The organism is Kribbella sp. NPDC058245, assembly GCF_042882005.1.
Classification (GTDB): Bacteria; Actinomycetota; Actinomycetes; order Propionibacteriales; family Kribbellaceae; genus Kribbella.
On record NZ_JBHVWY010000019.1, the window covers coordinates 85,056 to 142,591 of the forward strand.

Annotated in this window: 52 protein-coding genes and 1 tRNA gene (1 of these 53 only partly in view); 39 read left to right on the forward strand and 14 right to left on the reverse strand. The window is 67.4% G+C overall.

The genetic code is table 11. The features are described 5' to 3' along the window. A protein-coding gene (locus ACFVWG_RS35045) for a hypothetical protein (protein ID WP_391547771.1) crosses the window boundary here: on the reverse strand, positions 1-509 show its 5' portion. Its footprint begins 91 nt before the window's first position; the window shows 509 of its 600 coding nt (coding positions 1-509); it begins with the start codon at positions 507-509; its stop codon lies off the left edge, out of view. A gap of 486 nt (positions 510-995) precedes the next feature. After that, positions 996-1,067, reverse strand: a tRNA-Arg gene (locus ACFVWG_RS35050). Positions 1,068-1,145: 78 nt separating this feature from the next. Between ACFVWG_RS35050 and ACFVWG_RS35055 the strand changes: the two genes are divergently transcribed. The 12 genes from ACFVWG_RS35055 to prmC all read left to right on the forward strand — a co-directional run bounded on the left by ACFVWG_RS35055 (position 1,146) and on the right by prmC (position 14,853). Further along, positions 1,146-1,979: a hypothetical protein gene (locus ACFVWG_RS35055; protein WP_391547772.1), complete on the forward strand. Its 834-nt coding sequence runs from the start codon at positions 1,146-1,148 to the stop codon at positions 1,977-1,979. A gap of 509 nt (positions 1,980-2,488) precedes the next feature. Then, the gene (locus ACFVWG_RS35060) at positions 2,489-2,677 is read left to right on the forward strand and encodes a PspC domain-containing protein (protein WP_391547773.1); all 189 of its coding nucleotides are present in this window, start codon (positions 2,489-2,491) and stop codon (positions 2,675-2,677) included. Positions 2,678-2,688: 11 nt separating this feature from the next. Next, a complete protein-coding gene (locus tag ACFVWG_RS35065; RefSeq protein ID WP_391547774.1) occupies positions 2,689-3,207 on the forward strand; it encodes a hypothetical protein in 519 nt (172 codons plus the stop codon). Between the two features lie 62 nt (positions 3,208-3,269). Further along, on the forward strand, positions 3,270-4,928 hold the full coding sequence (argS, locus tag ACFVWG_RS35070; RefSeq protein WP_391547775.1) for an arginine--tRNA ligase: 1,659 nt from the start codon (positions 3,270-3,272) through the stop codon (positions 4,926-4,928). Continuing rightward, the gene (lysA, locus tag ACFVWG_RS35075; RefSeq protein ID WP_391547776.1) at positions 4,925-6,331 is read left to right on the forward strand and encodes a diaminopimelate decarboxylase; all 1,407 of its coding nucleotides are present in this window, start codon (positions 4,925-4,927) and stop codon (positions 6,329-6,331) included. The genes argS and lysA overlap by 4 nt, the downstream gene beginning before the upstream one ends. Further along, on the forward strand, positions 6,328-7,620 hold the full coding sequence (locus ACFVWG_RS35080; RefSeq protein ID WP_391547777.1) for a homoserine dehydrogenase: 1,293 nt from the start codon (positions 6,328-6,330) through the stop codon (positions 7,618-7,620). Before lysA ends, ACFVWG_RS35080 begins: the two co-directional genes overlap by 4 nt. Positions 7,621-7,625: 5 nt before the next feature. Further along, entirely contained in the window at positions 7,626-8,690 is a 1,065-nt protein-coding gene (gene thrC / locus ACFVWG_RS35085; protein WP_391547778.1) for a threonine synthase, read from the forward strand. A 1-nt stretch (position 8,691) separates the two neighbouring features. Next, positions 8,692-9,603, forward strand: a complete 912-nt coding sequence (gene thrB / locus ACFVWG_RS35090) for a homoserine kinase (protein ID WP_391547779.1) — start codon at positions 8,692-8,694, stop codon at positions 9,601-9,603. A gap of 324 nt (positions 9,604-9,927) precedes the next feature. Further along, positions 9,928-12,030 (forward strand): transcription termination factor Rho, encoded by a 2,103-nt coding sequence (gene rho / locus ACFVWG_RS35095; RefSeq protein ID WP_391547780.1) that lies wholly within the window; start codon positions 9,928-9,930, stop codon positions 12,028-12,030. A gap of 634 nt (positions 12,031-12,664) precedes the next feature. Beyond that, positions 12,665-12,871, forward strand: a complete 207-nt coding sequence (rpmE, locus tag ACFVWG_RS35100; protein WP_391547781.1) for a 50S ribosomal protein L31 — start codon at positions 12,665-12,667, stop codon at positions 12,869-12,871. Between the two features lie 87 nt (positions 12,872-12,958). Continuing rightward, complete coding sequence (gene prfA / locus ACFVWG_RS35105; RefSeq protein ID WP_391547782.1) at positions 12,959-14,035, forward strand: peptide chain release factor 1; 1,077 nt, start codon at positions 12,959-12,961, stop codon at positions 14,033-14,035. Continuing rightward, on the forward strand, positions 14,032-14,853 hold the full coding sequence (gene prmC, locus ACFVWG_RS35110) for a peptide chain release factor N(5)-glutamine methyltransferase (RefSeq protein ID WP_391547783.1): 822 nt from the start codon (positions 14,032-14,034) through the stop codon (positions 14,851-14,853). Before prfA ends, prmC begins: the two co-directional genes overlap by 4 nt. A 10-nt stretch (positions 14,854-14,863) precedes the next feature. Here the strand turns inward: prmC and ACFVWG_RS35115 are convergent, their stop codons facing one another. Next, a complete protein-coding gene (locus ACFVWG_RS35115) occupies positions 14,864-15,001 on the reverse strand; it encodes a hypothetical protein (protein ID WP_391547784.1) in 138 nt (45 codons plus the stop codon). Between the two features lie 230 nt (positions 15,002-15,231). Here ACFVWG_RS35115 and ACFVWG_RS35120 point away from each other — a divergent pair, with 230 nt between their 5' ends. Continuing rightward, positions 15,232-17,058 (forward strand): RICIN domain-containing protein, encoded by a 1,827-nt coding sequence (locus tag ACFVWG_RS35120; protein WP_391547785.1) that lies wholly within the window; start codon positions 15,232-15,234, stop codon positions 17,056-17,058. Here ACFVWG_RS35120 and ACFVWG_RS35125 read toward each other — a convergent pair. Continuing rightward, positions 17,055-18,074, reverse strand: coding sequence for an adenosine deaminase (locus ACFVWG_RS35125; protein ID WP_391547786.1), 1,020 nt, complete (start codon positions 18,072-18,074; stop codon positions 17,055-17,057). The genes ACFVWG_RS35120 and ACFVWG_RS35125 overlap by 4 nt on opposite strands. 120 nt (positions 18,075-18,194) lie before the next feature. On the opposite strand from ACFVWG_RS35125, the gene ACFVWG_RS35130 reads away from it, so the two are divergent. The 16 genes from ACFVWG_RS35130 (at position 18,195) to ACFVWG_RS35205 (ending at position 31,644) form a co-directional block, all read left to right on the forward strand. After that, a complete protein-coding gene (locus ACFVWG_RS35130) occupies positions 18,195-19,124 on the forward strand; it encodes an L-threonylcarbamoyladenylate synthase (protein WP_391547787.1) in 930 nt (309 codons plus the stop codon). After that, positions 19,124-20,245 carry a glycosyltransferase family 4 protein gene (locus ACFVWG_RS35135; RefSeq protein WP_391547788.1) on the forward strand — a complete coding sequence of 374 codons (1,122 nt, stop codon included), beginning with the start codon at positions 19,124-19,126 and terminating at the stop codon, positions 20,243-20,245. The genes ACFVWG_RS35130 and ACFVWG_RS35135 overlap by 1 nt, the downstream gene beginning before the upstream one ends. A gap of 448 nt (positions 20,246-20,693) precedes the next feature. Then, complete coding sequence (locus tag ACFVWG_RS35140; protein WP_391547789.1) at positions 20,694-21,068, forward strand: hypothetical protein; 375 nt, start codon at positions 20,694-20,696, stop codon at positions 21,066-21,068. A 162-nt stretch (positions 21,069-21,230) separates the two neighbouring features. Then, positions 21,231-21,620, forward strand: coding sequence for a hypothetical protein (locus tag ACFVWG_RS35145; protein WP_391547790.1), 390 nt, complete (start codon positions 21,231-21,233; stop codon positions 21,618-21,620). Between the two features lie 137 nt (positions 21,621-21,757). Further along, on the forward strand, positions 21,758-22,960 hold the full coding sequence (locus ACFVWG_RS35150) for a hypothetical protein (RefSeq protein ID WP_391547791.1): 1,203 nt from the start codon (positions 21,758-21,760) through the stop codon (positions 22,958-22,960). 277 nt (positions 22,961-23,237) lie between these two features. After that, complete coding sequence (locus ACFVWG_RS35155) at positions 23,238-23,639, forward strand: hypothetical protein (protein ID WP_391547792.1); 402 nt, start codon at positions 23,238-23,240, stop codon at positions 23,637-23,639. A gap of 90 nt (positions 23,640-23,729) precedes the next feature. Beyond that, entirely contained in the window at positions 23,730-23,945 is a 216-nt protein-coding gene (locus ACFVWG_RS35160; protein WP_391547793.1) for a hypothetical protein, read from the forward strand. A gap of 118 nt (positions 23,946-24,063) precedes the next feature. Further along, positions 24,064-24,846 (forward strand): F0F1 ATP synthase subunit A, encoded by a 783-nt coding sequence (gene atpB, locus ACFVWG_RS35165; RefSeq protein ID WP_391547794.1) that lies wholly within the window; start codon positions 24,064-24,066, stop codon positions 24,844-24,846. An 85-nt stretch (positions 24,847-24,931) separates the two neighbouring features. Then, positions 24,932-25,168 carry an ATP synthase F0 subunit C gene (gene atpE / locus ACFVWG_RS35170; RefSeq protein ID WP_355468159.1) on the forward strand — a complete coding sequence of 79 codons (237 nt, stop codon included), beginning with the start codon at positions 24,932-24,934 and terminating at the stop codon, positions 25,166-25,168. Between the two features lie 29 nt (positions 25,169-25,197). After that, on the forward strand, positions 25,198-25,773 hold the full coding sequence (locus ACFVWG_RS35175; protein ID WP_391547795.1) for a F0F1 ATP synthase subunit B: 576 nt from the start codon (positions 25,198-25,200) through the stop codon (positions 25,771-25,773). Next, positions 25,773-26,570 carry a F0F1 ATP synthase subunit delta gene (locus ACFVWG_RS35180; protein WP_391547796.1) on the forward strand — a complete coding sequence of 266 codons (798 nt, stop codon included), beginning with the start codon at positions 25,773-25,775 and terminating at the stop codon, positions 26,568-26,570. Before ACFVWG_RS35175 ends, ACFVWG_RS35180 begins: the two co-directional genes overlap by 1 nt. Positions 26,571-26,663: 93 nt before the next feature. After that, positions 26,664-28,301, forward strand: coding sequence for a F0F1 ATP synthase subunit alpha (gene atpA, locus ACFVWG_RS35185; protein ID WP_391547797.1), 1,638 nt, complete (start codon positions 26,664-26,666; stop codon positions 28,299-28,301). A gap of 6 nt (positions 28,302-28,307) precedes the next feature. Next, positions 28,308-29,219 (forward strand): F0F1 ATP synthase subunit gamma, encoded by a 912-nt coding sequence (locus ACFVWG_RS35190; protein ID WP_391547798.1) that lies wholly within the window; start codon positions 28,308-28,310, stop codon positions 29,217-29,219. A 5-nt stretch (positions 29,220-29,224) separates the two neighbouring features. Further along, positions 29,225-30,679, forward strand: a complete 1,455-nt coding sequence (gene atpD, locus ACFVWG_RS35195) for a F0F1 ATP synthase subunit beta (RefSeq protein WP_391547799.1) — start codon at positions 29,225-29,227, stop codon at positions 30,677-30,679. Further along, a complete protein-coding gene (locus ACFVWG_RS35200) occupies positions 30,680-31,084 on the forward strand; it encodes a F0F1 ATP synthase subunit epsilon (protein ID WP_391547800.1) in 405 nt (134 codons plus the stop codon). A gap of 128 nt (positions 31,085-31,212) precedes the next feature. Beyond that, positions 31,213-31,644, forward strand: a complete 432-nt coding sequence (locus tag ACFVWG_RS35205; protein WP_391547801.1) for a DUF2550 domain-containing protein — start codon at positions 31,213-31,215, stop codon at positions 31,642-31,644. Between the two features lie 3 nt (positions 31,645-31,647). Here the strand turns inward: ACFVWG_RS35205 and ACFVWG_RS35210 are convergent, their stop codons facing one another. Next, on the reverse strand, positions 31,648-31,995 hold the full coding sequence (locus ACFVWG_RS35210) for a TraR/DksA family transcriptional regulator (RefSeq protein ID WP_391547802.1): 348 nt from the start codon (positions 31,993-31,995) through the stop codon (positions 31,648-31,650). Between the two features lie 264 nt (positions 31,996-32,259). On the opposite strand from ACFVWG_RS35210, the gene ACFVWG_RS35215 reads away from it, so the two are divergent. From ACFVWG_RS35215 to ACFVWG_RS35230, 4 genes are all read left to right on the forward strand, one after another. Then, a complete protein-coding gene (locus tag ACFVWG_RS35215; protein WP_391547803.1) occupies positions 32,260-33,210 on the forward strand; it encodes a TRM11 family SAM-dependent methyltransferase in 951 nt (316 codons plus the stop codon). A gap of 56 nt (positions 33,211-33,266) precedes the next feature. Then, a complete protein-coding gene (locus tag ACFVWG_RS35220) occupies positions 33,267-34,172 on the forward strand; it encodes a hypothetical protein (protein WP_391547804.1) in 906 nt (301 codons plus the stop codon). Between the two features lie 45 nt (positions 34,173-34,217). After that, positions 34,218-36,716, forward strand: a complete 2,499-nt coding sequence (locus tag ACFVWG_RS35225) for a DEAD/DEAH box helicase (protein ID WP_391547805.1) — start codon at positions 34,218-34,220, stop codon at positions 36,714-36,716. 693 nt (positions 36,717-37,409) lie between these two features. Beyond that, positions 37,410-37,991, forward strand: coding sequence for an NADAR family protein (locus tag ACFVWG_RS35230; RefSeq protein WP_391547806.1), 582 nt, complete (start codon positions 37,410-37,412; stop codon positions 37,989-37,991). Here ACFVWG_RS35230 and ACFVWG_RS35235 read toward each other — a convergent pair. The 3 genes from ACFVWG_RS35235 to murA all read right to left on the reverse strand — a co-directional run bounded on the left by ACFVWG_RS35235 (position 37,988) and on the right by murA (position 41,370). Then, entirely contained in the window at positions 37,988-38,776 is a 789-nt protein-coding gene (locus tag ACFVWG_RS35235; protein ID WP_391547807.1) for an abortive infection system antitoxin AbiGi family protein, read from the reverse strand. The two genes, ACFVWG_RS35230 and ACFVWG_RS35235, sit on opposite strands and share 4 nt — an antisense overlap. Before the next feature lie 56 nt (positions 38,777-38,832). Beyond that, the gene (gene fabV / locus ACFVWG_RS35240) at positions 38,833-40,002 is read right to left on the reverse strand and encodes an enoyl-[acyl-carrier-protein] reductase FabV (protein ID WP_391547808.1); all 1,170 of its coding nucleotides are present in this window, start codon (positions 40,000-40,002) and stop codon (positions 38,833-38,835) included. An 81-nt stretch (positions 40,003-40,083) separates the two neighbouring features. Next, complete coding sequence (gene murA / locus ACFVWG_RS35245; RefSeq protein ID WP_391547809.1) at positions 40,084-41,370, reverse strand: UDP-N-acetylglucosamine 1-carboxyvinyltransferase; 1,287 nt, start codon at positions 41,368-41,370, stop codon at positions 40,084-40,086. Between the two features lie 50 nt (positions 41,371-41,420). On the opposite strand from murA, the gene ACFVWG_RS35250 reads away from it, so the two are divergent. Continuing rightward, positions 41,421-42,005, forward strand: coding sequence for a cob(I)yrinic acid a,c-diamide adenosyltransferase (locus ACFVWG_RS35250; RefSeq protein WP_391547810.1), 585 nt, complete (start codon positions 41,421-41,423; stop codon positions 42,003-42,005). Here the strand turns inward: ACFVWG_RS35250 and sppA are convergent. Then, complete coding sequence (gene sppA, locus ACFVWG_RS35255) at positions 42,002-43,654, reverse strand: signal peptide peptidase SppA (RefSeq protein ID WP_391547811.1); 1,653 nt, start codon at positions 43,652-43,654, stop codon at positions 42,002-42,004. The two genes, ACFVWG_RS35250 and sppA, sit on opposite strands and share 4 nt — an antisense overlap. 130 nt (positions 43,655-43,784) lie before the next feature. Here sppA and ACFVWG_RS35260 point away from each other — a divergent pair, with 130 nt between their 5' ends. Beyond that, the gene (locus ACFVWG_RS35260; protein ID WP_391547812.1) at positions 43,785-44,621 is read left to right on the forward strand and encodes a hypothetical protein; all 837 of its coding nucleotides are present in this window, start codon (positions 43,785-43,787) and stop codon (positions 44,619-44,621) included. Between the two features lie 65 nt (positions 44,622-44,686). Here the strand turns inward: ACFVWG_RS35260 and ACFVWG_RS35265 are convergent, their stop codons facing one another. From ACFVWG_RS35265 to ACFVWG_RS35280, 4 genes are all read right to left on the reverse strand, one after another. Beyond that, a complete protein-coding gene (locus ACFVWG_RS35265) occupies positions 44,687-48,091 on the reverse strand; it encodes a S8 family serine peptidase (protein ID WP_391547813.1) in 3,405 nt (1,134 codons plus the stop codon). Positions 48,092-48,181: 90 nt separating this feature from the next. After that, complete coding sequence (locus tag ACFVWG_RS35270; RefSeq protein WP_391547814.1) at positions 48,182-49,288, reverse strand: CU044_5270 family protein; 1,107 nt, start codon at positions 49,286-49,288, stop codon at positions 48,182-48,184. Next, positions 49,288-49,914, reverse strand: coding sequence for an RNA polymerase sigma factor (locus ACFVWG_RS35275; protein WP_391547815.1), 627 nt, complete (start codon positions 49,912-49,914; stop codon positions 49,288-49,290). The genes ACFVWG_RS35270 and ACFVWG_RS35275 overlap by 1 nt, the downstream gene beginning before the upstream one ends. Positions 49,915-50,075: 161 nt before the next feature. Next, positions 50,076-50,399, reverse strand: a complete 324-nt coding sequence (locus tag ACFVWG_RS35280) for a hypothetical protein (protein ID WP_391547816.1) — start codon at positions 50,397-50,399, stop codon at positions 50,076-50,078. Positions 50,400-50,535: 136 nt separating this feature from the next. On the opposite strand from ACFVWG_RS35280, the gene ACFVWG_RS35285 reads away from it, so the two are divergent. The 3 genes from ACFVWG_RS35285 to ACFVWG_RS35295 all read left to right on the forward strand — a co-directional run bounded on the left by ACFVWG_RS35285 (position 50,536) and on the right by ACFVWG_RS35295 (position 55,060). Further along, a complete protein-coding gene (locus ACFVWG_RS35285) occupies positions 50,536-50,850 on the forward strand; it encodes an STAS domain-containing protein (protein ID WP_391547817.1) in 315 nt (104 codons plus the stop codon). A 75-nt stretch (positions 50,851-50,925) separates the two neighbouring features. Next, complete coding sequence (locus ACFVWG_RS35290) at positions 50,926-52,908, forward strand: protein meaA (RefSeq protein WP_391547818.1); 1,983 nt, start codon at positions 50,926-50,928, stop codon at positions 52,906-52,908. A 100-nt stretch (positions 52,909-53,008) separates the two neighbouring features. Then, on the forward strand, positions 53,009-55,060 hold the full coding sequence (locus ACFVWG_RS35295; RefSeq protein WP_391547819.1) for a sialate O-acetylesterase: 2,052 nt from the start codon (positions 53,009-53,011) through the stop codon (positions 55,058-55,060). On the opposite strand, the gene ACFVWG_RS35300 is transcribed toward ACFVWG_RS35295, so the two are convergent. After that, positions 55,057-55,548: a pyridoxamine 5'-phosphate oxidase family protein gene (locus tag ACFVWG_RS35300; RefSeq protein ID WP_391547820.1), complete on the reverse strand. Its 492-nt coding sequence runs from the start codon at positions 55,546-55,548 to the stop codon at positions 55,057-55,059. The genes ACFVWG_RS35295 and ACFVWG_RS35300 overlap by 4 nt on opposite strands. Before the next feature lie 79 nt (positions 55,549-55,627). On the opposite strand from ACFVWG_RS35300, the gene ACFVWG_RS35305 reads away from it, so the two are divergent. After that, positions 55,628-57,472 carry a hypothetical protein gene (locus ACFVWG_RS35305; RefSeq protein WP_391547821.1) on the forward strand — a complete coding sequence of 615 codons (1,845 nt, stop codon included), beginning with the start codon at positions 55,628-55,630 and terminating at the stop codon, positions 57,470-57,472. Positions 57,473-57,536: the final 64 nt, after the last annotated feature.

Here is a 57,536-nt window from a genome sequence, read left to right on the forward strand (position 1 = left end):
CCGGCGTACACCGACTTGAACTCCGCACAGCCGGTGCTCACCGCCTCCAGCGTGAAGCTCCCCAGCACCTTCCCGGTGTTTGCCTCGTACACGCGGTAGTCGTACTTCGCGCTCTGCTGCGACACCGTGTACTCCGCACCACCCTGAAGCGGTGTGTACCTGCAAGTCGCCAGTACGCCGTCCGCACCCACGTCGTACTGATATCCACAAGCCACCACCTGCAACTGATCAAATCGACCCTCAGCAGGCACCCACGCCTCAGGCAGCCGCGACGTCAGATCAACATCCCCCACCGCCACCACCTGATGCGGCCCAGCCCCTCGATACGGCGCCGACTCCTCCGCCATCCGCGACTTCCGCACCACCTCTGTGTCCCCCCGCTCCGGGGGACACAACGAGTAAGGCCGCCGGTCCTTCTTGGCATCCTCCGCCACCTGTTTCACCACATAAGGCACCCCGACCGCAGCGGCCGGAATCACGATCATCACCGCGAACGCAACCGGCAACACCCACCGCCCCCCACCTCCCGAAGCCATGCCCACCACCAAACCACACCACCCCGGGACCCCTCCCAACCCAACCAACGTCCGAAAACACGCCGACCACGCCCTCCGTCTCTTCGGACGTTGTGACCGCGGATTCCTAGCGTCCGAAGACACGCCGACGACGTTCTCCATTCCTTCGGACGTTACGAAAACAAGCCCACCACCTCAGCCAGACACAACGGGGGTCCGGGCCGCGACGCGAGCGCGCTCACCAACCCCAGCCAGGCCGAGCGAGCACCCGACCGCCAACCCCACCCGCGCGGGGGGCAAGGGGCGAAGCCCCATCCACAGCCGACCCAAGCCAGGCACCTGTGCCTCAGCCACGCGCAGCGGGGGGTCCGGGGGGCGCAGCCCCTCCGGGGCGGGGTCTGGGGGCTCCGCCCCCAGAAAACACGGCGGGCGATCCAGGTTGGCGCTCTCCGCCAACATGAATCGCCCAGATCGATCGCGCGCCCCCGGCAGGATTCGAACCTGCGCACCCGCCTCCGGAGGGCGGTGCTCTATCCCCTGAGCTACGGGGGCTCAGGAACGAGGTGAACATTAGCAGCATGTTCATGCCATCTCCGAATTGGGGTTCGCGGTGTGGGGTAGAACTCGGCCATGCGCAAACTGGGGATCGCTCTCGTGGTCATGATGGTTGCCGTGATGTGGCCGGCACAGGCTCATGCTGTTGATGGCTGGCGGTTGGTGGGGTCGGACAACGCCCGTCCGTTGGATGAAGGTCAGGGACTCGCCACGGTGACGCGTGGCGGTACGACGCAGTACCGGTACACGGGGAGTACGACGATCCCGCTCGATCTGTTGGTGGGTGGCTGGAACCACGTCGGTGACCCCGGTTCGGCGCAGGGCTGGTACGTCGAGCCGTACCAGCGCGACGACCGGGGCGGGAAGCTGTTCCGGGTGCAGTCGCCGACGGGTGTGTGGTCCAACTACAAGCACGCACTGGGGTCCTGGGAGGCGACCAACAACAGCTGGTCGGCGGTCTCGCCGGACACCCAGTGGATGGTGAACGGCGAGTGGGGCACGATGGACCGCCTCCTCGTCTTCCCGATGCCGGGTGTCGGCGTGACGAACCCGGCCCAGAACCTCCCGCTGGCGTCCCGGATCAACCTCGATCACCAGGTGCGCGACGTACAGGGCTGTGACTTCGTGACGGCCACGCGGCTGCTCTGCTCGTCCGACGACCCGGCCGGAACACTCTTCGGTACGACGAAGCCGCTGCTGCAGGTGGACCTGGACGCACCGGTCGGCTCCGCCGACGTGACCGGCCACGTGACGTCGCTGGGCCAGTTGCCCCTGAAGAGTGGATGCACCGGAAACTTCGAGGTCGAGGGCATCGACTACTTCGAGCAGGACGGCACGCTGCGCGTGATCGTGCTCTCGCCGGGCATCTGCATCACCACCGACAGCAAGACCTACCGCTTCCAGCGGTAGACGGTTGGCGGACCGCCATCACCCAGTAACTGCGCGCGGCCGGTGTGATTCACGCTCAGCACGTGCCGCTCGAGTGCCTGGCAAACGGGTTACTGGGTGATGCAGGTCCGCCCCCGCCGCCGCCCGGAGCAGTCCGCCCGCCCCCGCCGCCGCCCGGAGCAGTCCGCCCGCCCCGGCCGCCGATCCGGAGCAATCCACTCGCGCTCGGTCGCTGTGCTGGCCGCCGGTCGTCAGGCGACCTTGAGCACGGGTCAACCATTGTCGGCCCGGGAAAATGGTTGGTGGGTGCTCAAGGTGGTCGCGGTTGGCGACCTTGGGCACGGTTCAACCGTTTCCGCGGCCGCGAAGTGGTTGGTGGGTGCACAAGGTCGCGGTGCTGTCGAGCGGTAGACGAAGGATGTAGGGGCTCTCCCTGACGGGACCCTGGAAGACCGGTGCGGCGGGATCGGACCGGGTACTGGTGACGTCATAGTGGTTGTAAGCCCCACCACGAAAGGACGTCGGTACTCATGGCTAGCTCTCTGGTACGCCCGTCGAACGGTCGCTGGATCGGCGGTGTTTGCGCCGGACTGGCCCGCAGGTTCGGTACGTCGGCCAACACGATGCGGCTGATCTTCCTGGTCAGCTGTCTGCTGCCCGGCCCGCAGATCCTGATCTACATCGCCCTCTGGATCTTGGTGCCGGCGGAGAAGTACTAACCTGGCTCCCCATGAGAGCAGGGGTCGGTACGGCGGTTGTCACTCTGCTCCTGATGAGCGGTGCCGTGGCCGGTTGCGGGGTCAGCCCCGCCAAGCCGGCCGCGGCCGAACTGCGCACCACGGCCCCGCCCTGGGAGGCCCCGCGTGACGCGGTCTCCTACATCGACAAGGCCGGCTTCGAGCGGCTCCCCCTCGACTTCTCCGGCCCAGCGCCGTACACCCTGCGCCTGAAAATCACTCTCGACGGCATCCCGGTCCAGATCCCCGCCGGCATCGGCGTCGACCGCGTCCGCGCCGAACAGGCCGCCGTCCACACCCACACCACCGACGGCCTCATCTACGTCGAAGCCAAAACCACCGCCGAGCACCCCACCCTCGCCCAGTTCTTCACCCTCTGGGGCCTCAAATACACCGAAAAATGCCTCGCCGACGCCTGCCGCAACCTGAAGATCACCGTCGACGGTCAGCCGGCGCCGTGGGACCTCCCGTTCAGCGGTGGTGCCAAGATCACGGTGAGTGTCGACAGCTGACGTCGTACCGGGCTGTGGATGGTGGTTCCGGGGAATGGACGGTTCGCCATTAGGCTGGGGCGGTGACTCCGGAACAGCTCGCTGAGAAGATCCTGCAGGCCCTGACCGCGCTCGCTGCCGACGGCGCTATCGCCGTCGAGGGCGGGCTGCCGCGCGAGCTGAAGGTCGAGCGACCCAAGAACCCCGAGCACGGGGACTACGCGACGAACGTCGCGATGCAGCTGGGCAAGCGGGCGGGGATGAATCCGCGGGCGTTCGCGGAGCTGCTGGCGGCGAAGCTGACCGACGACGAGGCGATCACCGAGGTGTCGATCGCGGGTCCGGGCTTCCTGAACGTCCGGGTCGCGGCCGATGCGCAGGGCAAGATCGCGCAGTCGATCGTGGACGCGGGTCCGGCGTACGGGTCGAGCAACACGTTGCAGGGGCTGCCGGTGAATCTGGAGTTCATCTCGGCCAACCCGACCGGTCCGCTGCACCTGGGGCACACCCGGTGGGCGGCGGTGGGTGACGCGCTGGCGCGGGTGCTGATCGCGGCCGGGGCGAAGGTGACGCGCGAGTTCTACGTGAACGACCGCGGCAACCAGATGGACAAGTTCGGCGCGAGCCTGATGGCCGCGGCCAACGGGCAGCCGATTCCGGAGGACGGCTACCACGGTGAGTACATCGGGGAGCTGGCCCAGCGGATCGTCGCCGAGGTGCCCGGGATCACCGAGCTGCCCGAGGCCGAGCAGTCGGTCGCGTTCCGCGAAGCGGGCTACGAACGGCAGTTGAAGGAGCAGCAGGACCAGCTGGCGCACTTCCGGACCAAGTTCGACGTGTGGATGTCGGAGCGCAGCCTGCACGAGCAGGACGGTGTCGGTCACGCGATCGAGAAGCTCCGCGAGCAGGGTCACCTGTTCGAGGCTGACGACGCGCTCTGGATGCGGACGACGGACTTCACCGACGACAAGGACCGGGTGCTGATCCGGACCAACGGTGAGCCGACGTACTTCGCCTCGGACGCGGCGTACTACGTGAACAAGCGCGAGCGCGGCTTCGAGGTCTGCATCTACCTGCTCGGCGCGGATCACCACGGCTACGTGAACCGGCTGAAGGCGATCGCGGCCTGCGCCGGTGACGACCCCGAGCACAACATCGAGATCCTGATCGGCCAGCTCGTCAAGATCCTCAAGAACGGCGAGGAGATGAAGCTGTCCAAGCGGGCGGGCACGATCGTCACGCTGGCCGAGCTGGTCGAGGAGAGTGGCGTCGACCCGCTGCGCTACACGCTCTGCCGCTACCCGGTCGACTCGCCGCTGACGCTGGACATCGAGGAGATGACCCGGCAGGTCAGCGAGAACCCGGTCTACTACGTGCAGTACGCGCACGCCCGGCTGGCCTCGATCCTGCGCAACGCCGACGAGCTCGGCATCAAGCTGGACGAGTTCGAGCCCGGTCTGCTCAGCCACGAGCGCGAGGGCGACCTGCTCCGCGCGCTGGCCGAGTTCCCGCGGATCGTGGCGACGTCGGCCGAGCTGCGCGAGCCGCACCGGGTCGCGCGCTACCTCGAGGACACCGCCTCCGCGTTCCACAAGTTCTACGACAGCTGCCGGGTCCTGCCCCGCGGCGACGAGGAGGTGGAGCCGGTGCACAAGGCTCGCCTGACCCTGGTGTCCGCGACCCGGACCGTGCTCGCCAACGGGCTCGACCTGCTCGGTGTCTCCGCCCCGGAGCGGATGTGAGGGCCCACGAGGCGGGCGCCCTGCACGCCCAGGCCGGCCACCGTGCGCCGCCCTGGCTGAGCGCCCCGCGCGACGTCAACGACCTGGTCCCCCAGCTGTGGTCCTCCACTGCGAAGAAGACCGCCGAGGGATCCCTGGTCGTCGGTGGCGTCGACGTCCGTGACCTGGTCGCCGAGCACGGCAGCCCGGCGTACGTGCTGGACGAGGACGACTTCCGCAGCCGCGCCCGCGCCTTCAAGAACGCGTTCAAGGACTTCGACGTCTACTACGCCGGCAAGGCCTTCCTCAGTACGACGATTGTCCGCTGGGTGATGGAGGAGGGGCTCAACCTCGACGTCTGCAGCGGCGGTGAACTCGCCGTGGCCCTCAGAGCGGGTGCGGACCCGAAGCGGCTGGGATTCCACGGCAACAACAAGTCCGAGTCCGAGCTCATCCGCGCGCTGGAGGCCGGGGTCGGCCGGATCATCGCCGACTCTCTCTATGAGATCGACCGGCTGATCGTGCTCGCCCGCGAGCGCAACCTGGTCGCGCCCGTGATGGTCCGGGTCACGGCGGGCGTCGAGGCGCACACCCACGAGTACATCGCGACCGCGCACGAGGACCAGAAGTTCGGCTTCTCGATCACCTCGGGCGCGGCGTACGAGGCCGTTGCCCGGGTCAACGAAGCGCCCGAGCTGGAGCTGCTCGGCCTGCACTCGCACATCGGCTCGCAGATCTTCGACTCGTCCGGGTTCGAGGTCGCCGCGAAGCGCGTGATCGCCTTGCACGCAAGGGTTTCCGAGGAGCTCGGCGTGGACATGCCGGAGCTCGACCTCGGTGGCGGTTTCGGTATCGCCTACACCACCCAGGACGACCCGTCCGACCCCGCGCAGCTGGCCACCGAGATGGGCAAGATCGTCGAGCACGAGTGCCGTGCTTTCGAGGTCGACGTGCCCAAGGTCTCGATCGAGCCCGGCCGCGCGATCGTCGGCCCGGCGATGTGCACGGTCTACTCGGTCGGCACGGTCAAGGAGGTCGAGCTGGACAACAACGCGGCCCGCACCTACGTGTCGGTCGACGGCGGGATGAGCGACAACATCCGCGCCGCCCTGTACGACGCCGACTACTCCTGCACGCTCGCCAACCGGTACTCCGACACCACGCCGACCCTGGCCCGCGTCGTCGGCAAGCACTGCGAGTCCGGCGACATCGTGGTCAAGGACGAGTTCCTGCCGTCCGACGTCGGTCCCGGCGACCTGATCGCCGTACCGGGGACCGGCGCGTACTGCAGGTCGATGGCCAGCAACTACAACCACGTACCGCGCCCACCGGTGATCGCGGTCAAGGACGGTCAGACGCGCATCGTCGTACGGCGGGAGACCGAGGACGACCTGCTGCGTCTGGACATGGGGGTCGAAGGATGACGGATAAAGCCCTGAAGGTGGGCCTGCTCGGTTGTGGTGTGGTCGGTACCGAGGTGGTGCGGATCCTGACCGAGCAGGCGGATCACTTGGCGGCCCGTGTCGGCGCCCGGCTGGAGATCGCCGGGATCGCGGTACGGCGGGCTGGGCGCGAGCGCGATATCGCGGTCGACCCGTCCCTGATCACGACTGACGCGCAGGCGCTGGTCTCGCGCGGTGACCTGGATCTCGTGATCGAGGTGATCGGCGGTCTCGAGCCCGCTCGCACCCTGATCCTGACGGCGCTGGAGAACGGCGCCTCGGTGGTCACGGCGAACAAGGCGCTGCTGGCCGAGGACGGCCCGACGCTGTTCGCCGCCGCGGAGAAGTACGAGCGCGACCTGTACTTCGAGGCCGCCGTGGCCGGGGCGATCCCGATCCTGCGGCCGCTGCGCGAGTCGCTGGCCGGTGACGACGTGACCCGGGTGATGGGCATCGTCAACGGCACCACGAACTTCATCCTGGACAAGATGGACTCTACCGGCGCCGGGTTCGACGAGGCGCTCGAGGAGGCCCAGGCCCTCGGGTATGCCGAGGCCGACCCGACCGCGGACATCGAGGGCTTCGACGCGGCCGCGAAGGCGGCCCTGCTGGCGAGTTTGGCCTTCCACACCAGGGTTTCGATCGCCGACGTGCACCGCGAGGGCATCACCGAGGTGACCGCGACCGACATCGCCTCGGCCCGCGAGATGGGCTGTGTGGTGAAGTCGCTGGCGATCTGCGAGCTGGACGAGGCGACGGATTCGGTCAGCGCCCGGGTGTACCCGGCGATGATTCCGCTCACCCATCCGTTGGCCAGTGTTCGCGATGCGTACAACGCGGTTTTCGTGGAATCCAAAGCGGCCGGCCACCTGATGTTCTATGGTCGTGGTGCCGGCGGTGCCCCGACGGCCAGCGCTGTCCTCGGGGATCTTGTCTCCGCCGCGCGCAACCGGCTCAAGGGCGTGCCGGGGGTCGGCGAGTCGTCGTACACCCAGCGGGCCGTCCGTCCGGTGGGTGACGCGGTGACCCGCTACCACGTGTCCCTGGACGTGGCCGACAAGGCCGGTGTCCTCGCGGCAGTGGCTCAGGCCTTCGCGGAGCACGACGTGTCGATCCAGACCGTCCGCCAAGAAGGCCGGGGCAGTGACGCCGAGCTGGTCGTCGTCACGCACCGCGCGACCGACGCCGCGTTGTCCGCGACCGTGGAGGCCCTGCGTGACATGGACATCGTTCGTGAAGTCAGCAGCGTGATGCGGGTAGAAGGCGAGTAGAACAAATGGCCCACCAGTGGCGAGGTGTGATCGAGGAATACCGCGACCGTTTGCCGGTCTCGACGGACACTCCGGTGGTCACGCTCGGCGAGGGCGGTACGCCGCTGGTGGCCGCGCAGTGGCTGAGCGAGCAGACCGCGTGTGAGGTCTGGCTGAAGGTCGAAGGGAACAACCCGACCGGCTCGTTCAAGGACCGCGGGATGACGGTCGCGATCTCGCTGGCCGCGCAGGCCGGCGACAAGGCGGTCGTCTGCGCGTCGACCGGCAACACCTCGGCCTCGGCCGCGGCGTACGCGGTCCGCGCGGGGATGCTGCCGCTCGTCCTGATCCCGGCCGGCCGGATCGCGAAGGGCAAGCTGGCCCAGGCCGTCGTGCACGGCGCCAAGCTGGTCTCGATCGATGGCAGCTTCGACGACTGCCTGCGGATCGTCCGCGAGCTCGGCAAGCACTACCCGGTCGCCCTGGTGAACTCGGTGAACCCGGTCCGCCTCGAGGGCCAGAAGACCGCGGCGTTCGAGGTCTGCGACGCGCTCGGCGACGCCCCGGACCTGCACCTGCTGCCGGTGGGCAATGCGGGCAACATCGCGGCCTACTGGAAGGGTTACCAGGAGTACGCGAAGGACAAGCTGGCCACGAAGAAGCCGCAGATGTGGGGCTTCCAGGCCGAGGGCGCGGCGCCGATCGTGCGCGGTGCGATCGTCGAGAAGCCGGACACCGTGGCCACCGCGATCCGGGTCGGGAACCCGGCGTCCTGGACGCTGGCCGAGGCGGCTCGCGACGAGTCCGGCGGCCGGATCGAGATGCTCACCGACGACCAGATCCTCAGGGCCCAGGGTGAGCTTGCGGCCAACGAGGGTGTCTTCGTGGAGCCCGCGTCGGCGGCTGGCGTGGCCGGTCTGCTGCACGCGAAGGCGCAGGGCTGGCTGCCCGGCGGCTCGACCGTCGTGATCACGGTGACCGGTCACGGTCTGAAGGACATCGACACCGCGCTCGACCACGCTCGCGTTAACGAGAGTCCGGTCACACCTGCAGACACCGACGCGGTCGCGCGCGTGGCCGGTCTGGTCTGAGATGGGCGAGAACGGTCGGCCGTGTGACCAGGTGCGCGTCCGCGTCCCCGCGACGAGCGCGAACCTCGGCCCCGGCTTCGACGCCTTCGGCCTCGCCCTGAGCCTGTACGACGAGTTGGTCGTCACCCCGGGCGGTTCCGGGGTGACCGTCCAGGTGACCGGGTGCGGCGCGGACGACGTACCGCTCGACGAGTCCCACCTGGTTGTCCGGTCGATCCGGGCCGGGCTCGAAGCCCTCGGCGTACCGGTTCCCGGGTTCACGCTGCGCTGCGAGAACCGGATTCCACACGGCCGCGGGCTGGGGTCGTCGTCCGCGGCGATCGTCGGCGGGCTGGCCGCGGCGTTCGGGCTGGCCGGTGAGCCGGTGGATCGGGAGCGGTTGCTCCGGTTGGCCAACGAGATCGAGGGCCATCCGGACAACGTGGCCGCGGCCGTGTACGGCGGATTCACCGTTGCCTGGCTCGATGGTTCCGTATCTGATCAATGCGGCGGACGGGCAGTTCGGCTGGACCCGGCGGACAGTCTTGGCGCGGTCGTCTACGTCCCGGCGAACCGCGTGCTGACGAAAGAAGCGCGCGGGTTGCTGCCGAGCGTCGTACCGCATGGTGATGCCGCGGCGAATGCCGGAAAGGCTGCCCTGCTGGTCGTTGCGTTGACGCAGCGACCTGAGTTGCTGCTGACCGCGACCGAGGACCGGCTGCATCAGGAGTTCCGGGAGCCGGCGATGCCGGAGAGCTTGGCGCTGGTGCACAAGCTGCGGGGGAGTGGGCTCGCGGCGACCATCAGCGGGGCCGGTCCGACGGTCATCGTCCTCGGCGGTACGGCGTGCCCACCGCCTCCGGACGGCTGGGAACGGCACGACCTGCGGATCGATCCAGTCGGCGTACAGGTCTGGTCGATGGAGGCCGGGTGAGGCTCGGAATAGCCGGGAACTGACACGCGTCGTATCCCCTGAGTCAGGCGTACGACCCCTCGGGGTGCTAGTCTCGACTCACCCGATCCCCTCCAGGTGATCGGTGAACTCTCGTCACGATCCGGGCTGTGCTCCCGGCACCCTGTGTTGTGTGGCGACCCCCCTGTGAACGTGATCTTGCGCCGCCTGCGCCGGGGATGTCCGGGGGGACTCAGATCTGAGCGAGAGTCTCTTGAACCCCACGTGCCACTTCGTTCGGCCGTGGGCGCTGAAACGGTCGATGGTGCTGTCGCACCTCGACGATCCGTGTGGGAAGGACCTCACGTGACAGAAACTGTTGAAGCCACCAGCTCCGACGCCGGTACGACGCGTCGGCGCAAGGCTGGTGGCGGCCTCGAAGGCATGCTGCTCCCCGAGCTCAAGCAGCTCGCCGGGACGCTCGGCATCAAGGGCACCGGCGCACTGCGCAAGGGCCAGCTGATCGAGGCGATCAAGGCCGCCCAGCCGGGCGGCTCCGCGGGTGGTTCCACCGGCGGATCCCGGGCGAAGGCTACCCAGCCGACCCTGGACGAGGCGACTGAGGCGCCTGCGGCGAAGGCCCCGGTGAAGCGTGAGGGCGGCAGCCGCCGGTCCCGCGCCGCCGCTGCGGCCACCGCCGAAGAGACTCCGGCGGTCGAGGCCCCCAAGACGGCAGCCCGCCAGCCGGTGCAGGAGGCGGCTCCGGTCGTCGAGAGCGCTCCGGCCGAGGCCCCCGCCGTACAGGCTGCCGCGCAGAACGGCGCCGAGCAGCCCGCCGACCGCGAGCAGAACCGCGACGGCCGGGATCGCAACCGCGACGGCCGGAACCGGGAGAACCGCGACGGCAACCGCGACGCGAACCAGGCTCGGGAGAGCCAGGCCCGCGACAATCAAGGCCGCGACAGCCAGGCCCGGGAGAACCAGACCCGGGACGGCAACCGCGAGAACGGCCGCGACAACCAGGGCCGCGATCGCAACAACGACCGCACCAGCCAGAACCGCGACGGCAACCGGGACAACCAGACCCGCGAGCAGAACCGTGATGCGGGCCGCGACAACCGGCAGCAGGACGCAGCCGGCGAGGAGGGCGACGGCCGTCGCCGCCGTCGCCGGGGCCGCGACCGGGACCGCAACCGCGAGGGCCAGCCGGTCACGTCCGGGCGCGACTCGAGCCGCGACACCGGTCGCGACTCGACCCGCAACCGTGGTCGTGGCGAGCGGTTCGACCCGGAGCCGACGATCAGCGAGGACGACGTGCTCGTCCCGGCGGCCGGCATCCTCGACGTGCTGGACAACTACGCCTTCGTCCGGACCAGCGGCTACCTGCCCGGCCCGAACGACGTGTACGTCGCCCTGTCGATGGTCAAGCGCTACGGCCTGCGCAAGGGTGACGCGATCACCGGTGCGGTGAAGCAGCCGCAGGAGGGTGAGCGCAAGGAGAAGTTCAACCCGCTGGTCCGGATCGACACCGTGAACGGGTCGGACCCGGAGATCGCCAAGCAGCGGCAGGACTTCAACAAGCTGACCCCGCTGTACGCGACCGAGCGGCTCCGCCTGGAGACCGAGCCGGGTGTGCTCACGACCCGGATCGTCGACATCGTCAGCCCGATCGGCAAGGGCCAGCGCGGCCTGATCGTCTCGCCGCCCAAGGCCGGTAAGACGATGGTGCTGCAGGCGCTGGCGAACGCGATCACCACGAACAACCCTGAGGTTCACCTCATGGTCGTGCTCGTCGACGAGCGGCCCGAAGAGGTCACCGACATGCAGCGCACGGTCAAGGGTGAGGTCATCGCCTCCACCTTCGACCGCCCGGCCGACGACCACACCACGGTCGCCGAGCTCGCCATCGAGCGCGCCAAGCGGCTGGTCGAGCTCGGCCACGACGTCGTCGTACTGCTCGACTCGATCACCCGGCTCGGCCGCGCGTACAACATCGCGGCCCCGGCCAGCGGCCGGATCCTGTCCGGTGGGGTCGACTCCTCGGCGCTCTACCCGCCGAAGCGGTTCTTCGGTGCGGCGCGCAACATCGAGGACGGAGGCTCGCTGACCATCCTCGCCACCGCGCTGATCGAGACCGGCTCGAAGATGGACGAGGTGATCTTCGAGGAGTTCAAGGGCACCGGCAACATGGAGCTCCGGCTGCGCCGCGAGTTCGCCGACCGGCGGATCTTCCCGGCCATCGACGTGGTCGCCTCCGGCACTCGCCGCGAGGAGCTGCTGATGAGCAAGGAAGAGACCCAGGTTGTCTGGAAGCTGCGCCGGGTGCTGTCCGCACTCGACGGCCAGGCCGCCCTGGAGCTGCTGATCGGCAAGCTCAAGGAGAGCAAGTCGAACATCGAGTTCCTGATGCAGGTCAACAAGACCACCCCGTCCACGGGGAGTACCCACAGCACCACCAACGGCGACTAGCAACTGGGCTCAGTGGCTGCTGTCCACCGACAGCAGCCACTGCCCCCTGCCACACCCTCGAGTGAACCCACCGTGCCGCCCGTCGCCGCGCGAGTGAACCCACTGGGCGGGGCGAGCGGCGAGTGTACGGAGTGTGTTGCTGGTAAGCGTTTGTCGGCGACGCGGTCGGCACACTCGGTGCCCGTACGGCGAGTGGCGCCACCGTGCTGGTGGTCGCCGCGCGAGTGAACCCACTGGGCGGGGCGAGCGGCGAGTGTACGGAGTGTGTTGCTGGTAAGCGTTTGTCGGCGACACGGTCGGCACACTCGGTGCCCGTACGGCGAGTGGCGCCACCGTGCGGGTGGTCATCCCGCGAGTGAACCCACCATGCGGGTGGTTCTCGCCGCGAGTGGACCCACTGGGGTGTGGACCTCGGCTTTGTGGTGAGTTGCTGCCGCTGGGTGGCAGTGGGTCTCCACAAAGGCGCACTTCCGCGGTTGCGACCGGGTCGAGAAGATCGCTGGGGGCGGTGATCCGGGCCGGTGGGATCGGGCGATTGGCCAGGGGGGAGGGGTGGATGGCAGAATTGCTTGTTGGTTCCGGTTCACGTTCACGCCGTGGACGACCCGGAGCACCTGATTCCTAGGAGACTGTCTTGAAGAGCGACATCCACCCGACGTACGTGGACACCACGGTGACCTGCACCTGTGGCGCATCGTTCACCACGCGCTCCACCGCCGAGAGCGGTTCGATCCGCGCCGACGTGTGCTCGCAGTGCCACCCGTTCTACACCGGCAAGCAGAAGATCCTCGACACCGGTGGTCGGGTCGCGCGCTTCGAGAAGCGCTACGCCAAGAAGTAGTTACCGAACCGCGCGTCGGCCTGCCCTCAGGGGCGGACCGGCGCGCGGTTTGTGTTGTCAGGAGTTTCCCGAGAGGAGGAGTGCGGCATGTTCGAGGCAGTTCAGACGCTCAAGGCGGAGTACGCCGAGCTGGAACGGCAGATGTCCGACCCGGAGCTGCACTCCGACCAGGCCAACGCCCGGCGGGTCGGGAAGCGGTACGCCGGCCTGGCCCCCGTCGTACGGACGTATGACGAGTGGTTGCAGACCGCGGACGACATCGAGGCGGCCAAGGAGCTCGCGGCCGAGGACCCGGCGTTCGCCGAGGAGGCCGTGAAACTGTCGGCCCGGCGGCACGAGCTGGCCGAGAAGCTGCAGATGCTGCTGGTGCCCCGCGATCCGAGTGACGACAAGGACGCGATCCTCGAGATCAAGGCCGGTGAGGGCGGCGACGAGTCGGCGCTGTTCGCCGGGGACCTGCTGAAGATGTACCTGAAGTACGCCGAGACGCAGAACTGGAAGACCGAGATCATCGACGCGGCCGACTCCGACCTCGGCGGGTACAAGTCGATCACGGTCGCCGTGAAGGCGAAGGGCACGCCCGAGCCGGGTGAGGCGCCGTACGCGAAGCTGAAGTTCGAAGGCGGCGTGCACCGTGTGCAGCGGGTGCCGGTGACCGAGTCGCAGGGCCGCATCCACACGTCTGCTGCCGGTGTCCTGGTGCTGCCGGAGGCCGAGGACGTCGACGTCGAGATCGACCAGAACGACCTGCGGATCGACGTGTTCCGCTCGTCCGGTCCCGGTGGGCAGAGCGTGAACACGACCGACTCCGCCGTCCGGATCACCCACCTGCCGACCGGCATCGTGGTCTCGATGCAGAACGAGAAGTCCCAGCTGCAGAACCGCGAGCAGGCGATGCGCGTACTGCGCTCCCGGCTGCTGGCCGCCGCGCAGGAGGCTGCCAACCAGGAGGCGTCCGACGCCCGCCGGCTGCAGATCCGGACCGTCGACCGCTCCGAGCGCGTCCGCACCTACAACTTCCCGGAGAACCGGTTCTCCGACCACCGGGTCGGCTACAAGGCGCACAACCTCGACCAGGTGCTGGGCGGCGACCTGGCGCCGGTCATCCAGGCGTTGACCGACGCAGACCTGACCGCACGCCTCGAGGCCGTCGACTCCAAGTGAAGGCTCTGATCGCCGAGGCCGCGGACCAGCTCCGCGCGGCCGGGGTCGCGTCGCCCGAGTACGACGCGGCCGAGCTGCTCGCCTTCGTCACGGGCTCCAGCCGGATGCACCTCCGAGAGCCTTCTGAGGCCGAGCGTCGTACGTATGCCGAGCTGGTGGCCCGCCGGGCCGCTCGCGAACCGCTACAGCACCTCACCGGTACGGCGGCCTTCCGCTACCGCGAGCTGGTCGTGGGCCCAGGCGTGTTCGTCCCGCGGCCCGAGACCGAGGTGATGGTCGGCTGGATCCTGGACCGGATCGCCGACGTGAAGTCCCCGCTGGTGGTCGACCTCTGTTCAGGCTCCGGCGCGATCGCCGGTGCCGTGGCAACCGAGCGCCCGGACGCCGTCGTACATGCCGTTGAGCTGTCGCCTGAGGCTTGCGTGTGGGCCCGCCGCAACCTGGCCGGTACCGGCGCCACGCTCCACGAGGGCGACATCGACGGCTGCCTGCCCGAGCTGGACGGACTGGTGGACGCGGTCATCAGCAACCCGCCGTACATCCCGCTGACAGCCTGGGAATCGGTCACCGCCGAGGTCCGAGACCACGACCCGGCGCTCGCCCTCTGGTCCGGCGACGACGGCCTCGACGAGATCAAGGTGGTCGCCGTGACCGCGGCCCGGCTCCTCAAGCCCGGTGGCTGGTTTGCCTGCGAGCACGCCGACGTCCAGGGCGAGTCCGCCCCCGCTGTGTTTGCCGCGACCGGAAACTTCACCGAGGTCCGCGACCAGAAAGACCTGGCCGGCCGCAACAGATTCGCAACCGGCCGCAGAATCTAAGCGACGTTGTCTAGAGGAGGGCGTTCGACCCGAACGCCGCTACCGCGAGTACCAGCAGGATCCCCGCGAGCACCAGCTCGGCGCGAGATCCCTTCACCATCCAGAAGGCCCGGATCCGGTCGACGGCGTCGTACAAACTACTGGTCATCACACACTGCCTTCTGAAATTGTGCCGTGCACTGGGCGGCGGGCGACTGTCTTGCACCCGGAAAGGCATGTAACCACCCCACCGCCCGGCTAAACCTTGTGATCACGGTCGAAAGTCTCGCTCTTGGCGGGATCCTGTCGCAGGATGGCGCGGGATCGTGTTCGGTTCGTCGCCCACTGCCGGTAGCCCGCCGGCAGTCGGACCGGGCGTGAGTGAGGAGCGAACGACAGATGTCTGTCCTGTCGAAACTGGGGGTTGTGGCCGCGACGGTCGCGTTGGCGATCAGTGCGCCGCTGTTGGCCCCGGCGCAGGCTGCGCCACCAAGTCCGAAGCCGAAGACTGAGGCTGAGTTGTGTGCGGGGATGCAGCGGTTGGTGCTGGCTGGCACCGACCAGTGCACGCGCGGGCCTGAGGTGCTGCCTGACGCCGATCTGAGTGAGAAGGCGCAGCCGCTGCCGAAGGCGGTTGCTGACGCGACTATGGCTGCCAATGCGATCGTCTGTGACGGTAATGGCGTTGCAGGCAAGCGGGTGCAGGTTCTGTACGCGCGGGAGTCGCAGCAGGCGAGCCGGTTGCAGCTGTTCCTGCCGTCGTTCCGTGCGTGGTCCCACGAGATCGACGCGGCCTACAACGACAGTGCGTTCCAGACTGGCGCTAGCCGGCACGTGCGGTTCGTCACCGACGCGGTGTCGGGCGGCTGCCAGATCAACGTGAAGGAGGCCGTCGTACCGACCGGTGGGCTCGAGACCTGGGACTCGATGGTCACTGCCCTGCAGAACCTCGGCTACAAGGACAGCACCCGCAAGTACCTGGTGTACGCGGACGCACAGAAGGTGTGCGGCGTCGGGACCCTGTACGGCGACGACCGGCCGGGCCTGGACAACGCGAACAACAACAACACCGGCTACGCCCGCGTGGACGCGTCAGCGAACTGCTGGGGCTTCAACGCGGCTGCGCACGAGCTCGGCCACAACCTGGGCGCCGTACAGTCGTCTGCCCCGCACTACAACGGGCACTGCAACGACGAGTACGACCTGATGTGTTACGGCTCGGACACCCGCGTGGTGTGTGCCGACAAGGACAACGACCGGCTGCTGGACTGCAACAAGGACGACTACTTCAACACCAACCCGCCGGCCGGCAGCTACCTCGCCACACACTGGAACCTCGCCAGCAGCGACTGGCTGATCAAGAGCGCCACTCCGGACCCGCGGCCCGGCCCACGCCACGGACAGGCCTACGAGTTCGTCAGTCCGTCCAGTGGCGAGGCGATCGACATCGTGAACGGCTCGGTCGACAACCTGGCCTACCTGAGCCACCGGCCGCGCAGTGGAGCGACCAGCCAGCAGTGGCGGTTCCTCTACGAGACCGGCTGGCAGCTGCAGAACGTCAACAGCGGCAAGTGCGCGGACAGTGCCTTCAGCGGTACGACGCCGGGCACGAAGGTGCTGCAGTACTCGTGCAACGGCCAGGACGGCATGCGCTGGACACTGCACCCACTCGGTGGTGACGTCTACGGCATCATCAACACGCTGACCGGTCTGGCCATGACAGACGCGGGGCCGCACCCAGCCGCGCTTGAGCAGCAGCCGTTCACCGGTGCGGCCACGCAGCAGTTCCAGCTGCGGCCGGTCAACCTGCCCAACGGCACGTACCACATCCGTAGTGAGCTGGGTAAGGATCTGGACGTCATCAACTGCACCGGCAACGACATCCGGATGTGGGACCGCGTGGCTGGCAGTCCCTGCCAGCGCTGGCAGGTCACGGCAGTCAACGGCAACATCGCCAAGATCGTCGACAGCAACACCGGCAACGCGGTCGAGGTCAGTGGCTGTGTGACCACGGATGCCACGCCTGTGCAGCTTGCACCCAGCTCCGCCAACACCTGTCAGCAGTGGCGGATCAGTGCGCTCTCCAACGGCGCCTGGCAGGTCCTGGGCGTCGGCAGTGGCAAGTCACTCGACGTTGCGGGCTGCAGCCCGGCAGCAGGCGCCGACGTGATCATCTGGCCGTTCCACGGCGGCGCCTGCCAGCGCTGGTACTTCGACCCGGCCTAACTGTTCGCAGCGACGTACGCGTCGATCTCTGCCGTCAGAGTGTCCTTCACCGAGTCCTCGGCGAAGGACACCTGTACGGCGGTCTTGGCGAGCTCGCCGACCCCTGCGCTGTCCAAACCGAGCAGGTCCGCCGCGACGGCGTACTCGTTGGTGAGGGTGGTGCCGAACATCGGCGGGTCGTCGGAGTTGATCGTGACGACCAGTCCGGCCTCGACCATCGCCTTGATCGGGTGCACGTCGTACGACGCGACCGCCTGCGTGGCGAGGTTGGAGGTCGGGCTCACCTCGAGCGGGATCCGGTGCTCACCCAGGTAGTCGACCAGAGCCGGGTCCTGGGTGGCCGACGTACCGTGGCCGATCCGCTCGGCCCGCAGTACCCGCAGGGCGTCCCAGATCGTCTCCGGGCCGGTCGTCTCGCCGGCGTGCGGCAGGCTGTGCAGCCCGGCGGCGATGGCCTGGTCGAAGTACGGCTTGAACTGCGGCCGCGGTACGCCGATCTCCGGGCCACCGAGGCCGAAGCCGATCAGCCCGTCCGGACGGACCTTGGTCGCGATCCGCAGGGTCTCCTCGGCCGCCGGCAGCCCTGATTCACCGGGGATGTCGAAGATCCAGCGCAGGGTGACGCCGAGCTCCTTCTCCGCCGCGGTCCGGGCGTCCTCGATCGCCTCGCAGAACGCCTCGGCGGCCATGCCGCGCTTCACCGACGAGTACGGCGTGACGGTGAGCTCGGAGTACCGGATGTTCTGGCCGGCCATCTCGCGGGCGATCTCGTAGGTCAGCAGCCGGACGTCCTCGGGCGTCGTGATCAGGTCCACGACGGACAGGTAGATCTCGATGAAGTGCGCGAAGTCGGTGAAGCGGAAGTAGTCGACCAGCGCGGCCGCGTCGGCCGGGACCGGCGACGAGGGATGCCGGGCAGCGAGCTCGGCGACGATCCGCGGCGAGGCGGAGCCGACGTGATGGACATGCAGTTCGGCCTTCGGCAGCCCTTCGAGGAACTCACGCGTCACAGTCATGCCGGGGATCCTAGGGAGTTTTGGCCCGGGCTCGCTGGAAAATTAACATTTGGCTGTCAGGTTTGCCTGCGATGTGGGCCGGTTTAGGCGGACAGGTGGGTGAGTGGCACGATTCGGTGCGTGAGTGAGCGCTTCGATTTCACGGGTGACGAACTGGCCCCGGCGTACCGCGCGGCCGTGGATGCCATCGAGGCCGGCGACCTGGTCGTCCTGCCGACCGACACCGTCTACGGCCTGGCCGCGGACGCCTTCAAGTCCGACGCGGTCCAGCGCCTGCTGGACGCCAAGGGTCGCGGCCGCGACATGCCGCCGCCGGTGCTGATCTCGGTGGTCGAGTCGCTGGACGCGCTCGCCACCGACGTCCCCGACGCCGGCCGCAAACTGTGCGAGAAGTTCTGGCCCGGCCCGCTGACCGTGATCTGCCACGCGCAGGGCTCGCTGATGTGGGACCTGGGGGAGACCCAGGGCACCGTCGCGCTCCGCGTCCCGGACCACGAGAACACCCGCGAGCTGCTGTCGCGCACCGGCCCGCTGGCGGTCAGCTCCGCCAACAAGAGCGGCCAGCCGGCGGCTCTCGACGTGTACGACGCCGAGGAGCAGCTGGCCGACTCGGTCGCGGTGTATCTGGATGGCGGTGAAGTGAGCGGCGGCCAGCCCTCCACCATCGTCGACATCACCACCGAGGTCCCGCGCGTAGTCCGCCTGGGCGCCCTCTCCCTGGCCCAACTCCGCGAAGTAGTCCCCGAAATCACTGCCGATGACGCCCCGGCCGAGGTGGTCCCGGACGAGAAGCCCGAGGACGACAAGCCGGCCGAGGCAGCCACGGACGAGAAGCCCGAGGACGACAAGCCGGCCGAGGCAGCCACGGACGAGAAGCCGGCTGACGAGACTCCGGCGGTCGACACACCCGTCGTACCGGCTGTGGACGAGAAGCCGGCGGACGACGCGCCCGTCGTACCGGCTGTAGACGAGAAGCCAACCGAAACCGCGGCCGAGGCGTCAAAGCAGGACGAGAAGCCTGTTAACCCTGATGTGAGGCCTGCGGACTAGTGCGCGAGTACCTGCTGGTCCTGTTCGTGGCGATGGCCACGACCTTCCTGCTGACCGGCGTGGCCCGGAAGATCGCGCTGCGGTACGGCGCGGTGGCCAAGGTCCGGGCCCGTGACGTCCACAAGGTCCCGATCCCGTACTTCGGCGGCGTCTCCATCCTCGGCGGCCTGATCGCCGCCTTCGCGGTCGCCTCCAGCCTTCCGTTCCTCGGCGACAGCCTGCAGGTGGCGCACGACGGCCGCGCGATCCTGATCGGCGGCGCGGTCATCTGCGCCGTCGGCGTGATCGACGACCTGTACGAACTCGACGCGATCACCAAACTCGCCGGCGAGGTCCTCGCCGTCGGCGTGATGGTTGTCCAAGGCATCCAGTTGTACTGGCTCCCGCTCCCCGGCGGCGTCGTCTCCCCGTCGGCCGCCCTGCTCGCCGTACTGACCGCAGGCATCCTGCTCGTCTCTTGCAACGCGGTGAACTTCGTCGACGGCCTCGACGGCCTGGCCGCGGGCGTCACCGCGATCGGCGCGCTCGCGTTCTTCACCTACTCCTACTTGCTGAACGTCGAGCAGGACCTCGACCGCGCCACCACCTCGACCCTCATCACGGTCGCCCTGGCCGGTGCCTGCCTCGGCTTCCTGCCGCACAACTTCTTCCCCGCAAGGGTTTTCATGGGCGACTCCGGCGCCCTCCTGATCGGTTTGATGCTGGCGGCATCGACCATCAGCCTTACCGGCCAGATGGACCCGTACGCCGTCCCCTACGAGGTCGGCGGCTCCAGCCTCCTCCCGGCGCTCCTCCCACTGGTCCTGCCGATCGCGGTCCTGGCGATACCCGCCCTCGACCTCACGATGGCCTACATCCGCCGTACCAAAGCCGGCCGCTCACCCTTCGCCGCCGACAAGCTCCACCTCCACCACCGCCTCATGCAACGTGGTCACTCGCACCGCCGGGCCGTCCTCCTGATGTACCTCTGGACCACCCTGATCGCCTTCGGCGTAGTAGTCCTCGGCCTCGTCCTCACCTGGTGGACCGCCCTGATCGTCCTCACCATCGCCGTCATCGCCGTCGTCCTCACCACCGGCCTCCCGCGCCGCCGCGCCGCCAAGCCCCTAGCCAAGGTCTAACCCCCCAGCACGAACGACTGCAGGTGGTCGCCCACCTGCGACACCATGTGCCGGGCCTAGGCGTGTTCGGGACCTAGGCGACTGACTACGTGCAGTCCTTCGTGCAGTGCGGGGGGACTGTCGTGGTGAGGCCGGTCGGCGGGTTGCGCGCGGGGAGCCGGTGTGGTCGCTGGCACGAAGGACTGCAGGTGGTGGCGTACGCACGGCAGGTTGTGCCGGACGGAGGCGTGCGAGGTACCCACTCAGCCGACTACGTGCAGTCCTTCGTGTTGCGCGGGGAGGGGGCTTGGCTGGGGGAGTACCTGCGGTCGTTGATGCATCGCGACCTCATGTAGTCGGCGGGTTGCAGGTTGTGGCAATCGCAGGCGTTGTACGGGTTTGTACCTGTCTGATTCATGCGTTCGCTTGACATGGTCGTGCCGTTCCCTCCAACGGAAAGGTGAGACTCATGAAGCGAGTACTGGTACGGGCGATCGCGGCGGCGACACTCGGTGCGGCGGCGGTCGGAGGCGTGTCGGTGGCAGCCTTCGGTACGACGGATTCGGCGCAGGCGTGTGGATTCTCGGTGACTCCGCCGGACTCCAACTCACTCGAGGTCTGGGTGAGCGGTTCCCGGCGCGGGTGCACCGACACGGTGCGGACGACCCTCGAACTCAGAAAGAGCGGTGTCCTCGATCGTCCCGTGGCAACGGCGACCAAGACCGGCGTTAATTTCGATCTGACCGCGCGCGGCCGCTGTGCACAAGCCGGCCATGGTGAGTACTACGGCGTCCTGAAGACCGACGCCCGGACAATTCAAGGACCGAAGCAGATCGAATGCTGACCTGACAGCAATTCAATACTGCATCAGTTGCACGTTCCTGCAATGCCCGATGCCCGTTGCACATTGTGGCAATTGTGCGCTTTGTATGGGTTTGTACCTGTCCGGTTCATGCGTTTTCTTGAAACGCTCCTTTCGTTCCCATCCAAACGAAAGGTGAGTTTCATGAACCGAGTACTGGTACGGGCCATCGCGGCGACAGCCATCGGCGCGGCGGCAGTCGGAGGCGTATCGGTGGCGGCGTACGCGGCCACGGATTCCGTGCAGGCGTGTGCGAAGTACGTCGCGCCCCCGGATTCCACGGTGAACGGCTATGTCTGGGTGAGCGGCAGTCGGCGCGGATGCACCGACACCCGCAAGCTGACCGTCGAGCTCTACCGCAGCTACTGGGGTGTCGACGGCGTCTGGGCGAGCAAGAGCGGCACCGGGGTCAACTTCGAGGTAACGGCAAAGACCACGTGCTCCGAAGCCGGCGGACACCATGAGTTCTACGGTAAGGCGTTTACGTCCGGTGGCGGCGGCACGACGCAGGGAGCCAAGAACAACGAGTGCTGATGCGCGCGCTGTTCTGAATGACACCGTACGGCGTCCGGGAGTTGTCCCCTGTCCAGCTCCCGGGCGCGGTACGGCCTTTTCTCTGTGCAATTCCGTCCGGCAATTCGGCGCATTGTGGCAAATGACGAAGGATCGGTATGTCCAGATTTCGCTTGTCCTGGCTGAGCGTTCCGTTGCTTCTGCTGGCTGTCGCGCTGCCCACCGCGGCGCTCACGGGCCGCACGTTGCTCGATTGGCGCTATGCGGCCTGGGCCGAGACGACTCGGCTGATGGCGGCAGCGCTGATCGTCGTACTGCCGGTGGTGACGCTCGCGGTCCTCGGGTACGTCGCGCGCCGGAAGGCGGCGGGCGATTCGCCAACACGAGTCGTGCGAGCTGCGGCAGCAGCCGCGTTGGGTGGTTGGCTGCTAGGTCTCGTCCCCCTGCTGAGCTGGTCAGTCCGTACGGCGGGGGACTCGCCGTCCGTGCTCCTCGCGATCGTGCCGGCCGCGTGGGTCGTCGCGATCGCCACGGCGGTTGCTGTCGCCGTCCTGTCGTTCAGACCGGGCGTTGTGCTGGTGGTGGCCGGATTCGGCTGGGTTGTCGTCATCGGTGCAGTGCGCCTGGTTGGCGACGATTCCCGGTGGTTCCGGATCCCGCCGTTCGCCGGAATGTCCGAGCAACCGTCCGGTCAGGCCGGGTGGAACCCCTGGCTCGCTGTTGTGCGGCTGTTGGTTGCTGTGGTGATCACGGCGGTCGCGCTGGCCTGGCTGCATACAGACCGCTCCCGCCGTACGGCGGCTGTCTGGGCGCTCGCCGGCGTGGTGGTGGCGGCCGTCGCAGTCCCGCTGCAGACGGTGGTGGTGGCGACCCCGCAGGTCGTTTGTCAGGACGGTCGGGTGCGGGTCTGCCTGCTGACTGAGCACCGTCCCGATCTCCCGGCAGTTCGCGCGCAGGTCGAACGGGTGGCCGCAGCGGCCGGACCTGAGCTCTTTCCCTTCACGCTCGCGAGCGAGGTGGTTGCGAACAGCCCGACCTCGATCCAGTTGGCGGTCGGCACCAGCAGCAAAGGCTCGATCACGATGGATGTGGCGGGTCAGTTGGCTGCTTCGATTGCGCGGATCGACCGGTGTGCGCCGGTTGAGGACGGGCCGGCCGATCCGGCGTACCGGCTGGTGGCTTTCTGGTTCGTGGAGCAGGCGGGCGTTCCGGCGAGTGATTTCGTGGTGGATCCGGGGCTTCGGGGCCGGCTGGAAAGCTGGCGGAAGCATCCGGTGGAGACCACCGCGGCGTTGCGAGGGCTGACCGGGCGGCTGGACAGTTGCGGACTGACGATGGATGCCCTGAAGACGGTTGTCTGAGTCCGGGTGGGGACCAGACCACTGGGGTATGTGGGCTACCGATAGGCTGTGGCTGTACAGCGGCAGGGAACTCGTTTTGCTGACCGTGCAGACTTTGTGCTAGTTTTCACAAGCACCAGCAAAGAACTTTGACACCCTGACCCCGCCCACCCGACGACCTGGCCGCGAGACCATGTCGCCCGCAGGACGGAACCACCAGATGGCTTCCTCGGCTCACCCCCCGACGGATCACAGCACAAGAGGCGCCGGCCAGGTTACTCGGCACCCGGCGCTGGCAATGCTGCGCGGCGCATTGGTCGCGGCCCTCGTGGTCGGCATCAACGCCGCCGCGGTCTCGGCCGTCGCCGCCGGTCTCAAAGGCCTGTGGGGCGCGCTGCTGGGGATGCTGATGGTGATCGTCTTCTCCGGCCTGGGCCTGTTCGCGCTGCACCTTTCGCGGCACACCTCCCCACAGATGCAGCTCGGGATGGCGATGGCGTCGTACACGGGGCGGATCGCGATCTTCGGCGGTCTGCTGGCCCTGGCGATCAGCTCGGACAGCCTTGCCAGGCACGTGAATCTGACCGTGCTCGGCATCGTCGCGATGGTGGTCGTGCTGGGCTGGATGGCCGGCGAGATGTGGGCCTGGTCGCGGCTGCGGGTGCCGATCTACGACCTCGACAACGAGGTGAACCCATGACCACGCTGGGTAACGGTTTCCCTGCTGTGACTGAGGTCGCGGGTGCCGATGTGACCCGGCGTGTTGCGGGCTGGTACCTTTCGGGTGCCAATGAGCGAGCACAAGGATCCGAAGCCATCACCCCGCAATTCGGGCGACGGCTGGCGGGTCCTGTCCTACTTGATCGGCGGTGTCCTGGTCTACGGGGGCATCGGGTTCGGGCTGGATCGCTTGTTCGGCACCCAGTTCTTAGTACTGGTGGGCATCGTGCTCGGTGCCGGGCTCACCATCCTGCTGTTGAACTACCGGTACGGGTCGCGGTCCTGATCCCTTCGGGGAACAGTCCGATCCGCACCGGGTCTGACGTTGTTGACCGCCATGCCCTGAGCCGCCCTGCCCTTTGCCACAAGGCGTCCGACTTGAGCACGACGCGAGAGGAGACCCGGTGATCACCGGCGTTCCGACCGAGTTCACCCCGCCCGGTCCACAGAGTTTCGACACCCCACCGATCATCGATGGCGTGGACTGGTTCACCAAGCCCGTCCTGGTGGCCGCGCTGACCGTTGTCGTCATCATCTGGTTCTTCTGGGGTGCGTCCCGCAAGGCTGCGGTGGTGCCGAGCAAGCTGCAGTTCGCCGGCGAGCTGGGCTACAACTTCGTCCGCAACTCGATCGCGCGCGACGCGATCGGCAGCCAGGACTACATGAAGTTCGTGCCGTACCTGACCGGCCTGTTCTTCTTCATCCTGCTGAACAACGTGGCCGCGACGATCCCGCTGATCCAGTTCCCGACCTTCAGCCACATCGGCTGGGCGTACGTGGCAGCGATCATGAGCTGGGTCATCTACAACGCGGTCGGCATCAAGAAGAAGGGCCTCCTGGGCTACCTCAAGCACCAGACGATGCCCGCCGGCGTGCCGATCTGGCTGATGCCGCTGATGATCCCGATCGAGTTCATCTCGAACATCCTGGTCCGGCCGGTCTCGCTGAGCCTGCGGTTGTTCGCCAACATGTTCGCCGGTCACATCCTGCTGCTGGTGTTCGTCCTCGGCGGCGAGTACATGGTGTTCGAGTCCGGCAACCTCGCGCTCGGCGGCGTCGGCATCCTCACCTTCCTGATGGGCCTCGCGATCGCCGGGCTGGAGCTCTTCGTCCAGTGCATCCAGGCCTACATCTTCGTGGTGCTGACCGCGCAGTACATCGGCACGGCACTCGCCGACGAGCACTGATCCGTAGTACCCGCACCACCCACAGACCCGTAGTAAACGGAAACCCGGATAGCCCCTATCCGTACTGAAAGGAAACACCGGAACCATGGTTTCTCGACTGGCCCTTGAGATGGGCGGAAACATCGCGGTCCTCGGTTACGGCCTTGCGGCGATCGGCCCGGGCGTCGGCGTCGGCCTGATCTTCGCGGCCGTCATCAACGGCACCGCGCGTCAGCCGGAGGCTCAGAACAAGCTGCAGTCGATCGCGTGGATCGGCTTCGGCGTCACCGAGGTCCTCGCGATCATCGGTATCGCCCTGGCGTTCGTGTTCCAGAAGGCCTGACCCAAACCCCTGACTGACAGGATCACGACATGTTGACGTTGGTGCTACCGCTGGCTGAAGCAGCGGGCGAGGAAACCCCTAGCCCGTTGCTGCCGCACACCGCCGAGATCATCTTCGGTTTCGTCTTCCTGATCCTGCTGGCCATCGCCTTCGCCAAGGTCGTTGTTCCGAAGTTCGAGAAGGCGTACGCCGATCGGACCGCGGCGATCGAAGGCGGGATGAACGAGGCCAAGCAGGCCCAGGCCGAGGCGAAGGCGGCTTTGGAGAAGTACAACGCGCAGCTGGCCGAGGCCCGCTCGGAGGCTGCGAAGATCCGTGAGGACGCGCGTGAGCAGGGTGCGCAGATCATCGCGGAGATGCGCGAGCAGGCGAACGTCGAGGCCGAGCGGATCGTGACGCACGCGCGGACCCAGATCGACGCCGAGCGGACGCAGGCCGTCGCCTCGCTGCGCGGCGAGGTCGGCACGATGGCGACCACGCTGGCCGGTCGCATCGTCGGGGAGTCGCTGGAGGACGAGGCCCGGCAGCGCCGGACCGTCGAGCGCTTCCTGGCCGAGCTCGAGGCATCGGAGTCGGCGCGCCAGGCTGTCGGAACGGACGGCTGATGCGCGGCGCATCGAACCAGTCGCTCGCCAAGGCCCAGGAGGCCCTGGCGAGTGCCGCTGTCACCGAGGGGCTGGGGGCCGAGCTGTTCTCGGTCGCCCGGCTGCTGGACGGCACCGGCGCGCTGCGGCGCGCGCTGACCGATCCGGCTCGGGCCAAGGACCAGCGCACCGCGCTCGTCCAGCAGTTGTTCGGCGGCAAGATCTCCGCCCAGGCGCAGGAGATCCTGACCATCGCCGTGGCCGGTCGCTGGGTCAGCGGCCGCGACCTCGGCAACGCGCTGGACGAGCTGAGCGTCGAGGCCGAGGTGGCCTTCGCGGACAGCCGGCGCAAGCTGGACGACGTCGAGGACGAGCTGTTCCGGCTGGAGCGGATCGTCGTGGCCGAGCGGGGACTGAGCGACAAGCTCAGCGACCGCAACATCCCGGTCACCGCCCGGCAGGAACTGCTGGCCGGACTGCTGCGTGGCAAGGCCGACCCGGTCACGGTGCGGCTCGCCGAGCGGGCCGTCGACGGCCGTGGACGCAGCTTCGCCGCGTCCCTGCGGTCCTACCAGGTCGCGGCCGCGGCCCGGCGCAGCGCCAGCATCGCCACGGTCCGGGTCGCCAGCGACCTGTCCGAGGCGGAGCGCACGCGCCTGTCGCAGGCGCTCGGACGCCAGTACGGCCGGGACATCCAGCTGAACGTGATCGTCGACCCGAAGGTGATCGGCGGCGTGCGGGTGGACATCGGTGACGAAGTGATCGACGCAACCATCGCGGCCAGGCTCGACGAGGCGCAACGGCGCATCGCGGGCTGATCGCCCCCTTAACGACAGAACAGCGGCGCTAAGGGCGGCAAACCTTTAGAGCCACAACAGGCCAGCAAGGGTCAAGGAAGCAGGAAACACGAAATGGCTGAGCTCACGATCAGGCCGGAGGAGATCCGGGACGCCCTGGATCGGTTCGTCACCGACTACCAGCCGGCCGAGGCGGCCCGCGAAGAGGTCGGCACTGTTATCGACGCCGGTGACGGCATCGCGCACGTCGAGGGCCTGCCCTCGGCGATGACCAACGAGCTGCTCGAGTTCGAGGACGGCACCAAGGGCATCGCGCTGAACCTCGATGTCCGCGACATCGGTGTCGCCGTGCTCGGTGAGTTCGGCGGTATCGAGGAGGGCCAGCAGGTCCGCCGGACCGGCCAGGTCCTGTCCGTCCCGGTCGGCGACGGCTACCTCGGTCGCGTCGTGGACCCGCTGGGCGCCCCGATCGACGGCCTCGGCGAGATCGACGGCATCGACGGCACCCGCGCCCTGGAGCTCCAGGCCGCCGGCGTGATGGACCGCCAGGAGGTCCGCGAGCCGCTGCAGACCGGTATCAAGGCGATCGACGGCATGATCCCCGTCGGCCGTGGCCAGCGGCAGCTGATCATCGGCGACCGCAAGACCGGCAAGACCGCGATCGCGATCGACACGATCATCAACCAGAAGGCCAACTGGGAGTCCGGCGACCCGAAGAAGCAGGTTCGCTGCATCTACGTCGCCATCGGCCAGAAGGGCTCGACGATCGCCGCCGTCCGCGGCGCGCTCGAAGAGGCCGGCGCGATGGCGTACACCACCATCGTCGCCTCCCCGGCGTCCGACCCGGCCGGCTACAAGTACGTCGCTCCCTACACCGGCTCGGCCATCGGCCAGCACTGGATGTACCAGGGCAAGCACGTCCTGATCGTGTTCGACGACCTGAGCAAGCAGGCCGAGGCCTACCGCTCGATGTCGCTGCTGCTGCGCCGCCCGCCGGGCCGTGAGGCCTACCCGGGTGACGTCTTCTACCTGCACAGCCGGCTGCTCGAGCGCTGCGCGAAGCTGAGCGACGAGCTCGGCGCCGGTTCGATGACGGGCCTGCCGGTCATCGAGACCAAGGCGAACGACGTCTCGGCGTTCATCCCGACCAACGTCATCTCGATCACCGACGGCCAGATCTTCCTGCAGTCGGACCTGTTCAACGCCAACATCCGTCCCGCCATCGACGTCGGTATCTCGGTGTCGCGTGTTGGTGGCGCCGCGCAGGTCAAGGCGATGAAGAACGTCTCCGGCACGCTGAAGCTCGACCTCGCGCAGTTCCGCGCGATGGAGGCCTTCGCGATGTTCGCCTCCGACCTCGACGCCACCTCGCGCCGCCAGCTGGACCGTGGTCAGCGTCTGGTCGAGCTGCTTCGCCAGCCGCAGTACTCGCCGTACCCGGTCGAGGACCAGGTCGTCTCGATCTGGTCCGGTACCACCGGCAAGTTCGACGACGTGCCGGTCGCCGACGTACTGCGCTTCGAGCGCGAGTTCCTGGAGTACCTGCGCCGCGACGGCAAGGTGCTCGAGGGCATCCGTGAGTCGAACCTCTTCCCCGAGGACGCCCAGCAGGCCGTGACGGACGCGCTGGCCGCGTTCAAGCCGACCTTCCAGACCTCCGACGGGCAGCTGCTCGTGGGTCGCGAGGAGACCGAGGCGATGGCCGAAGAGGACGTCGAGCAGGAGCAGATCGTCCGGCAGAAGCGGGGCTGATCGTCCATGCCGGCAACCCAACGCGAGCTGAAGGATCGTCGTGACTCGGTCACGACGATCAAGAAGCTCACCCGTGCGATGGAGCTCATCGCGGCGTCCCGGATCGTCAAGGCGCAGCAACGCGCCCAGGCGGCCGGTCCGTACGCGCGTGAGCTCACCCGTGCCGTGTCGGCGGTGGCCACGTTCTCGAACGTCGACCACCCGCTGACCACGGAGAAGCCGAACCCGAAGCGTGCCGCGGTGCTGTTGATCACCTCGGACCGCGGCCAGGCCGGCGCCTACTCGTCCTCGGTCATCCGCGAGGGTGAGCGGCTGAACCAGATGCTCCGCGAGGACGACAAAGAGATCGTGCCGTACCTCAGCGGCCGCAAGGGGATCGCGTACTTCACCTTCCGGCAGCGCGAGGTCGCGCAGTCGTGGAGCGGCGATTCCGACGCGCCGTCGTTCGCCCGGGCCCGGGAGATCGCCGACGCCCTGATCGAGTCCTTCCTGACCCCGACCGAGGAGGGCGGCGTGGACGAGATCCACATCGTCTTCACCCGGTTCGTGTCGATGCTGACGCAGAAGCCGGACGTCATCCGGCTGCTGCCGCTGGAGGTCGTCGAGGGCGAAGAGGCTCCGGCCGCGGACGACGTACTGCCGCTGTACGAGTTCGAGCCGTCCGCCGAGGACGTGCTCGACGGGCTGCTGCCCAAGTACGTCGCCAGCCGGATCCACTACTGCATGCTGCAGGCGGCGGCCTCCGAGCTGGCCAGCCGGCAGCGGGCGATGAAGTCCGCGACGGACAACGCGCAGGATCTGATCGAACGACTGACCCGCGAGTACAACCAGGTGCGGCAGTCGGCCATTACCCAGGAAATCAGCGAGATCGTCGGTGGCGCCAACGCGCTGGCTGACGCCAACGCCGGGAGCGAGTGAGAGAGATGACAGCGACGGTTACCGAGAAAGACAACAGCGGCGCGGCTGGTGCCGTGGGCCGGGTTGCCCGGGTCATCGGCCCGGTCGTCGACATCGAGTTCCCCGCGGACGCGATGCCGGAGATGTACAACGCGCTCGAGGTGGACATCACCTTGGCCGAGGTCACCACGACGATCACCCTCGAGGTTGCGCTGCACGTCGGCGACAACATCGTCCGGGCAATCTCGATGAAGCCCACCGACGGTCTGGTCCGGGGCGCCGAGGTGCGCGACACCGGTGCCGCGATCTCCGTCCCGGTCGGCGACGTCACCAAGGGCCGCGTGTGGTCGGTGACCGGCAAGTGCCTGAACCAGGACGAGTCCGAGTTCGAGATCACCGAGCGCTGGCCGATCCACCGCAAGGCGCCGGCCTTCGACCAGCTCGAGTCCAAGACCGAGATGCTCGAGACCGGTATCAAGGTGCTCGACCTGCTCACCCCGTACGTCCAGGGTGGCAAGATCGGCCTGTTCGGCGGTGCGGGTGTCGGCAAGACGGTCATGATCCAGGAAATGATCTACCGGATCGCCCACAACTTCGGTGGTACGTCGGTCTTCGCCGGTGTCGGTGAGCGGACCCGTGAGGGCAACGACCTGATCCACGAGATGGAAGACGCGGGCGTGTTCAAGGACACCGCGCTCGTCTTCGGCCAGATGGACGAGCCGCCGGGCACGCGTCTTCGCGTCGCGCTGTCGGCCCTCACGATGGCGGAGTACTTCCGCGACGTGAAGGAGCAGGACGTGCTGCTCTTCATCGACAACATCTTCCGCTTCACGCAGGCCGGTTCCGAGGTCTCCACGCTGCTCGGCCGGATGCCGAGCGCCGTGGGTTACCAGCCGAACCTGGCCGACGAGATGGGCGTTCTGCAGGAGCGGATCACCTCGACGCGTGGTCACTCGATCACCTCGATGCAGGCGATCTACGTGCCCGCCGACGACTACACCGACCCGGCGCCGGCCACCACGTTCGCGCACCTGGACGCGACCACCGAGCTTTCGCGGGTGATCGCGTCGCGTGGTCTGTACCCGGCCGTCGACCCGCTGACCTCCACGTCGCGGATCCTCGACCCGCAGTACATCGGCCAGGAGCACTACGACGTGGCCGTCCGGGTGAAGCAGATCCTGCAGAAGAACAAGGAACTGCAGGACATCATCGCCATCCTCGGTGTCGACGAGCTCTCCGAAGAGGACAAGATCACCGTCGCCCGCGCGCGCCGGATCGAGCAGTTCCTCTCGCAGAACACCTACATGGCGGAGAAGTTCACCAACACGCCGGGTTCGACGGTGCCGCTGAAGGACACCATCGAGTCGTTCAAGAAGATCGCGGACGGCGAGTGCGACCACATCGCCGAGCAGGCCTTCTTCAACGTCGGTTCGCTCGACGACGTCGAGCGGCGTTGGGCCGAACTCCAGAAGGAGCTGTAAATGGCTGAGGACAGCGGCAAGCACCTCGAGGTCGCGCTGGTCGCGGCCGAGCGGGTGGTCTGGGAGGGGCAGGCGACGATCGTCATCGCCCGCACCACCGACGGCGACGTCGGTATCCTCCCGGGCCATGCCCCGCTGCTGGGTCTGCTGCAGGGTGGCACCGTCCAGGTGCGGACCGTCGACGGGGAGTTCCTCGTCGCGGCCGCCCCGGACGGCTTCATCTCGGTGGCGAACGACCGGGTCTCGATCCTGGCCGAGAACGCCGAGCTGGGTCACGACATCGACCTGGAGGACGCTCGTCGCGAGCTCGAGCAGGCGCTCGCGACCGGCACCGCCAGTGAGTCCGACGCCGACGAGGTCCGGGCCGCGGAGGCCCGGGTCCGGGCCGCCGAAACAGCATCCTGAAGTACCGCGGGTGGGGTGGGGCCGATCACGGCTCCACCCCACCTGTCATAATCGAAGAACGTCACTGACAGTACGGGTTCTCCGGCGGTGCCGGGACGCACAGGCACCGGAAATGGGGTCGGCAGGGTATGGGAACAGTCCTCGATGTCGTCGGGGTCTGTTTGGCTGCCGCCGTCCTGTTCGTCATCGCTTTCGCGTGCCGTCGTCGCTGGTTGACCAGGGACGGCGGCACGTTCGATTGCAGCCTGCAGTTGGCCGAGAAGGACCACGGCCGCGGCTGGGCCCTCGGCCTGGCTCGTTACGTCGGTGACGACCTGCAGTGGTTCCGCGTCTTCAGCCTCGCCTGGTGGCCCAAGCTCACCGTCAACCGCCGCCAGCTCGAAGGCATCAAGACCCGCCGCCCGATGGGCAACGAGCCCCTGGTCACGTACGCCGGCCACGTCATCGTCGACGCCGAGCTCCGTGACCGCACCGTCCACTTCGCGATGACCGAAGAAGCCCTCACCGGCGTCCTCGCCTGGATGGAATCCGCACCCCCCAGCACCCAGACCTACCTCTGACTGCTAGCTGGCGCACGTGATGCAGGTGCGCGCCGCCGGGCGCGCAAGCAGCCGCTCCGGCGAGATCGACGCGCCGCAGCGTTCGCACCGCCCGTAGGTACCGTCATCCAGCCGCTCCAAAGCGGCCTCGACATCAGCCAGGTGGGCAGCGGCGGACGCGAGCAGTGAGCTGGTCTGAGAGCGCTCGAAGGCGATGGTGGCGCCCTCAGGATCATGCTCGTCGTCGGTTGCGGTGAGGCGACTGGCCTCGACGATCGTGCTGACGTTCTGCTTCAGCGACCCGATCAGCTCACGGGTACGCTCACGGTCAGCCGCGAGGAGCCCGCGGACTTCGGTCAGGTCAGCTGCCACCCATCCAGCCTGCCACCTCGCACAACATCCCAGTGCAGCTTCGCCCAGCCACGCAACGTCCGAAAACACGCCGACGACGCACTGCGAACCTTCGGAGGCTGGCGTGAAAATCGGTGGACACGGATGTGACGATGCAAGGCATGTACGCGTTTTTCTTTCCGGCGGCCTGACGAGCCGCCGGTTCGGTTGAGGCCTTTGGCCCGAGAGCCGGTGATGCGGGACTGACCGTCTGGTCACTCCCGATTGCTCACCGGGAGAAAACGCATGCCCTTGGTGCTTGTGCGCACTGTGTCGGGGTCGGAAGGTCTGGCGGCTGAGGAGATCGCTGCCAGGGGACATCGCGTGGTCGATGTGTCGAAGAGACAGTTGATCGTTGAGGCCACGGACGAGCTGGTACGACGGCCGCCGCGGTTGGCGGACGACGTGTTCCTGGTCCAGGACGCCGTACCGGATCCGGGGCGGACGAAGGACAGTCTGCGGTCGGTGTCGTTGACGGCTAAGGCGGTGGGGCCGTTTGCGGTGTCGGCGTCGTTCGTTGGCGAACGGAACTTCAATCGGTACGACGTTGAGGATCACGTGGGCGCGGTCCTGGGTGGGGAGTACCACTCGCGCCGGGGTGGGGCTCGTCCGCCGGCTCAGCGATCCGAGTGGCGCGTGGTGCTCGACGGCAAGACCATGTGGGTCGGAGTACGCCCGTACGACGTACCGCTGCACCGCCGCGCGTGGAGACAGCGGACCGTCGTCGGCAGCCTGCATCCACCAGTGGCTGCGGCCATGGCTCGGCTGGCACGCATCGAGCCGGGCATGCGAGTGCTGGACCCGTTCTGTGGTGCCGGAACCCTGCTGGTGGAAGCACACGAGCTGCAGCCGACAGCGTCGTACCGGGGGATCGACCGGCGTGCTGAGGCGGTTGCGGCCACGCGGGCGAACTCGACCGCCGTACAGGTCCAGCTGGGAGATGCGGCGCGGGTGAGCGGCCCGGTGGATCGCATCATCACGAATCCACCGTGGGGCGTGCGACTAGCGGTCGGCGACCTCACGCCGTACTTGCGCGCCTGGCGACAGGTGCTGGCACCGGACGGACTGGTGGTCGCTTTGCTCAGCCAGGAGCAGGCAGCACTGCTGGGAACGGGCTGGACGGTGCAGGCGGCGTACGACATCAGTGTGGCCGGGCAGCACCCGCGGATCGTCGTACTGACGCCGCAACGCATTTAGGTTGCAGCGTGCTGTGACCGAGGTCACCATGGGACGCAAGGTCAAGGGGGAGTCGGATGAGCACGTCCGGTGAGGGCAAGACACTGATTCAGTCCGTCGATCCGAGGCGGCTGGCCGGCTCGGCGATCGTGGGCACGCTGACGTTGGAGGCGATCCTGCTGTTCTCGGCAGGCGCCACCAACGCGTTCACGGCGCGGCAGGTGCCCAGTCACGTGCTGGCGGTGATTGTGGGGACGCTCGGCGGCTGGATCTTCGAGCTGTTCCGCCAGCTGCTCACCGCCACGTCGAACTCGCTCAACGAGCTCGGCCGACTCAACGCGAGCCTTGGTGCGTTGACCGAGCGCATCGACTACCAGGAGACCGCTCTGGGCATGCTGACCAGCTGCCCGCGCCACAACGACGCACTGTCCAAGCTGATCCGCTCCTCGATGAGCGACAACTTCCGGAACATCCCGTACGTCGGTCCGGCCGCGTACCTCGGTTATCTGCGCAGTGCGATCGAGCACTCGGACGGGTACGAGGGGATCCAGCGGAACACGCTGCGCTGGTACAAGGAGGAGCGCGGGGCGACGGCGTACCTGATGGAGCTCAAGAGCAAGCGGATGAAGTTCAAGACGCGGCTGTTCGTGATCGACGACGACCAGGCGGAGCAGATGGAGAGCGATCTGGCCGATGAGGAGCTGCTCGCGTACTACTGGGAGCACACCGGTGACGTCGCCAGCTACTGGATCACCGTCTCGGACTACCGGCGCAACTACCCCTCACTGATCATTCCGCGCGACTTCGCCCTCTACGACAAGACGCTGCTGATCACGTACGACGAGGGCAAGCAGATCCTCGGCTTCGACGTACTGGATCCGGGGCATTCGCCGCAGGGGCAGATCTTCCGCACGCTGTACGAGCTGACCCGGCACGAGGACGCCGCCTTCCGCCGCGTCCCGGCGCTCCGGAGCGCCGCCTGAGCCGCTGCCGGTCTGCTTGGCGGGCGTGAGGGACAATGGGCAGTGATGACGCTGACCGAGAAGTTGCCGGAGACCGCTGAGCCCGACGCGCTGTACGACGCGTTCGCCACCTGGGTGGGGGAGCAGGGGATCTCGCTGTACCCGGCGCAGGAGGAGGCGGTCATCGAGGTGATGACGGGATCGAACGTGATCCTGTCCACCCCGACCGGGTCCGGCAAGAGCCTGGTGGCGACCGGCGCCCACTTCGCGGCGCTCGCCCACGGCGTGCGGACCTTCTACACCGCGCCGATCAAGGCGCTGGTGTCGGAGAAGTTCTTCGCGCTGTGCGACATCTTCGGCGCGGACAAGGTCGGCATGCTGACCGGCGACGCCTCGGTGAACGCGGGCGCCCCGATCATCTGCTGTACGGCGGAGGTCCTGGCCAACGTCGCGTTGCGTGAAGGAGCCGCGGCCGATGTCGGCCAGGTGGTGATGGACGAGTTCCATTTCTACTCCGAGCCCGACCGCGGCTGGGCCTGGCAGGTGCCGTTGCTGGAGCTGCCCAATGCGCAGTTCGTGCTGATGTCGGCGACGCTCGGCGATGTCGAACGGTTCAAGATCGACCTGTCCCGCCGTACCGGCAAGCCAACCGCGATCATCTCGTCGGGCGAGCGCCCGGTCCCGCTGGTCTACAAGTACGTCACCACGCCGCTGCACGAGACGCTGCAAGAGCTCCTGGTGACCAACCAGGCGCCCGTGTACGTCGTGCACTTCACGCAGGCGTCGGCGCTGGAACGCGCGCAAGCGCTGACCAGCATCAACGTCTGCACGAAGGAAGAGAAGGACAAGATCAAGGAGCTGATCGGACACTTCCGATTCAGTTCCGGGTTCGGCAAGACACTGCAGCGGTTGATCATGCACGGGATCGGCGTCCACCACGCCGGCATGCTGCCGAAGTACCGGCGGTTGGTCGAGCAGCTCGCGCAGGCCGGATTGCTGAAGGTCATCTGCGGTACTGACACGCTCGGCGTCGGTATCAACGTTCCGATCCGGACCGTGTTGCTGACCGCGTTGAGCAAGTACGACGGTCGCCGGCAGCGCATCCTCAAGGCGCGTGAGTTCCACCAGATCGCGGGTCGCGCGGGTCGGGCGGGATACGACACTTCGGGGACAGTCGTCGTACAGGCGCCTGATCATGTCGTGGAGAACGTCCGACTGATGGCGAAGGCCGGTGACGACCCGAAGAAGCAGCGGCGCGTCCAGCGCAAGAAGCCGCCGGAGGGTTTCGTCACCTGGGGCGAGGACACCTTCGACCGGCTCGTCGTCGCCGAACCTGAACCGCTGCAGTCGCGGATGCGGGTCAACCACGCCATGCTCCTGAACGTGATCGCCCGCGACGGCGACGCGTTCGCCAGCATGCGGCACCTGCTGCAGGACAACCACGAGGACGCGAGGTCGCAGAGGCACCTGATCCGCCGGGCGATCCAGATCTACCGCACGCTGCTGACGGCTGGTGTGGTCGAGCGGCTCCCGGAGCCCGACGAGTTCGGCCGGTACCTACGACTGACCGTCGATCTGCAGAAGGACTTCTCGCTCAACCAGCCGCTGTCGACGTTCGCGCTGGCCGCGCTCGACCTGCTCGACCCCGAGGATCCGTTGTATGCCTTGGATGTGGTGTCCGTGGTCGAGGCGACGCTCGAGGACCCGCGCGCGATCCTGATGGCGCAACTGCATCACGCCAAGGGCGAGGCCGTGCAGGGCATGAAGGCCGACGGCATCGAGTACGACGAGCGGATGGAACTGCTCGAGGAGATCAGCTGGCCGAAGCCGCTCCAAGAGTTGCTTGAGGCAACTTTGGACATCTACCGCCAGACCCACCCCTGGATCGCCGAGGCCGGCCTGTCGCCGAAGTCCGTGATCAGGGACATGTTCGAGCGGGCGATGACGTTCGGTGAGTACATCCAGTACTACGGTCTTGCACGCTCCGAAGGCATTGTCCTGCGCTACCTCAGCGACGCCTACAAGGCACTGCGCCAGACGGTCCCGCCGGACAAGGCGAACGAGGACCTCACCGACCTGATCGAATGGCTCGGCGAAGTCGTTCGCCAGACCGACTCCAGCCTCCTCGACGAATGGGAAGAACTCACCAACCCAGTCACCGCCGAGGTCGAGGTCACCCCTCAGGGCCCGCGCCGGATCACCCTCAACACCCGAGCCTTCCGAGTCCTCGTCCGCAACGCCATGTTCCGCCGCGTCGAGCTCGTCGCCCGCCACCGCTGGGCCGAACTAGGCCAACTGGACACCGACTCCGGCTGGGACGCCGCCCGCTGGGCCGAAGCCGGTACGGCGTACTACGCCGAACACGAGGTATTGAACACCGGCCCGGCCGCCCGCGGTCCGGCGCTCTTCATGGTCGAGGAGCACCCCGGCTACTGGGAAGTCCAGCAGATCATCGACGACCCCGAAGGCAACCACGACTGGCGCATCAGCGCCTCCGTAGACCTGGCCGCCTCCGACGAAGCCGCCGACCTAGCCCTAGAAATGGTCTCCTTCAAACCCCTCTAACCACCCGCAACGTCCGAACAACCGGAGACGGGCCCTCCGCCCCTTCGGACGTTACGCACGATGCGGGGTTAACGTCCGAACGATCGCAGTACGTGGTCGGCGTGTTTTCGGACGCTACGCGAGCCCCAGCCCTAACGTCCGAACGATGGCAGTACGTGGTCGGCGTGTTTTCGGACGTTAGCGGCGCTGCCTGCGGCCGGGCTCGCTTTGTGGATACCTACTGCCGCTGGGTGGCAGTGGGTATCCACAGACCTGTATCCCGGGGCGACTCGGCCGCCGCGGGGCGGTCGACTGAAGCCTTCGGGTTGCGGTGGTCCCTGGTTGAGGTGGATGGTGCGGCTGGCGACCGCGGTTCCCGTTGCTCGTAGTTAACGGGCTGTGGCTGAGGTAGTGGTGCGGTCGCCGGTTAAGCGACTGCTGCAGGGGGCTGGGGTGTTTTGCCTGTCGATTCAGGTCAGTTTTGCTCCCCGGCTCGGTCGATGCGCACCGCCCGCCCTAGCCATAGCGCGGAAGCAACTGGGGGCCTGAACAAGATGTGGTGGGTTCGGACAGGTCATTTCTTGTTCAACCCCACCACCAGCCCTCCGCGCCCCCGACAGGTCACCGACCGACGGATGGTTTGGGGGTGGAGATCGGCTGGGTGGTTGAGGAAATGGTTCGCGTGTAGGTGCGCTGGACCGAATACTGCTGTGCATGAGTGATGGGGTGCACAGCCCGCGGAGTGTTGCGGAACTGCTCGACGGGATCGCGCGAGGTCGGCGGTACCGCTATGTGACGTTCTGGGGGCACCGGCCTCGTCGGCCCGGAGCCGTTGATGCGAGTTGTTTCAGCCAGTGGTTTCCTGCGGCGTTCACCGTGGATGATGTCCGCTATCCGACGGCTGAGCACTGGATGATGGCCGGTAAGGCACGGCTGTTTGGTGACGACACCGCGCTCGAGGCGGTGCGTGGGGCACGCAATGCCGGAGCTGCCAAGGCTGCCGGCCGTGCTGTACGCAATTTTGACGAGGAGACCTGGCGGCAGCATCGGATGGAGCTGGTGGTGGCCGGTTCGATCCACAAGTTCAGCGCCCATCCGGAGCTGCGCGACTATCTCCTAGGCACCGGTTCCCGGGTCCTGGTCGAGGCCAGCCCGGTCGATCGTGTCTGGGGCATCGGTCTGGCGGCGAACGATGAGGCAGCGTCGGTCCCGGCTCGGTGGCGGGGGACCAACCTGCTCGGGTTTGCCTTGATGGCTGCGCGCGAGCGGTTGGCCGGTCGGCGGGTGGTGGGTTAGGAGCCTGCTTCAGGGAAGGGGCCAATCTGGTGTGCCTCGATCCGCGCGAGTGCGACGACCATGCGCTCCAGCCCCCAGCGCGGGTCGAGGATCGGCCGCTCGACCCAGTGGGTTCGCTGGTCGGCGTCCAGTTGCGCGAGGAAGTCGTGCAGGACGGCGTGTTCGTGTTCCGGCGCGAACAGGGCGACGACCTTGGTGGGGAACGACAAGTGGTAGTCGTCAACCTTGCGCCATTCGCGCTCCCACCAGAACTCCTTGCGTCCTTGCTTGATCGGCCCCATCTGCTCGAAGTACGGCGTCAGTTGGAACACCGGCTCGCGTTGCAGGGTGTACTGGTCGACCTTCCCATCGGGACCTGTCGCCCGGTCGAGTGCTTCCTGCACCATCAGGTTCACCGCGGTGGAGGGCCAGTTGACGCCCCGGCGGGTGATGTCGGAGTACCAGACGGGGTTGAAGCCGGCCTTCCGGCCGGTCGTCTTGGTGATGGCCAGCCCGTACGGCTCGAAGTGCACCGCGCGGCCGTCGATCGATTCGAGCATCATCCAGATGTGCTCCAGCGGCGTCTCGCTGACGCAGACGGCCTTCTGCGTGGCGGACGATCCCGCGAGGTGGGACTGGAGTTTGCACGCCGGGCCGAAGGCCTTGCGGGCCTTGATCGTCCCGGCGCGGATGATCGACTGCAGGTTGTCGAGAGCGCCGATTCCGTCATCGCTGGTGCGGGTCAGGTGCACCAGAAAGGTCGACAGGTCGGTTCGCCGTTGCAGCAGGTCCTCGATCTTGGCCATGAGAACAGCCTGCTACAGACAGTGAGCGACCGCCTCCCGAGCGGCGTGGACGACGGTCACGGCCAGGGGACGTCGACTTCTACTTCGGCTTCGTAGTCGATGCCGGGGACGTCGAAGCCGTAGAGCTTGCGGATTTCGGCGTGGAACCACTCGTGGTCGGCGAGGGTGGCGATGGTTTCGGGGGTGACGGACTGCCAGGCGGCGTGGACGGCGGACTGGGTTTCGGGGGTTAGTTCCCAGCGGTCCAGGCGGATGCGGTTGTCTTCGTCGAGGTCCAGGGGAGTGGTGCCGGTGAGTTGGGACCAGAGGCTGACAGATTGCTCGATGGGCGTCTGCATGGCGTCGCCGAGGGTTTTGTGCAGGAGGCTGGTGTAGAGGCCGATGCCGGGGATGGCGGAGGAGGCCTGGGTGACGGCGGCGCCGTTGACCGAGGTGTAGGCGGTGACGCCGTTCTTGGCCAGGGTGAGGGCGGTCTGCTCGAGGTCGGCCTTGGCGGCGCCGATCGAGCCCTGGCGGTAGATGGCGCCGGTGATGTCGGAGCCGATGTAGGTGAGGGCGACGGTGCTGAAGCCCTCGTTCAGGAGGTCGCGCTCCTGCAGCGCGGTGATCCAGCGGGACCAGTCCTCGCCACCCATCACCTTGACGGTCTGGGCGAGGTCGTCGTCCGACGCCGGGTCGACCGTGACCTCGGTCAGCTGTGGCTCGGCGCCGTCGTACGCGAGGGACTTGGTCGTGTACGGCTCGCCGATCGTCTTCAGTGCGGACTGGTAGGTCTCGCCGGTGCGCGGGTCGGTACGGCGTGGGGCCGCGACGCTGTAGATCAGGTGGTCGATGCCACCAAACCGCTCGGCGATCTGGTCCAGGACCTCGGTCTTCGTGGTGTCGGCGAAGGCGTCGGCGTTCACGAAGCTGAAGTCGCGCCCGAGCTCAGCCGCCAGCGCGGCAGTCTCCGCAGTCCGGTACCAACCAGCCGTCGCCGTCCGGCGAGCTGTCGCGTCCTTCTCGAACGCGATCCCGATCCCGTCGATGCCGAACTGCGCCAGCCCGGCAATCGTCGTGGCCAGCCCGTATCCCGAGCTGGACCCGATCACCAACGCGACCCGGCGTTGCGCCGTACGGGGCTCGACGGAGGCGGCCAGGTTTCTGACCACCTGGACGCATCCGGCCGGATGCGAGTCCAGGAACAGGAAACCACGGCCTACTGGCTTGACCACGCGCTCACTCATGCCAGGACCCTAACCCGCCGATCGGCGTTACCGGCCAGGAGTTCCGGAAGAGTGCCGGGAGAGTGCCGGGAAAATGCCGGCTCAGTTCCAGTACACGTCCGCGTCGTCGGGCTCGACCGTGACATCAGCGCCGAGGCGGCGCAGGTTGCCGGCGAAGTCGGTGTAGCCGCGGTGCACGTGGTGGGCGGCTGAGACCAAGGTCTCGCCCTCGGCCGCGAGGCCGGCCAGCACGAGCGCGGCGCCGGCGCGGATGTCCGACGCGACGACCGGTGCTCCGGAGAGGCGGGGGACGCCGCGGACGACCGCGTGGTGACCGTCGGTCTGGATCTGCGCGCCGAGCCGGGTGAGCTCCTGGGCGAACGTGAACCGGCCCTCGAACAGGTTCTCGGTGACCATCGCCGCGCCGTCACTCAGCGCGTTCATCGCGATGACGAAGGCCTGCAGGTCGGTCGCGAAACCGGGGTACGGCAGTGTGACCACGTCGACCGGCTTCGGCCGGTCGTCCATCCGGACCCGGAAGCCCGGGTTCAGGACCTCGATCTGCGCGCCGGCCTTGTGCAGCTTGTCCAGCGGCAGTTCGAGGTGCTCGGCGTGACCATTCGTGATCGTGATGTCGCCCTTGGTGATCGCTGCGGCGAACGCCCAGCTTCCACTGACGATCCGGTCCGGTACGACGACGTGCTCGACCGGCTTGAGTAGACCGCTGACTCCGGTGATCTCGATCCGCGGTGACCCAGCGCCGTCGATCTGGGCGCCCATCGACACCAGCAGAGCCGCGATGTCCTGGATCTCGGGCTCACGCGCGGCGTTCTCGATCACCGTCGTACCGCGGGCCAGGACCGCCGCCATCATGATCGTCTCGGTCGCGCCGACACTCGGGAAGTCCAGCCAGACCTCGGCGCCGTGCAGCCCCTGCGGAGCCTCGGCGATCACGAAACCATGCTCGATGTGCACCTTCGCGCCCATCGCCTCCAGGCCGGCCACGTGCATGTTCAGCCCGCGGGAGCCGATGTTGTCCCCACCGGGCAGAGCGACCTCCGCACGGCCGCAGCGGCCCAGCAGCGGGCCTAGCACCGAGATGGAGGCCCGGAGCTTGCGCACCAGGTCGTAGTCGCACTGGTAGCCGATCTCGGCCGGTACGGCGATCGTCGCGACCCCGGCCTCCGCATCCACGGTGACCGAGCAGCCCAGGGTGTCCAGCAGTTGCGCCATGAACGTGACGTCGAGGATGCCCGGCACCTGCCGCAGTGTCGTCGTCCCCTCCGCCAGCAATGCCGCCGCCATCAGCTTGAGCACGCTGTTCTTCGCCCCAGCTACCTCCACAGCTCCCTCGAGCCGTGCCTCACCCGCGATCCGAAACCGTTCCACTGGTCGACTGTAGCGTTTAGACGTGGCGGGCTTTGCGTAGAGTCCCTGCCATGGCTGTGAACTTGACGCGGATCTACACCCGCACCGGTGACGCAGGCGAGACCCGCCTGGGCGACAACTCGAGCACCTCGAAGACGGATCCGCGCCTCGCGGCGTACGGCGACGTGGACGAAGCGAACTCGGCGATCGGGGTCGCCATCGCGGCCGGACACCTGAACAGCACCCTGGTGTTGCTGTTGACCAGGATCCAGAACGACCTGTTCGACGTCGGTGCGGACCTGTGCAACCCGATCACGCCGAACCCGGCCTACGAGCCGCTGCGGATCACGCAGGACTACATCGACCGCCTCGAGGGCTGGTGCGACGAGTACAACGGCCGCCTCACCAAGCTGCGCTCGTTCATCCTGCCTGGTGGCTCTGTGGGCTCCGCCTACCTCAACGTAGCCCGCACCGTGGTCCGCCGGTCCGAGCGGACCGCCTGGGCCGCGGTCGAGGAGCACGGCCCACTGGTGAACCTGCTGGCCATCACCTACCTGAACCGGCTCTCCGACCTGCTCTTCATCCTGGGCCGCGTCGCCAACCTCTCGTCCGGCGGCGACGTGCTTTGGGTCCCGGGCGGCGAGCGAACCTCTTAAGCCAGCTGCCAGTTCAGCGGCATCCGGAGCAGTCCGGCCGGTGGGAGTCCCAGCGCGCTGTAGACCCCACTGGCCAGGCCGTCCAGCGTCAACGGCTGCGCTGTGACGGCCAGATCGTCTGTAGTGGTCGGTGCGCGTAGCTGATCGAGCAGGTTGCGGTGCGGCACGGTAGCGACCTGCATGTTGTCGCGGTCGAGTCCTGCGCGGTTGCAGGCCAGTGTCAGCGCGTGCTGGAAGCCGCCGAGTTCATCGACCAGCTTGCGGTCGAACGCGTCCGCTCCGGTCCACACCCGGCCGCGCGCCAGCGCCTCTAGCTCCGCCTCCGGCAGTCCGCGGTCCAGTGCGGCCTTGGCGACGAAGTCCTGGTAGATCCGGTCGAGCGTCTCCTCCAACCGGTCCCACTGGTCGTCGCTGAACTCCTCCTGCGCGGAGTACATACGTGCGTTCTCGCCCTCCGACACAGCCTGCTGCGAGATCCCGATCCGGGCCAGAGCATCCCGTACGACGCCCTTACCGGTCAGCACGCCGATCGAGCCGGTGATCGTTCCCGGCTGCGCGACGATCACGTCAGCCGGCATGGCGACGAAGTACCCGCCAGATGCCGCGACACTGCCCATCGAGGCGATCACCGGCTTCCCAGTGGACCGCAGCCGCAGCACCTCGTTGCGGATCGCGTCAGAGGCGACGTACGAGCCGCCGGGGCTGTCTATCCGCAGTACGACGGCCTTGACCTTGTCGTTGTCCGCAACCGCACGCAGAGCTGCGCCAACCGTGTCGGAGCCGGACCCTGGTCCGCCGAGCGGGCTGTTCGCGTTCCGGCCGACGGTGATGCCACCGGAGACCCGCACTACCGCGACCAGTGGCTTCTCCGGCCAGGGGAGTCGTCGCTGGAGCTCAGCCAGAGTGCGCGGCCCACGCCGTACATAGCGCTCGGCCAGCAGCCGCTCGGTCTCTCCGAGCGTCTTCTCAAGCTCGTCGTACACATCCGATCGATAGCCGAGTCGATCGACCAGTCCGGCGTCCAGTGCAGCCTGGGCATGCAGTGGCGCGCTGTCGACCAGCTCACGAACCCGCTCCGGCGACAGCCGACGCCGTACGGCGATTCCGTCGACGATCTGCTCGTATACCGACTCAGCGAGCCGTGCGGCCATCTCCCGCCCCGGACCGGTCATCTGCTTCTCGGTGAAGGTGTCCGCGGCGGTCTTGTACTCACGCCGCTTCCCGAACTGCGGAATCACGCCAGCCTTGTCCAGCGCACCGCGGACGAACACCGCCTGCATGGTGACGCCGGTGATCCCCAGATCACCCGACGGCTGCACCCAGATCTCGTCGAACGCCGTGGCGAGGTAGTAGGGCACCGTCCCGCCGCCGGCCTCACCGAACGACTCGGTCCACGCGACCGCAGGCTTCCCCGACGTACGGAAGTCAGCCAGTGCGTCCCGCAGGTCCTGCACCTGGGAGAGCGACAGACGCGCACCACCCAGGTGGGCCACCAGACCGGCGACAGACTCGTCCCGCGCCGCCTTGCGCAGTGCTGCGACCAGCTCACGCAGCGTCGGCAGGTGCCGCGCGCGGAACGCCGCCACCGGTGAGGCGGGCGGCGTCTCGAGCACACCCCGGGTCAGATCCAGCTCCAAGAGAAGGCTCATACCTCGACCCTAGACCGCACCTTCAAGCAGTCGGGCCGGGACTGCGACCGGCTCGCGACAACATCCTGACCGCCTACCGTGGCAATGCCGCGCGTGTTACTTTCTGGCCAGGGGAAGGGGAGGGTCACCCATGCGAAGAGTGTGGCTTGCGATTCTGTTGCTGGTCGGGGTTGTGACGCAGGCCGGCGTCCTGGCGGGGCAGGCTACGGCGGCCGCGCCTCCGCCGGTGCGAGTGCTTGATGCGGGGCAGCGGACGAGCGGGTATTACGCGGTCGCCAACGGGCCCGCTTCGTTCGAGGTGAGCACCAGCGCGTTCCTGGTGTCGTACAACGGGATCTTGAACGGCCCGGGCCGGCTCCAATTCGGTGACAGGTGCTGGCTGGTGATCCACACGATTCACCCGTCGTTGACCAATGCCTACACGGACCTGACCCCGGCAGGGGACTTTCGGCTCATCGGTCCGGGCGTCGGTGTCCTCTGGCACTCCAACACCGCAGGGCTCGGTGGCAAACACCTGATGCTCACCCGCGACGCCAACCTGATCCTCACCACGGCCTCGGGGAAGGTCGTGTGGCAGTCGACGTCCAGTCAGTGCTGGCTGAACGCGAACTCAGTGCTGGCCAGCAAGCAGAGCCTGCGCAGCGGATGGACCAAGAACACCACGCCCAAGCCGTGGCTCGTGCTGACTGTGCAGGCCAACGGGAACCTGGTCCTTCGCTACGGGTCGACCATCGTCTGGCAGGTCCGTCCGAACGTGCCTGGCGCGTACCTGAGGTTCACCGCCGATGGCGAACTGATCCTGCGATCTCCGAGCGGTCAGGCGCTCTGGCGCAGCGGGCGGCATGCGAGCACCGGCTGCGCCTGCTGGCTCAGGCTGGATCCCTACGCGGGTCAGATCTCTGTCGTGGACTACAGCGGGCGGACGCCGGCCGTCATCTGGAAGAGCCCGCTGCGCCCACCGGTCTGACACTTCGACTGATGCTGACCTGGCGGCTCACGGCCCCTCAACCGTGAGCCGCCAGGAGTTCTGGGCTACTTGACCTCGTACGCCCGGGTGATCGTCTGGTCGACGGAGTTGCCGGCTGCGTCCCGCGCCTGAGCCCGGAGCGTGACGAAGCCGGACATCTGGTCGACGGACGCCTTCCAGACGGCCGCACCGGTACGTCGTACCGGCACTGGCTGCCAGGTCTTGCCGTCGTCGAAGGACGCGGACATCGTCAGGCTGACGATCGGCCGCACCGGCGCCTTGAATGCCGTCTGCACAGTCACCGGGAACTCGAACCGGCCTTGTGGTGCACGGTTCCGCTCATCCAGCTGCGGCGTGTACCGCACGTTCAGCAACGGCAGTGCGGTGTCCACACCATCCGGAGTGCGCTGGGACCGGAACGTCCAGCGTGAGGAGATCTCCGGGGACAGCTTGGTCCAGTTGTCCGCTCGCTTGGTCACCTTGGTCAGCTGGTACGACGCCTCAGACTCCGGTACGGCGAACGTCTGGATCGCGAGTGAATCGGACGCACCGATCTCCGTGCCGTTGCGGATCAGCGTGGTGTGCTCCGACGCGAGTCCCGCGTCGCCCAGCCGGTTGGGCGTTCCGTCGGCGAAGGACGGCACGTAGACGCTGACGCTGTCGCCGTCCCGGGAGACCCAAGGAAGTGCGTTGCGGCCGGGGTTACCGATCCGCGGGTCGGGCAGGCTCGGCCCGAACACGCCACGCTGCCAGTCGACCTTCGTGGTGCGCCCGGCCGGGTAGGCCTTCGCTTCGGAGTCGAGCAGGGTCAGGTACTCGTAGCCGTTCTCCGGCGTGTACCGGTAGACCTCGTTGCTGAAGGACCAGAGCACGTTCTTCGCCGAGTAGTACTCGGCGCGGCGGAACGGCAGGTTCATCCCGATCGCCGGTGTGAAGACGAAGGCCGGGACCGCGTGACCACTCGGGTCGCGCTGTGGCAGAGAGGCGAAGCTGTAGTTGTCGGCCCGATAGCCGGGCTCTCCGGCGTACGACGCGTCCAGCTGCGCGTAGTCACGCGGATTGGTGACGACCGACGGGTTGGCCGGGATCTGCCCGGGCCAGACGGCGGAGTCGTGGTAGAAGTACGGACTGTCCAGGTACAGCTCGCCTCCGGGGTCCTGTCCGTCCGGCATGCCGGCCCAGGCCACGTGGGCGAAGGCCGTGTACTTGTTGGGCGCGTGGGTCCGGTTCGGGACGACGTACATGACCGGGGTGAAGCTCGCCGTACCGCCGTTGGCGACGCCGACACCGCTCGTATAGGTCGTGCCGTCGATGAGAGTGCGCGCAGCACCGACACCGCCGGTCGCTGCGGTCGCATCAGTCACCGGAGCCCGTACGGCGATCTGCCGCGCCTTGCTGCCGTCGAGAGTGATCGGTCCGGCGGCGCCGAGCACCAGATCGGGTTCGGTGAAGTAGGTGACCTCGCCGAAGCCGGCGCCCTCGTCGTTGAGCTTCGCTGTGTAGCCGTCGACGATGTAGTGGCCCGACGGAAGCTTCACCGAGTCGCCTGCCGCCACGGAGTAGGCGATCAGCTTGTCCACGTCGACCAGGTAGGTCCCGGAGACATGGGTGTCGTCGTTGACCGCCGGTGCGCCGGTGCGGTCGTACATGACGACCTTGTGGTCGTAGGTGGTGATCTCCTTGCCCACACTGACTGTGGTGCGGACCGTCTTGCCGTTGCTAGTGGCAACCAACCAGGCAGCGTACGCACCCTCAGCCTCCGGACCAGAGGTGTTGGCTGTGACCTCAACGGTCGCACTGCCGTGTGCCGGAACCAGAAGCGAGGAGGTGCTCAGCTTGAAGAGCTTGGCGCCGTTGAGCTTCAGTGTGAGTCGCACGGGCTGCGCGCTGTCGTTGAAGTAGGTCACTGGCTTCGTGACTGGCTTGTCGTCGTTGTGCGGTGCCGGCTGCAGTCCCAGGTTCAGACTGCTCGGCATCGCGAGCACTGGCTGCTTGAGTGCCGCTGCGACGTCCACGCGTCCTGCACCCTGCGTGTAGATGCCCTGATCCTTCAGCCCGAGTGACGAGCCCATCAGCGCCGACTTCAGCTGCGGTGCCTTCCAGTCCGGGTGCGCTTGTGCCAGCAGTGCAGCAGCACCGGTGACATGCGGTGCGGCCATTGAGGTGCCCGACAGCTCGGCGTACGAAGCGTTGATCGCGAACGGGTCCAGTGGAGTGTTCGCAGCGCGCGCAGCAACGATCCGGCTGCCCGGAGCTGAGATGTCCGGCTTCACCGACAGGTCGCCGAGACGGGGTCCCTGACTGGAGAACTCGCTGTGGCCGTCGGACTTGGTCACCGAGGCGACCGCGAGTGCGGAGTCGGCGGCAGCCGGCTCGGACACCGTCTCGGCAGCACCGAAGTTGCCTGCGGAGACGACGAACAGCGTGCCAGTACTAGCGGTCAGCCGGTTGAGCGTCTCGGACAGGATGTCCGTGCCGTCGGACGGACCGCCACCGATGCTCATGTTCACCACTCGCGCACCGGACGAAGCGGCCCACTCCATGCCGGCGATGATGGCGGACGTCTCGCAGTTGCGGTCGCCGCAGACCTTGCCGATCATCAGGTCCGCATCCGGTGCCACACCGCGGTACTTGCCGCCCGACGCGGCGCCCGTACCGGCCACCGTCGACGCAGTGTGCGTACCGTGCCCGACTACATCGACCACGTCGTCGCTGGTGAAGCCCTTGGTCGCGATCACGCGGCCCTTCAGGTCCGGGTGAGTGGCGTCGTACCCGCTGTCGAGTACGGCGACCTTCACGCCCTTGCCTGTCAGTCCGGCCTTCCACGCCGCCGGTGCGCCGATCTGCGGGACACTGCGGTCCAGGTTCGGCGTCACACCGCCGTCCAGCCAGACCTTCTTCACGGTGCCGGCCAGCCCGGTACGGCGCTTGGCCTGCGGACTGTTGAGCCAGCTCCACCACAGGTCTGTGGCCTGAGCGCGTTCCTGCCCAATCGCTACGGCGTCGATGATCGGCAGTTCACGCTTCACCTGCGTGCCCTCTGGCAAGGCGGAGCGGACGGCGCGCGCCGCACCGTCGTACTGGACGAGTAGCGGGAGCTTGGGCGACGACTTGTCGTCCAGACCGAGTTGGCCGAGCAGAGCGATGTCGAACAGGCGTGGGTCGACCACACCGGCGTTGACGAGCGGCATGGCGTCCAGCGGGACCACCAGCTGCTGCTTGCCCAAGGCAAGCTTGTGGAAGGCCATCCGGTCCCGGCCAGGACCAGGGCGGACGTCGAGGGGGATGACACCGTTGCTGGTCTGTCGGGCGATCACCTTGTCGCCGGTCACCAGCGTGAAGGTCAAAGGGGCGATCAGAGAGCTAGTAGATGGCTGGGCACCAACAGCAGGCGGCACAGTCGAAGCCAGTACGACGAGCGCCACGGCTGCTGCGGTGGCCAGCGCTTTGCGGGGACGGAATCTGGGCAAGGTTCACCTCACGGGCGAAGAGGATCAGGGCAGGGTGAAGCGCGGTGACGGCTCAGACAGAGCCGTGACCGGAGGGGTCTTAGGGGTGGGTCAGCGACGAGCGGTGGAGGGCGGGGTGGGGTCGTCGTTGGTCCAGCCGGACTCGAGGGCGATGTCCGCGCCCTTGTTCGGACCGAACGTCTGCGAGGCGAGCAGGCGGCCGTGCACCGGGTCGATGATGTAGTCGAGCTGGCCGCTGCTGTACAGCGTCGGGCTGGCGCCCGGCTTGAGCCGGCCGAAGTCGGTCTTGAGCGAGATCTTGGTGCCGGTGCGGCCCAGCGGGTCCTTGACGTTCGGCTCGATGGTCACGCCGGGGATCATCGACAGCACCCGCAGTACGGCGCCGCGCAGCTTCGGCGGTGACGGTGCCTCGAACAGCAACCGGCCGGCCGCGGAGTACGCGGTGAAGTTCATCGCCTCCGGGTTCGCCGGGTCGGCGCCCTGGGCGAGGATCGCGCGCAGCTTCACCGGATCGGTGGGCAGGGCGGCGATCTGCTGCGCGCTGAGCGGCTTCTCGCCGCTCAGGTAGTAGCCGACCGGAACGTTCTCGAAGGACATCTTGTTGACCACCGGCTTGGTCCCAGCAGTCGTGATCGGGTCCGCCAGCTCACTCTGGTTCCAGGACGTCGGTGAACCCTGTGCACGCCACTTGGCCTCGTCGCCAGGGGTGGCCGGCTTGTAGCCCAACTCGACCCAGCCGAACCAGGACTCGACACCGGGCTTCATCGGCATCCACCGCTCGTCGATGCTCTCCCGCTTCAGCGTGTACTTCGGGTTGCCGACCCGGGTGCCGGTATCGATGTGCAGGGTGCGGACCCGGTAGTACTTGCCGGACACCTTCTCGTCGGCCTCCTGCTGGACGGCCGCAGCGATCAGCACCTCACTGGCGCTGGCCAGGCGTGGCGGCGTCAGCGTCGCAGGCGCCACCCCGACGTCTCCAGAGCCGGAGCCTTGCAACAGCGGCACGCCAAGCGCGATCACTGTGACCACCGCAGTGGTTGCGGTGACCGCACCACCGATCCAAGCCAGTCTGGTGCGGCTGCGGTGCTTCTCCTCGTGGATGAGCGCCTGCAGCTTCCGGCGGGCGGCAACCGACGCCTCCGGGCTCGGTCCGTCGTCTTCGGGGAAAGCGTTGCGGATCGACTCGAGCTCGTTCATCAGGAGTCACCTCCTGTCGGATCGGTGGGGCCGAGAGATTCGCGGATGACGCGCCGAGCCCGGGACAGTCGCGAGCAGACCGTGCCGTACGCGATCCCGAGGGCTGTGGCGACTTCGTCGTACGTGAGCTGACCTAGTGCGACCAGTAGCAGGACCTCACGGTCCTTGGTGGAGACCTTGGCCAGTGCGGCCGCTAGCTCGCGGCTGACGCCCTGTGCGGTCACCTGCGCGGCCACGCGTTCCTCGTGCCCACTGGTCGGTTCCGGGAGCGGTAGCTTGCTGGTGGCTCGCCAAGCGCGCACCTCGTTGCGGCGGTGCCGCCGGATCAGATTGGTCGCGATGCCGTACAGCCAGGCTCGGACCACCCCGTTGCGGCTGTTGAACCGCTCCCGCTGCCGGAACGCGATCAGAAACGTCTCCGCGGCCAGATCGTCGGCCAGATCACTGCCGAGCCGGCGGGCGACGTACGAGTGCACCTGCCCGAAGTACTGGTCGAAGATGTGCGTGAACCGCTCCGGCTCCCGCACCGACGCCTCCAGCACCAGGCTGTCCTCGTCAACCGAGGTGGGTGCAGCACGCACCCGGCCTGGAAGGGCGATGGCCGCCAAGGCCACGTCGGGCGTCATCGAACTCCTTACGTCTGCTGGGTCGCCGATCGGCTCGCCCTGTTCTTGCCCGATGTCCCCAGACCCCTTCTCGTGACCCCCGTCACACAGCAGCCCGGAGCTGGGCATGCCGGCGGGTAGACGCGCGAGGAGGTCCACTGGATGACAGCAGCGACCAGAAATCAGTGCGTGTCGAGCAGTCCGCGCGCAGCGGCCTCGTCCTTGGGCCAGACGTAGACGGTCCACCCGTCCTTGGTCCGGGCGGTCGTGGCCTTGATGCCGAAGTCCTTGAGCTTGGAGACGGTGATCCGGGCCTCGTTGTGGCTGTGCACGGTCCGTACGTCGATCAGCAGCCCGAACGAGTCCCGCTCGGCCGGGCGGTCGTCCACACGCCGGACCAGGGAGCCGCGCTTGGCCTTGGAGAAGGCCCAGCGGCAGAGCAGCACCATCAGCCCAGCGAACGCTATGGCGACCACGGGGAAGAGGAAGTACCGCTCGGCGAACACATACCCCATTCTGCTCCGAAACAAAATCTCGTGCGGTCTTGGCAACCATCCGTGTCTCCGGGGAGTCTTTACGAACACACGACGCTGCACAGCGGCCGATTACTCGGGGGCCGCCGGACGAGCGGAGGGCACGGACATGCACGCACCGACCCATGACAACGTCATACATCTGACCGGCATCCTGGACGTCCGCACAGTGGGCGACGTCCGCCAGACTCTCAACCACCTCATCGACACCTCCCACGGCGACGTCATAGTCGACCTGGAAGAGGTCGATGCCGTCGACGCGACCGGTCTGGGTCTGCTGGTGGCGACCCACCGCCGCACCCAGCTCCTCGGCCGTCAACTAGTCCTCTGGCACCCCCTCCCGTCCGTGGTGCGGATCCTGGCGGTCACCCGCCTGCACCGCATCCTCCACGTCGAACGGACCCCACTACCGATGACTGCCTGACTGTGACGTAGCCCCCTGGTGACACGAGTCACGAGGGGGCGACTCACAAGGTCACACAGTCCTACTCTCGGGTACATGGCGACTGGCGAGCGGGACCGGCCGTGGGTGATGCGGACCTACGCGGGGCACTCCTCCGCGGCTGAGTCGAATGCGTTGTTCCGGCGGAACCTGGAGAAGGGGCAGACCGGACTGTCGGTCGCCTTCGACCTGCCGACGCAGACCGGGTACGACGCGGATCACCCGCTGGCCAAGGGTGAGGTGGGCAAGGTCGGCGTACCGGTCGCGCATCTGGGCGACGTACGGGCGCTGTTCGATCAGATCCCGCTGGCGCAGATGAACACGTCGATGACGATCAACGCGCCGGCCATGTGGTTGCTGGCGCTCTACCAGGTCGCTGCGCAGGAGCAGGGGGCGTTGCCGTCCGAGCTGACCGGTACGACGCAGAACGACATCGTCAAGGAGTACCTGTCCCGCGGCACCTACGCCTTCCCGCCGGACGCCTCACTGCGACTCACCACTGACCTCATTGCCTACACGGTCGCGAACGTGCCCAAGTGGAACCCGATCAACATCTGCAGCTACCACCTGCAGGAGGCCGGGGCCACTCCGGTGCAGGAGCTCGCCTTCGCGCTCAGTACGGCGATCGCCGTACTGGACCGGGTGCGAGACGGCGGTCAGGTGGAGCCGGAGCAGTTCGGTGACGTGGTGCAGCGCATCTCCTTCTTCGTGAACTCCGGGGTGCGGTTCATCGAGGAGATGTGCAAGATGCGCGCGTTCGTTCGCCTCTGGGACGAACTGACGCTGGAGCGGTACGGCGTGACTGACGCCAAGGCCAGGCGCTTGCGGTACGGCGTCCAGGTGAACTCACTCGGTCTGACCGAGGCGCAGCCCGAGAACAACGTGCAGCGGATCGTGCTGGAGATGCTCGGAGTGACGCTCTCCAAGAGCGCCCGGGCGCGCGCAGTGCAGCTGCCGGCGTGGAACGAGGCCCTCGGCCTCCCGCGGCCGTGGGACCAGCAGTGGTCGCTCCGCATGCAGCAGGTGCTCGCGTACGAGTCCGATCTGCTCGAGTACGACGACATCTTCGACGGCTCGCATGTCATCGCAGCGAAGGTGGACGAGCTGGTCGCCGGGGCGCGTGACGAGATCGACCGCGTGCAGGCGATGGGCGGTGCGGTCGTAGCCGTCGAGAGTGGTTATCTGAAGAGCGCTCTGGTCGGTTCACATGCGGAGCGCTGGCAGCGGATCGAGTCCGGTGAGCAGGTCGTCGTCGGCGTCAACAAGTTCCAGAACACCGAGCCGTCGCCGCTCACAGCCGACCTGGACACGGCGATCCAGACTGTTGACCCGGCTGCCGAACAGGCCGCTCTGAACTCACTGCGCGAGTGGCGGGCGCAGCGCGACCAGAAGGCGGCTGACACCGCTCTGGCCAAGCTGCGCGAGACTGCGAAGGGCACCGGCAACCTGATGCCCGCAACGCTGGAGTGCGTCCGGGCTGGCGTGACGACGGGGGAGTGGTCCGGCGTACTGCGAGAGATGTTCGGTGAGTACCGCGCACCGACTGGAGTGTCTGGGGCGGTGGGAGTGTCTGCGGGTGGCGAGGCGATCGCCGCTGTGCGGGAGAAGGTCACCGAGACGTCGAACGAGCTGGGTGGCCGGCTGCGGTTCCTGGTCGGCAAGCCTGGGCTGGACGGCCACTCCAACGGTGCTGAGCAGGTAGCGGTCCGCGCGCGTGATGTCGGGTTCGAGGTGATCTACCAGGGCATCCGGCTGACGCCCGAGCAGATCGTGGCGGCCGCAGTGGCCGAGGACGTGCACTGTGTCGGGCTGTCGATCCTGTCCGGCTCGCACATGGAGCTGGTGCCGGCTGTCGTGGCCGGACTGCGCGAGGCTGGGCTGGAGGACGTGCCCGTGGTGGTCGGCGGCATCGTCCCGGACGCAGATGCCAAGGCTCTGCTCGCATCTGGTGTCGCTGCCGTCTACACGCCGAAGGACTACGACCTGACCGGGATGATGTCCGACGTGGTCGACGTCATCCGCCAGGCGAACAAGCTCTAGGACTACGTCCGGCGCGCCAGTAAGCTCCGGCCCGGCGGCTCCAATGGTAGTTTTTTGACCTCGGACGTTGAGGTCAACCATCTCCCGGAGGTCCCGCCCCATGCGTCGGTACGCCCCTGCCGCCACCTTGACCACGATCCTCGCCACGATCGCAGCCGTCGTCAGCCCTGCCGTCGCTACCACCTCGAGCGCGACCCCGGCTGCTGCCGGTTGTGATGCGGGCGCGGCTGGGTACACCACGGCTCTGCAGATCAACCTGCCCACGTCGGCGACCTGGCTCAACACGACGCCGCCGTACACGGTCAACAACACCGCGGCCATCGGGTCCAACTTCGACCGGGTCGGCTACTGCCTTGAGCTGAATGGCCCCAAGGGCGTGCAGTGGGTGTGGACGGCGATGGACCCGTTCACCAGCGATGCCAAGCGACTGGGCCTGCAGACCTCCGCAGGTCAGATCTTCCGGCAGCAGGTCACCGACCTCGAGGTGAGCTCCAACGTGGCCGGTGTGACGAACGGGACCGGCCAGACCGGCTACATCGAGATGTGGCCGAACCAGTACAGCGGTGCGGCCGCCGGTCAGGTACCCAACGCCTCCGCGAGCGCGTACGACGCGGATGACAGCCCGACCACGGTTCTCGGCCATGGCTCGTTCCAGATCCACCAGATCGGTGCCACCAAGCCGTCGACCGTGCCGGCCAAGCCGGTGCTCTCGATCAACAGGTTCTCCGAGTCGACCGCCAAGACCTTGGCGCTCGGCATCGGCACGAACACCGCCGGAGCACCCGACTGGACGCTGACCGACAACGCGGCGTCATACACGCAGCGCAAGCTGACTGTCTACGCCCGGCCTTCGCTGGTGAAGCTGACCGAGATGCCGCAGGACCTCAAGCTGATCCCGCGTGACAGTGAGAACGGCGCTAACCCCGCGGTGGCTGGCCAGGTGACGGCGACCGGGGTGGATCACGTGGAGCTGAGCGTCACTGGCAACGGTGCGACGCAGACCTTCACCGCTCCTGCCTCTGCGCCGTTCCGGTTCACGCCACGCATCCTGGCCGGCCGGTGGGACTACACCTTCGAGCTGAAGGCCGTCGGAGCTGGCATCGACCGCGTCGTGGCCAAGCGCACCGGAGTCGTTGCGGGCGACGTGTACGTCGTACAGGGACAGTCGAATGCCGAAGCAGCCAAGCGGTCCGGCGACGCGAATGTCGAGGAGTCCCCGTACCTGCGCAGTTTCGGGAGCTCCAACGCCGACCCGACCATCTCTGGTGCCGACCGGGTCTGGCACTACGCGACCGGCGACGTAACCCAGCAGTCCGGCTCGGCTGGTCAGTGGGCGATCCGGATGGGCCGTCGGCTCGTCGACACCTACGGCGTACCGGTGGCGCTGTTCAACGGCTCTCACGGCGGTAAGCCGATCAGCTTCTTCCAGCGCAACGACACCACGCCGAACGACCTCACCACGAACTATGGCCGGCTACGCAGTCGGTTGCAGGCGTCGGGAGTGCTCAGCAAGGTCAAGGGGGTGCTCTGGTACCAGGGCGAGCAAGACAGCGACAACGCGTCCGTCCACATCGCCGGCTTCACTTCTCTGCTGTCGGACTGGCGAACAGAGATGACTACGGCGAAGTACTTCGCCTACCAGGTCCGTACGTCGCCCTGTAACGACACCACGACCGTCAACCTCCGCGAGGCACAGCGCAAGCTCGGCGACACACAGGACGTCACCGTCCTGTCGACCAACGGCCTGTCCGGTCACGACGGCTGTCACTACGCCTACGCCGGTGGCTATCGCGAGATGGGCGACCACACCTTCGCTGTCGTCGCCAGAGACCTGTACGGCGGTCCCTCGGCCGGCGTGGCTCCGCCGAACCCGTCCAGCGTCACCAAGAGCGGTACGACTCTCACAGTGAAGCTCCGGTCGACTGACCCGCTCACAGTGGACCCCGGTGTGGGAGCCGACTTCCGGCTGGTCGGCTCCACTGTCACGGTCAGCTCCGTCGTCTACCAAGCCGACGGGTCGCTCAAACTGTCCTTGTCCGGTACGCCGACCGGTGCGACGGCACTCATCTACCAGGGTCACCTGAAGGCGGGACCGTGGATCACCAACGCCACCGGCACCGGCCTGCTGGCGTTCAACCTGGCCATCACCTAGGCGCCGGCCTTCTCCCGGACCAGGTCCTCGACGGCCTTCGGGATGGTGGTCTCGAAGTCCAGCAGCTTGGCCCAGGTGAGCGTCACAGTGATGAGGACCATGTCGGTGTAGAGGTCCTTCACACCGGCCACCCAGCCCTGGTACTGCTCCTCGTCGGCCATCACCTTGCGCCCGGCGATGATGTAGCCCTCCGGGATGCCGTCGGCCAGCTCGACCTCGGCGGTACCGCGCAGCAGCAGCACCTTGGGTGGGAAGGCGGCCGTGTCGATGGTCAGCGCGACCTTCGGGTTCTGCTTCAGCGCTGCGACCTTGGCCGCCTTCGGCGCGGTGGCGATCAGCAGCTTGTCGCCCTCCATCCAGAACCCGATCGGGACCGCCCGCGGGTCCCCGTCCAGGCCGTTGTAGGCGAAGCGTGCCGGTTCCGTGCCGTTCAGCAGCTGCTGGGAGTAGGGCTTGGCCAGGATCTCGGAGATCTGTTCGGGGGTCATTTCGGTTCCTTCCGGTTGGTGTTCTCATCAGGGAGACGGAGCCGGGTCACGGTCCTCGACATCAGTAGGTTGGGGAATTGTGGAATCTTTTGGATTCGGTCCCGGGACGATCCAGATCGCCGACGACGGCGCGGTGGCGCGGGTCCTGCACCCTGACGGCCGCCAGGTGCTCCAGAGCACCTGGGGCAAGGGCTTCGTCATCACGGACCGCGGCAGCCACCGCTTCGACCAGCCGGTCCTCACCAGGTGGCGAAGCAGCGGACTCGACCTCCTTCACCAGTTGGGCGACCTGGAGCTGCGCGTCGGCCGCCGCTTCGGCGAGCACTGGACGGAGACCTACGAACTCCGCAATCCGACCGCTGAGCCGGTAGCGGTCGGCTCACTCGCGATCAGTACGCCGTACCGCGACGTCTACCGCTCTAGCCGCGAGAGCCTCATTGGTGCGGTCCATGCGCACATCTGGACCGGCGGTGCGGACGCCTGGGCCTGGGCGGTCCCGATGGACGGCAGTAGCCCCGGACTGGGGCTGCAGCTCAAAGAAGGCGAGCTCTGGGCGTACTCCGTCGAGGGACGCGACACAGACAGCAGTAGCAACACCCGCGGCCTCCTCTACCTGCACGTCACTGACCACGCCCGCGCCCCGCACGCCATGGGCGGTCAGCCGCTGATCACGCTGCAACCGGGAGCGTCGTACCGGTGGACTTGGCAGCTTGGCTGGTACGACGATCTGCCGGCGTTCCATGTGGACCGCCAGCCACGTCTCGACGCGGATCGGTTGGCTGCCGACGTGGGCGAGACGATCGAGGTGCACGGCCACGGCCCGGTCACCAGCGACGAGCCCGGTCTGAAGTACGTGGAGGCCGACAACGCGCGGATCGCGCTGCTGTTCCACGAACCGCTGCGAGTGATCGTGGAACGGCGTACCCGCTTCATCCTCGACCACCAGCGCCGACCGGAGCTCGCAGACAGCCGCCGGTACGCCTTCGTGCCCTACGACAACGACAGTGGCCTCACAGTGCAGACGGGGACCTGGCGAGACTGGTCAGACGGACGTGAGCGCGTCGGTATGGCCCGTCTGCTGCAGGAGGTCCGCGACCGCGGCTGGGGTGATCGGGCCGAGCTGGATGAGGCACTGGCCGGGTATGAGCGTTTCGTCCGCGACTATCTGGTCGACGAGGACGGCACAGTGCACGAGGACAGCGTGGAGCAGGAACACATCCGGCTCTACAACTTCCCGTGGTTCGCACGCTTCCTTCTGGCGCAAGGCGATCGGGCCGGTGCAATCCGCGTGCTCGAGAAGTACTACGAGCTTGGCGGCGACCACTTCCTCGCTTTCGACCTCGGTCCGCTGTTGAGCGAGCTGGGGCTGCATGAGCACCTGATCCGGCATGCGCGCACGTTCCTCGAGTACGGCGACGAGCTGCCGCCGCACGAGGTCAACTACGAGCAGTCCATGGTGGCGCCGCTCCTGGAGCTCCTGGCCGCGGCGTACCGGATTGCACCAGACCAGATCGACGGTGCCGAGCTCAGCCGCCGACTGCCGTGGCTGACAGCGTTCGCAGCCGACCAACCGGACGTACGGCTGCGGTACGTACCGATCCGGCACTGGGACGGCTACTGGTTCGGACGGCTGCGGCTGTGGGGTGACGTCTTCCCGCACTACTGGTCCGTGCTCAGTGCAGCCGTGTACGACGCTTGGCCGCGCGAACTGGTCAGCCCCGAGCAGGCGGCCTGGCTGGACAGCGCGGCGGACGCCATCCTGCGAGCCAACCTCTTCGGCTTCTCCTCCGACGGTACGGCGACCTGTGCGTTCGTCTACCCGAGTTGTGTCAACGGCCAGCCGGCGCACGTCGCGGACCCGCTGGCCAACGACCAGGACTGGGCTCTCGTCTACGCCCTCCGTCGCAACAGCCCTGCGTTCTAACGATAGAAAATGGTAAAAGGACCAAAAGAACGTGAGAGATGCCACCGGCAGTTTACGAAAGTTA

Bases quoted from the DNA above. Each gene is read 5' to 3' on its own strand.
- ACFVWG_RS35120 (WP_391547785.1), top strand. From the start codon at position 15,232: ATGTCTGTCCTGTCGAAACTGGGGGTTGTGGCCGCGACGGTCGCGTTG.
- ACFVWG_RS35270 (WP_391547814.1), bottom strand. From the start codon at position 49,288: ATGAACGAGCTCGAGTCGATCCGCAACGCTTTCCCCGAAGACGACGGA.
- ACFVWG_RS35230 (WP_391547806.1), top strand. From the start codon at position 37,410: ATGAGTGATGGGGTGCACAGCCCGCGGAGTGTTGCGGAACTGCTCGAC.
- ACFVWG_RS35190 (WP_391547798.1), top strand. From the start codon at position 28,308: ATGCCGGCAACCCAACGCGAGCTGAAGGATCGTCGTGACTCGGTCACG.
- thrB (WP_391547779.1), top strand. From the start codon at position 8,692: ATGGGCGAGAACGGTCGGCCGTGTGACCAGGTGCGCGTCCGCGTCCCC.
- ACFVWG_RS35220 (WP_391547804.1), top strand. From the start codon at position 33,267: ATGAGCACGTCCGGTGAGGGCAAGACACTGATTCAGTCCGTCGATCCG.
- ACFVWG_RS35140 (WP_391547789.1), top strand. From the start codon at position 20,694: ATGAAGCGAGTACTGGTACGGGCGATCGCGGCGGCGACACTCGGTGCG.
- ACFVWG_RS35055 (WP_391547772.1), top strand. From the start codon at position 1,146: ATGCGCAAACTGGGGATCGCTCTCGTGGTCATGATGGTTGCCGTGATG.
- thrC (WP_391547778.1), top strand. From the start codon at position 7,626: ATGGCCCACCAGTGGCGAGGTGTGATCGAGGAATACCGCGACCGTTTG.
- ACFVWG_RS35060 (WP_391547773.1), top strand. From the start codon at position 2,489: ATGGCTAGCTCTCTGGTACGCCCGTCGAACGGTCGCTGGATCGGCGGT.
- ACFVWG_RS35080 (WP_391547777.1), top strand. From the start codon at position 6,328: ATGACGGATAAAGCCCTGAAGGTGGGCCTGCTCGGTTGTGGTGTGGTC.
- ACFVWG_RS35290 (WP_391547818.1), top strand. From the start codon at position 50,926: ATGGCGACTGGCGAGCGGGACCGGCCGTGGGTGATGCGGACCTACGCG.
- ACFVWG_RS35225 (WP_391547805.1), top strand. From the start codon at position 34,218: ATGACGCTGACCGAGAAGTTGCCGGAGACCGCTGAGCCCGACGCGCTG.
- ACFVWG_RS35200 (WP_391547800.1), top strand. From the start codon at position 30,680: ATGGCTGAGGACAGCGGCAAGCACCTCGAGGTCGCGCTGGTCGCGGCC.
- atpA (WP_391547797.1), top strand. From the start codon at position 26,664: ATGGCTGAGCTCACGATCAGGCCGGAGGAGATCCGGGACGCCCTGGAT.
- ACFVWG_RS35235 (WP_391547807.1), bottom strand. From the start codon at position 38,776: ATGGCCAAGATCGAGGACCTGCTGCAACGGCGAACCGACCTGTCGACC.
- ACFVWG_RS35155 (WP_391547792.1), top strand. From the start codon at position 23,238: ATGCTGCGCGGCGCATTGGTCGCGGCCCTCGTGGTCGGCATCAACGCC.
- ACFVWG_RS35150 (WP_391547791.1), top strand. From the start codon at position 21,758: ATGTCCAGATTTCGCTTGTCCTGGCTGAGCGTTCCGTTGCTTCTGCTG.
- ACFVWG_RS35260 (WP_391547812.1), top strand. From the start codon at position 43,785: ATGCGAAGAGTGTGGCTTGCGATTCTGTTGCTGGTCGGGGTTGTGACG.
- ACFVWG_RS35175 (WP_391547795.1), top strand. From the start codon at position 25,198: ATGTTGACGTTGGTGCTACCGCTGGCTGAAGCAGCGGGCGAGGAAACC.
- ACFVWG_RS35275 (WP_391547815.1), bottom strand. From the start codon at position 49,914: ATGACGCCCGACGTGGCCTTGGCGGCCATCGCCCTTCCAGGCCGGGTG.
- sppA (WP_391547811.1), bottom strand. From the start codon at position 43,654: ATGAGCCTTCTCTTGGAGCTGGATCTGACCCGGGGTGTGCTCGAGACG.
- ACFVWG_RS35180 (WP_391547796.1), top strand. From the start codon at position 25,773: ATGCGCGGCGCATCGAACCAGTCGCTCGCCAAGGCCCAGGAGGCCCTG.
- ACFVWG_RS35115 (WP_391547784.1), bottom strand. From the start codon at position 15,001: ATGACCAGTAGTTTGTACGACGCCGTCGACCGGATCCGGGCCTTCTGG.
- fabV (WP_391547808.1), bottom strand. From the start codon at position 40,002: ATGAGTGAGCGCGTGGTCAAGCCAGTAGGCCGTGGTTTCCTGTTCCTG.
- atpD (WP_391547799.1), top strand. From the start codon at position 29,225: ATGACAGCGACGGTTACCGAGAAAGACAACAGCGGCGCGGCTGGTGCC.
- ACFVWG_RS35250 (WP_391547810.1), top strand. From the start codon at position 41,421: ATGGCTGTGAACTTGACGCGGATCTACACCCGCACCGGTGACGCAGGC.
- ACFVWG_RS35295 (WP_391547819.1), top strand. From the start codon at position 53,009: ATGCGTCGGTACGCCCCTGCCGCCACCTTGACCACGATCCTCGCCACG.
- ACFVWG_RS35205 (WP_391547801.1), top strand. From the start codon at position 31,213: ATGGGAACAGTCCTCGATGTCGTCGGGGTCTGTTTGGCTGCCGCCGTC.
- ACFVWG_RS35065 (WP_391547774.1), top strand. From the start codon at position 2,689: ATGAGAGCAGGGGTCGGTACGGCGGTTGTCACTCTGCTCCTGATGAGC.
- ACFVWG_RS35125 (WP_391547786.1), bottom strand. From the start codon at position 18,074: ATGACTGTGACGCGTGAGTTCCTCGAAGGGCTGCCGAAGGCCGAACTG.
- ACFVWG_RS35160 (WP_391547793.1), top strand. From the start codon at position 23,730: ATGAGCGAGCACAAGGATCCGAAGCCATCACCCCGCAATTCGGGCGAC.
- ACFVWG_RS35300 (WP_391547820.1), bottom strand. From the start codon at position 55,548: ATGACCCCCGAACAGATCTCCGAGATCCTGGCCAAGCCCTACTCCCAG.
- ACFVWG_RS35215 (WP_391547803.1), top strand. From the start codon at position 32,260: ATGCCCTTGGTGCTTGTGCGCACTGTGTCGGGGTCGGAAGGTCTGGCG.
- prfA (WP_391547782.1), top strand. From the start codon at position 12,959: ATGTTCGAGGCAGTTCAGACGCTCAAGGCGGAGTACGCCGAGCTGGAA.
- ACFVWG_RS35285 (WP_391547817.1), top strand. From the start codon at position 50,536: ATGCACGCACCGACCCATGACAACGTCATACATCTGACCGGCATCCTG.
- atpE (WP_355468159.1), top strand. From the start codon at position 24,932: ATGGTTTCTCGACTGGCCCTTGAGATGGGCGGAAACATCGCGGTCCTC.
- ACFVWG_RS35145 (WP_391547790.1), top strand. From the start codon at position 21,231: ATGAACCGAGTACTGGTACGGGCCATCGCGGCGACAGCCATCGGCGCG.